The sequence below is a fragment of the Bacillus marasmi genome (assembly GCF_902168435.1).
Classification (GTDB): Bacteria; Bacillota; Bacilli; order Bacillales; family Cytobacillaceae; genus Bacillus_BU; species Bacillus_BU marasmi.
In genome coordinates this window covers 1-57,671 of sequence record NZ_LR656176.1, presented here as the reverse complement: position 1 = coordinate 57,671, position 57,671 = coordinate 1, and the positions used below count along the sequence as shown (strand labels likewise).

The window sequence follows — 57,671 nt, the reverse complement described above, 5'->3', positions numbered from 1 at the left end:
CGGTTAAAAATTCTCGGTAAATCCTTTTGACTAATACCGATTCCGTTATCGCGAAATAAAAGCTGTTTTTCTTGAGGTGTTTCAGAACTTGAAATGGTAATGACTCCACCAACATCAGTATATTTTAAACTATTGGTCATAAGTTGATTGATAATAAACAGAAGCCATTTTGGGTCGCTTTGAACCTCAAGCGTCTCTGCCAGAAGTTCAATCCGTAAATTTTTCGAGAAAAAAGTTTTTGAGTGAGACTTAATAATCTCCTTAGTAATTTTGACAATATCACATTGTTGGATATCATAATCTTGGTTAAAACTATCGAGTTTGGCGTAATAAAGAGCTTGATCTACATAATTCTCAATCTTAGCAATCTCTTCCCTTAAACTATTTGCGTCCATGTCCGTTTGCTGCAGTAGGCGAAGTACGGCAATCGGAGTTTTTATTTCATGGAACCAAGATATGATAAAATCATAATGATCTTTTTGTTTGTTTTGAATTTGATTTCTTTCACGTATATGGTCCCGTTTTAGCTCCTCAATATACGATTTTGCGAATTCACCTTCCAATGACAAGCTGTCATAATCCTGACTTTCCATCTGCCGGATAACCCGCAACTGCTCTTGATAGCGAAAAATCAAAAATCCGATTAACACGATTGAAACAAGAGAGAAGGTGTAGAAGAACGTGCTCCAAGACATGCTACCACTGCTATCGGTGAAAAAAACTACAGCAGAAATGAAGAAGCAGGTTAAATACAAATATATATACTGCTTTTTATAATGAAGAAATCGAAGGAAGGTCATTCGATTATATACCCCATTCCTTTACGAGTAATGATGAAGTCCTCGAGTCCCAGGGCAGTTATTTTCCGGCGCATTCGATTGACGTTTACGGTTAAAGTATTATCATCGATGAACTGCTCTTCATTCCAAAGAGCTTGCATCAAGTCCTCACGCGCAACAATTTTCCCGACCTTTCTCATCATGAATTGTAATAAAACAAACTCATTTCGACTCAATTCCGTAGTTTGTCCGTTGTATTCAATTGTTGAATTTGTGACGTTTAATTTCAGGCCGCGGTGGTTGAAATGAATATTTTCAGCTTCCTCATATGTATATTTGCGGCGAATTAAGGCGCTGATTTTAGCGACAAGGATGTCCAAGTCAAATGGCTTTTGGATAAAATCATCCCCACCCATATTAATTGCCATAATGATATCCATATTTTGATTTCTAGAGGAAAGAAAAATAATTGGAACTTTAGACACCGTGCGGATTTGCCGGCACCAATAATAACCATCAAATACTGGGAGATTAATATCTAATAGAATAAGATGTGGCTCGGATTGCTCAAATTCAATCATTACCTGATCAAATTCGGTCACCTCCACCACTTCGTACTGCCATTTCTTTAGTGTTTCTGCGACTATTTTACGTATCTTTACGTCGTCCTCAATCATCATAATTTTATACATATAATCCCTCATCACCTGAAAAATTGATATATTAATTTTAGCATAATTGTTTGGGGGCTATCATTGTGAACTGTGTGTATACCGACAATGATTTCTGTTCCTGATTCGCAATATCATCAGAATTGTGATAGCATGTATTGCAGTACAATATGAGGAAGTGAGTTTTAATGATTAACATAACGATTCCTAAACCAGATGTGACCATTACAAAACAAAAAAATCCGGAGCAAAGTAATGTTTATGGATTTACTGATTTTCACCTAATCCCTAGGGATAAGGGTGGCATTATGATGTTTTATAATGATAAAAAAGAACTATTATTCGTTGGAAAAGCTAGAAAATTAAGACCAAGAATTAAAAAGCATTTTGAGGATTCTGTTTCTCCAATTAAAATGCACAGAGATGAAGTAGCTAAAATAGCTGTCTGTATCATCGATGATCCTGTCCATAGAGAGATTTATGAAACATATATTATTAACGAACTAAAATCAAAGTATAATATTGATAAAGTGTTTTTTAGATAAAAATGATGAACTAAGCAATGAGAGTGATCGATTGGGATTATACTCATTGCTTTTTTATGTTAATAATAGATTGTCATTATTTTTTTGGAATAATATATCGATTTTTGTTGAATTTCGTGGCACGATAAAGATAACTATGTTGATTTGAAGGGGGCAGCTTAGATTGAACGAAACGAGTAATGCTTATCAACTATCTGGAAACCAGAGTTCGAAGGAATCAAAAACGTATAATATTTATCAGTTCTTTTTTATCGGGTTTATAGGTGGCGTCATTCCGATGATGGTAATGGGCACACAAAATGCAAATTGGTTTAAAATTCCAAAAAAATACAGCTATTCACTAATTGCGCTTGGATTAATTCTTTTGACTGCAAAATTTTGGGCGTTTGGCTTAGTTTTCCAAGGTACGCTACTTATTAAGGCGCAGGTAATTCGCTATTTGTATAAATTTGCTTGTTTATTGTTTTATTATCTTTATTTGGTATTACTAACCAAACCATATAAAGAGCATTTGAGTCATAACGGAGAATTAACACCTATCCTTAAACCTGCTATCATTTGGGTCATGGTGGGAGCAATTGTGGAATTTGGATTATTGCGCCTTGTTATGGGGTAAGGAAACAAAAAGAGGATTCTTCTATGGTAAATCCATTGGAAGAATCCTTCTTTATTTTTTTGAAGAAATATGATTTTTTACAGTGGTGGATTTTCTACCCCCAAATGAATCCAATCCTCTTTTGGAGGACCATAAACCCCAGCTGGTTTTATCCCTGCTTGACGCATTAGCACAGTTATTTGCCCGCGATGATGTACAATATGTTTTATTAGTCCCATTAATATTTGCGCATTTGTTTCTTCTCTCCCAAAGGCATTTTGCACGTTCTCTAAAGAAGCGTCAGTCCATTGTTGTTTAATGGTATGTGCTGCAGAAGAACATACACGTCTAAAAGTTCCAGCAATTTCTTTAGCAGAATCAGGGACACGATTGGCATCTTCCACTTCATCAAGCTTCAACCCAAAATGATTTAAATATTCCGGGATGCTGGTAATTAAGTGCCACGCTATCCTTCCTAGAGTGCGCCCCTCCTGATATACTTGCTGTTGTAATGATTCATTTGTTAGGCCATCTAGTATGTTTTGCGTCAGGATTCCTTCCGAATTCCATTCTCTTATGAAATCGTCAATCGATATATACAATTAAAATACCTCCTTATCTAATATCTGCTATATAATATCCAATATAATGATTAACAATTCAGTAGGTTTTAACTATAAAAATTAGGATTATTATGAATGTGAAAAACAGGTATGTACCTATGCTGATTGTGAGGGAATCATCAAATGAGATTAGGGTTTTTAAGTGATACTCATGGAGGATATGAAAATACAATCCAAGCTCTAGAAATGCTTCGGGATTGTGAACAAATTTGCCATATTGGAGATGTGCTTTATCACGGTCCACGAAATGACATTCCGGCAACGTATAATCCGAAAAAATTAATTGAAGTTCTAAAGCATCGGATCGACATTACCTATGTTCGTGGAAATTGTGATGCAGACGTGGATGAGATGGTACTTAACAAAGACCTTTCAACAAAATCAAAAGTAGTTACTTGTGATGGATACCGATTTTATCTTGTTCACGGGTATGAAGAAACGGAAGAAGAAAGAATTCGAAGGGCGAAAGAACTGAGTTGCCATGTGGTTGTTTCTGGACATACCCATGTTAAGGTATTAAAAGAACAGGACGGTGTTATTGTACTCAACCCAGGAAGTACGACAATCCCAAAGGATGGTTCATGTTCAATCGCACTTTATGGACAGGGACAGATTGAGCTATGGGATCTAAATACGCAAACTTTGATTCAGGCTATGAAGCTGCCAAAATAGAACTGTAATTAATAATAAAATAACAATAGAAAAAAGGCGATGAAACCATCGTCTTTTTCTAATACATTATGTTTGATAGGTTTGAAACAGGAAATTCTATCCAAAGTTGTTTATACTAAAGATAGAGTAAGGAAAACGATTTAAGTGTTTAGGTTAAAGGAGGAGCGAAAAAAAGGAGCTGAAAAAGCATGAGAAGAAAAAATGAGATATTAAGTGTAATTAAAGAAGAGATACAGGAAAAATTAGAACTATTAAATTTTGAAAATTTAGAAAAGAAACAGGCAGAAATCACTACTTTTTTTTCTTTTCTACAAGCGTTAGACACTCTCCCCTTTGAGAATCACCACAATGTAAAAAATCAAGATGAAAAAACCACTAATCTACCCACCGAAGATAAAACTGCAATCCAACACAATGAGGAAGACATAGAGGAAAAATCAGCTGAATCCTTAGAGCAAGAGCAAGATGCAAATTCTATCATTGGCACGGTCTATCGATTTGAGAGGAAACTTCGTGGAGGTGTCATTCCTGAACTTGATGAAGGGTATATTATTCCTGAAAAGATGGTCCGCGATATGAATGCGGATGATGGAGATTTGGTCCGAGTCGTATCTGAAAAGGGACCACAGGACCATAAATCCTATCGGTTTGTCGTCGAGAAGAAAAGCAATCAGACCAACAAAAGCCGAGTTGAACTTAGATTTTGCAACGTGGAAAAAGAAGTAGGGGAACTTGTTGTAAAGACTAGCCAAGGTAGAATGATAAAATTAGATGAAGTTCCATATACGTTCATTATTCGAGAAAAGGATGTGGATATCTATCATTTACACGAGGGTGACATAATCGATATCGCCTATTACAAAGAGAACCCTATGAAAATGAAGGTGATATATAAGCATGAGATAGAGGAACCGCATGAACAAACATTGGAACAAAAACGACTTTTATCCCATGCTAAATGTCACAAAGGACCTGCTGATGAAAAAAATGAAAGGCAATACCCTGTAAATCTCCATTTATTTAAAAATAAAAAAGTATTAGTGGTAGGAGGGGAGAGCAGGCATGCAGATTATGCAGATGCTTTCAATTCTTTAAACTTTGAACTAGAAACCATCACGGGCAATGAAGGAGAAAAGCGCTTATGCCCCTCTATTAATCGCGCAGATGTTATTGTAATCATAATTGGTGAAACAAGCCACGCTGCTTCGATCCAAACTGTAAAAATCTGCAAAGAAATAAACAAGCCCTTTGCAACCACATATGAAAACGGCATTCAATCCGTATTACTTTGCGCAGAAGAAGCAATCAAAAAAGGGATGGAAATGGATCAGTTTAATGTAGTCAGTTAAATTGTTTATTTAAATTAGTAAGGAGTGCTTGTTATGAAGTTTGGAATGAGAAAGCCAAGTTTGAAGAAAAGAATTTCAGCTCGAACAAGTATTAAACGACAAATCGTTCATCGTGCCGGATTAAAAATGCCAAGAGGCTATGGTTGGCTCCGGAACCCAAAGAAATATGCCTATAACAAAGTGTACAACCGAACAACTTTTGATATTTTTAAGCTTATAAAGAAATTGTTTAAATAAGGGGGCTGGGACATAAGTATTTCAGCTAAAAAATCGAACTATGATGCGAAATTCTAACTCTGAATTTCCTAATAGTTCGATTTTTTTATTTTTTACAAAAAACATTACCCTGAAATAACTGTGCATTACCTTGAAATGCAAAATTTTGGCATGTGGGTCTGTTAACCCGAATGTTGATTTACTTGTGTTTGAAAATAAGCGGAAGAATTCCGCTTATTTTGGGAAATGTCCATATTTCGCTAAGAATAAAAGGAGTTTTTCCGCTTATTTCATAAAAATCACTGGATTTTGTCTTTATGTGAGTAGTTAAGCGGAAATTCTACTCTTATTTCACCTCAATTAGCCCCCTTACATTCAATAACGGGAAATTCTCCGCTTATTTCTCATACCTACATAAAAATCATTCGGTTTTATAGCGGACAATTTAGTTCTGTCCCAGCCTTTTCTGTCCAATTTAAAATAGTGAGTGTGTTTAAACAAAGGAGAGATAGAATGAGAATCACACCATCTAGAACGGAAAATAGCATGATAGAGTAATGAATAGCAGCGAATCACACCATCTAAAACGGAAATTAGCATGTTAGAGTAATGAATAGCTAATAATCACACCATCTAAAACGGAAATTAGCATGATAGAGTAATGAATAGCAGCGAATCACACCATCTAAAACGGAAAATAGCATGATAGAGTAATGAATAGCAGCGAATCACACCATCTAGAACGGAAAATAGCATGTTAGAGTAATGAATAGCTAATAATCACACCATCTAGAACGCAAATTATCGTGTTAGAGTAATGAATAGCAGCGAATCACACCATCTAGAACGGAATATAGCGTGTTAGAGTAATGAATAGCAGCGAATCACACCATTTACGAATATAGAGTCGGCAATAAAGATACACTTTATCCCACCAAAGTAGACGGTTTTTGAGAATTAGCTTGTTTACGTTTTTTATTTTCGAGGGTGTTTGCTATAATAGAGCCGACCAGGGATTTATTTAATATGTTTGATGATGCGATATAGCTTGTCACTGTCTGCTTATGGGATTGGGTTAATGGGGCCCTCACCGAGATTTTACTGCAGGAAGTGAGAAGTTTTTTTGTTTTTTTATAGGAGAATTGTCAACATACTTTAGAAAGGAGGAACAATCATGTTTTTAAAAATCGTAATGAATGATTGTAAACGGAAGAAAATCATTACTTTGACCGTGTTTGTATTCTTGACTATGGCTGTTCTTTTAGGCGCTAGCGCAACAAATGTCATTTCCAACTTGATTCAGTCAATATCAGACCTTCAAAAAAGTGCAGTTCCAGCCGACATTACCGTGATGCATAGTGGAGAATATGATCAGGTAGCCATCGACCGATTTGCTGAAGGCCAAAAGGAGAACATTGCCCAACAGGAGACGATGGAGCTTATTAATTTTGAAGGAATGAATATCCATTTTGGTCAAAACGAAACGATGGCTGGTACTGTTCAAGATATTTCTTTTGTTATGCAGAATAAGAAGTTTGATTTTATTTTGGACCTGAATAATGAAAAGCTTGATGTAAAAAAAGGGGAAGTGGCAGTTCCTATTTATTTTATGGAAGAGTATGACATGAAAATTGGTGATACCATAACGGTGCACCAAGGAAGATATAAAAAAGAGTTTGTTATTTCAGATTATGCACGAGACTACGAAATGAACTCGTCGCTTACTTCATCGAAACGGTTTGTATTAAGTAACCCGGATTATGATGAGATGCGTGAGAACCATGTTGGAGAACTTGAGTATTTAATAGAATTTAAACTGAAAGAAAATGGAGATTCTCAAACGGTCCAGACAGCATACATAGATGCAGGTCTTCCAGCAAATGGTCCTACTGTCACAGGAAAATTGTTTATGATTTTTAATGCGATGTCTGATGTGGCAGTTGCCATCGTGATTATTCTGATCAGTCTACTGCTAGTAATGATCGCAGCGTTCTGTATTAGACTTACTTTTCTTGCGACGATTGATGAGGATATTAAAGAAATCGGAGTCATGAAGGCAATCGGAATTTCGAGAAAAAATATTAAGAAGGTTTACCTCAATAAATACAGATTGATGTCAGTGGTAGCTGGAATCATTGGTTATTTGCTTTCTTTCGCAGTTGTATATCAGTTTAATAGTAATATGAGACTGTATTTATCATCAGATGTATCTGGAAACTTAAAGTATGGCATATCACTTATTGCTCCATTAGTTGTATATGCCATGATTGTTTTGGACTGTAAGAGAGTAATGAAAAAAATTGATAAAATTTCAGCGGTTGAAGCATTACGCACGGATGTCCTAGACCGAGGCAAACGCCGAAAATACAGATTTTCACTACTTAGAAACAAAATATTTAGCACCAATATATACATGGGACTTCGGGACGTTGGGAAGCGTTCTAAAATATACGGTCTCGTGCTGATTATATATATCGTCTGTACGTTTATTGTAGTTATGCCTTTAAATATGTATAACACGATGAAATCACCGGAATTTTCTACATATATGGGTATCGGAAAAAGCGACATGAGAATTGATTTACGTAAGACGGATAGCATAACGGAAGATTTCAAACAGTTACAGGAAGACTTAAAGAACGATAAAGACATAGCCAAACACGCAGCTTACGTTACATGCTCTTACCAAGTTAAAAATACAGAAGATGCTTGGGATTATATCTATATTGAAACTGGAGACTTTTCTATTTTCCCATTAAAGTATCTTGAAGGAAGTGCACCGAAGCATGAAGGTGAAATCTCACTTTCCCATGCGAATGCTTCAACAGATGGATTAAACAAGCAGGTCGGTGATGATGTTATTGTAAAAGTTGGCGGGACCGAGAAAACTCTGAAGGTTTCCGGTATATATCAAGACATTACCAATGGCGGAAAAACAGCTAAGGCTGATACAAGCTTTGGTGTAAACGAAGAAGCAGTACTTTGGTATATCGTTAGCTTAGATGTGGCCCCGGGAGTTGATAAGGGTGAGAAAATGGACTATTACCGACAGACATATGAATCTGCTCAAGTAAATGATATCGCAGAATATACACAACAGACTCTTGGAAACCTCATTAATCAGATGAATGCAGTAGTTATCGGAGGAATGATGATTTCTCTCATCATTGTGGCATTGATAACAGCATTATTCCTTAAGATGTTATTGTCAAAGGACATGTCCCAGATTGCCATCATGAGGAGTGTTGGATTAACATCAAAGGATATAAAAAATCAATATTTGGCGGGGACTATGATGGTGTTGATAATGGGAATCTTTCTTGGAGTGCTGGCATCAGATTATATTGGCGAGTTTCTTGTGAGTATGGCAATGTCCTTTATGGGAGCGGCCAAAATCGAATTTGTCAATAACGCTTGGCAAACTTGGTTTTTATGTCCGTTAGCGCTGATAGTGGTTGTTGGAATCACGATTTCTGTGTGCTGTAACGTAACAGTGAAAGATGATATATCGGTAGTTTTACGAAGCTAAAACGTAGGGGAGGGAACGTTGTGTGTCCTATTCTAGAGGCAAGAAGCATGAACAAAAAGGTAATATTAGCAGAAGACAATGAGCTTCATATTTTAAAAGATGTGAATTTAGACATAGAAAATGGTGAGTTCGTCTCAGTCATGGGGCCGTCCGGAAGCGGGAAGTCAACGCTATTATATAATGCGAGTGGGATGGATCGGATTTCATCAGGGAGTGTAAGATTCAAGAATCAGGAAATTGGTACGATGAAAGAAGAGGACCTGGCGAAGCTTCGTCTGAAGCACATGGGATTTATTTTTCAAGATATTAATCTATTAAAAAATCTATCAGTTATTGATAATGTCATGTTTCCCGCGCTGATTGAAAAAGGCACCGATAAAGAAGCGGTCCATCAAAAGGCAAAAAAGCTCTTAGAAATTACTGGAATAGAAAAACTTGCAGATAACCAGATTACCCAAGCCTCTGGCGGACAGTTGCAGCGGGTCGGCATCTGTAGAGCTCTGATTAATGATCCCGATATCATTTTTGGGGACGAGCCGACTGGAGCTTTAGATTCAAAATCAACTGAAGAAATTATGTCACTACTTTCTGACATTAATAAAAAAGGGACAACCATCATGCTCGTAACCCATGATGCAAAGGTAGCGGCCAAAACCGAAAGAGTATTGTTTATGGTAGATGGAAATATCGTTGCGCAAAAAAAAATGCAAAAGCACGATGCGGAGCATGACGATATTAAGGAAAGAGAAGAGAGTATTATGAAATGGTTGGTGGAGAATGGATTTTGATTATTTGATCGTGGTAAACGCGGTACCGTTTTAGTACTATAGGAATGGGAATTGTGCTATCTATTCCCATTCCTTTGAAATAAAAATTTTACATCTTTCCAAGCATTTATTATCCACATTTATAAAAAGAACGGCACAATAATCGGTGCAATGATTGCTGTAAAGATAGCTGAGAGCCCCATAGCAACTCCAGCAATTGCACCTTGAAGTTCACCTTCAGTGGCAGCTTGGGCAGTACCTTGACCATGAGAAATCGTTCCAAGTGCTAGTCCTCTTGAAAGCGGATTAGTAATCCGCGTGACGTTCATTAACCATGGACCTAAAATGGTCCCTAAAATACCAGTTGCAACCACGAATGCTGCAGTTAGAGCAGGATCACCACCAATGATCGACGAAACCTCTACAGCTACTGGCACAGTCACTGACTTTACACTACTTGAAGCAATGATTTCATGAGATAAATTTAATAATTTTGCTAAAATAACAGCAGAAATGATGGTTGACAACGTTCCAAAAACTAAACCTAATATCGCAGGTATACTATGTTTTTGAATAATAGCTCGATTTTTATATAAAGGAACCGCTAAAGCAACGGTTGCTGGCCCTAATAGGAAGGTCATTATCTCCTTGGCGGGCGTGTATTCATCATAGTTGATGTCAAGTATTAATAAGAGGATAATGATCAATGTTGTACTAAAAAATACTGGAGTTGTTAAAGGAGAAGGGTATCTTTTTCCTGCAACTTTTGAGAGAAGATACGCTCCAACTGTAATCGCAATACTAAGCAGTGTGACGAATACGACCATCTTCTGCACCACCTTTTTTAATCACTAATCCTTGTGATACAACTCCTGTAACAAGTATTCCAACCACAATACTTCCAATCATAACAACTAGAAATGACAGCCCACTTTTTAAAAATAAAGCTCCAAAATTCATTAATCCAACAGCAATCGGAATAAAGAAAAAAGCTAAGTGTTTTATCAATAACGACGATGCATCGTCAATCCATGTTAATTTTACTACCCCTGTAATCAACAGCAAGAATAAAATAATCATCCCGATGACACTTCCAGGAATGGGTAAGTCAAAGCTTGAAACTAAAAAATACCCCAATTCATTTAAGAGCCAAAGAAATAATAATTGCGTTACTACTATGATTGTTTTTTTCATCACTAAGCTCCTAACTAAACCACATTAATTATTTTGATATAACGTTAGTGTAGCATAAAAGTGATTTAGTATGTGATAGTACTTATAGTGGAAATGTATTTATATGTGTTAACAATATTAGTAGAACTTTTTATGATAAATGAAAAAGACAAAGAGATAATATTGGATCCAAATAGAAAAGACACCCTTTATAGGTGCCCAGGCAAAAAATATTTGAATATGTATCCAGAGTAGAGTGTGAATACTTTTTTCGATGCCTAATAACAATTAAATATCTGCAGTTTGTTTCAGCTCTAACGGTAAAAACGCATATTCTCCATCCCTTACAATATCACATTTTTGAACCGCAATTGGATGGTTAAAAATCGGTCCATCAATAACTGTAGTATGAAATTCGCCGCCTTCTCCACATGGATCAATTCCACGCGCTTCAAGCTCATTTATGTAATCGCGAGTTAAAGTGCGACCTAAATCTTCTTCGCTCATCCCTAACGATAAATTTACAGTCACAATCATCGTCACAAATCCAAGATTGATGAAGTCTTCCACCGCTTCACGGTGATTCATTTCCCATAATGGCATCCCGAGCTTTAATTCAACTTTATTTGTAACCTTCTCATGCCAGCAGCCATGTTCAGGCATATCCAGGTCTCCAGTCACTAACACTTCTGCACCGTGCGCTTTAGCAGTCTCTAATAGTTTTATGTATTCTTTTTCATAATCTGTCCAGCTTGCTGCAGCCGTATATACTGGTAATCCGATAGAATTTGCTTGGGCATGAATTAGTTCCGGTGGCATTCCATGTGATCTCGAGCGTTTGCCTTCTTCCTCCATCATTACAATGAGTCCAACTGCTTCGCCTACTTGGGACGCTTTATACAAAGCTAGAACACTATCTTTTCCTCCACTAAAAGAGGAAATGAATTTTCGCCCCTTAGCGCCATTTTTCCAATCTTTTAATTCAGTCATGCTAATGATTCTCCTTTATTTACCTAGTGAACTTTTTGGTTTAATTTGTTCCATTCTACCATGATTTTCTTCTATTGAGTTATTGGGGTAAACTAAAAATAAATACATAAAGGATGATGTGTGCCTTCAATTTCATTTTAGTTGGAATTTTGAAGCTAAGCACGAAAGGGAGAATAAAAGTGGACCAACAAATAAACATTTTAGTCATAGAAGATGATAATGATATAAATCAATTACTATGCAGAATTATTAAAAAAAGCAATTACTTGTCTCAACCTGTCTATTCAGGAACAGAGGCGCTGATCTATTTGGAAAAACAGAAATGGGATTTAGTTTTGTTAGATTTAATGCTTCCAGGATTGTCTGGGGAAGAGCTTCTTGAAAAAATCACCTCAATGGGAACAACTCCAGTCATTATTATTTCTGCAAAGGACGTACAGCAGACAAAAATTGATTGTTTACGTACTGGTGCGGATGATTTTATAACGAAGCCTTTTGATGTTGAAGAAGTATCGGCACGTATAGATGCACTGTTAAGAAGGTTCAAACAAAACAAGGAAACTCCCATAAGTAATCTGTTGATACATAAAGATATTCAGATAGATACCGATGCAAAAATAGTAGTCGTAAATGGAAAAAAGGTAACATTGACTGTCCGTGAGTATGCAATCCTATGTCTTCTCATGTCATCTCCTAATAAAATCTTCTCAAAATCAAATCTTTTTTCAAGTATATGGAATGAAGCTTTCCACCGTGATGATAATACAGTGAATGTACATATGAGTAACTTAAGGAACAAGCTCGCTAAGGCAAATCCAAATGAAGAGTATATTGAAACTATTTGGGGTATGGGGTATCGCTTAAAATCTTAAACTTTTCTTAAGGTTTATCTTAAGAGTTTCTTACAATTTACCCGCTATACTGAATGTTGTACGAAGGAGGTTGTTCATATGAGTGAATACATTTTAAGAACTGAAAATCTTTCTAAAAAATATAAACATGATTTCGCTATTGAAAATATCAATATCACGATTAAAAAAAGCGAAATATATGGATTTATAGGTCAAAATGGTGCAGGTAAGTCGACATTTCTACGTTTGGTAACTGGCCTTATCTTTCCAACAAGCGGAACAATCGAACTATTCGGAAACAAAAATCCTAAAGAGTTTCACGAAGAACAGAAAAGATTGGGGGGGATTATCGAAAACCCAGCTCTTTTTCTCAATATGACCGCGCGTGAAAATTTGGAAGTTCATAGGCTACAAAAGGGTATTCCAGGAAAAGACTGTATTGATAAAACACTTGAACTCGTTGGCCTTTCGGATACAGGCAAGAAAAAGACGAAAAATTTTTCACTTGGAATGAAGCAAAGACTTGGTCTAGGTATTGCCTTATTGAGTGATCCGGAATTCATTATACTCGATGAACCAACAAATGGTTTGGACCCAATGGGAATTGTTGAGCTGAGGGAATTAATAAAAAAATTAAATCGTGAAAAAGGCCTTACCGTCTTAATCTCAAGCCATATATTAAGTGAACTCCACCAACTTGCAACAAAGTTTGGCATTATCCATAAAGGGAAACTATTAGAGGAACTCACATCAAAAGAGCTGGATGAAAAATTCAGACAACATTTGCGAATCAAAGTTGATGATCCAACCTTAGGAGCAACGGTACTTGAGAAGAATCTATTCACAACAGATTTTGAGGTTATGCAGGATGGGACGATTAAGCTATATAGTCAGTTTGAAGATATGCGAAAGGTATCACTCGCGTTAACAAATAATGGTCTAGTGATCGAACATCTCTCACAAACAGGTGACAGTCTCGAAAGTTATTTTTCAAAGCTTGTTGGAGGTGTAGAGCATGACGAATTTGCTGAAGGCTGAATTCTATAAATTAACTCGGAATAAAACCTTTTGGGTATTAGTAAGTTCCGTCACTGGATTAAGTGCATTGTTACATTGCCTGATATTAATGGATTGGTGGCTATTATCAGGAACTGAATTTGAGAAGGCTGGTATAAGTGAATTTAATGGTTTATCTCCATTTATTGTCCTTCTATTCTTTAACTTACTTGTTAGTACGTTAGCTGGTTTTTTTATTTCTACGGAGTTAAACCAAAGTGGTGTCATCAAAAATCAGATGATGAGTGGAAATAAAAGAACGAATATTTTTATGGCAAAGTACATTGTATTTTCGCTCGGTTCCTTCATCATTACAATTTTAATCCCATTCATAACTGCAATTATTCTAGTTTTTTTATTTGGTTTAGGGGATTTATTAAGCGTAACAAACCTCATGTATTTAGCTAGAGCATACGGTTTATTTTCCCTCCAATTTTTAAGTTTTACAGCGATTGTACTCACCATTGCAATTGCGACAGAGGATAGTGGGAAAACGATAATTATTACGCTATTACTCGCGATTGTGATGTTTGCAATCGAGAAGTTTATTACGCAGCCAGTTATCAAGTTGTTTTATGAGAACACATTCTTTTATCAATTTAATGAGGCGTTCAAATATACCATGACGAGTGGTGAATTGATAGTATCGATTCTCATCGGTGTCATTTCATTTGTTGTATTTATTTCATGTGGTGTTTTTATGATTAACCGAAAAGAAATTAAATAATTTCAGGTGAGCGGGTGAGAGCATTGTTTTATATAGTAATAACTTTATCAATAATCACAATGGGCTTGCTCACTCGTTTATTTTTAATGAAAAAAGAAATAAAGAAAATCAGTAAACAGTTGCAGAAATATAACAACCGATTGACAGACAAAAAGGTGGACATCGCCCTTATTGATTATGACATAGAAAATTTAGGTGTGGATATTAATAAACTCATCGATTTATATGTGATAGAGCATCAAAAGAGGATACGTTTTGAAGAAGAGCACAAACAAGCTGTTGCCAACATGTCTCATGATTTACGAACACCATTAACTTCTATTCTAGGATACATCCAGATGGCTGAAGATGATGATATTACTGAAGCTGAAAAGAACGAATTAATCTCGATTGCAAACAACCGAGCAAAAAGATTAGAAACATTGTTAAAGGAATTCTTTGAGCTAAGCGTTATAGAATCTACAGATCATCAGTTGAAATCTGAAAGAATCAATCTTAAGGAGATTACGATTGATGTATTAATGAGCTTTTATGACCGTTTCAATGAGAAGAATAGGGAACCAATCATAAACATACCTGAAAATGAAGTTTTCATTATCTCTGATGATTCAGCCGTAACAAGAACAATTGAAAATTTAGTAGCGAATGCGATGAACCATTCTGATGGAAACATCGTCATCATCCTTGAAGAAAAAGATTCAATTGCGAGATTGATTGTGAAAAATGCTGCCTATTCATTAACCGAAAAAGATGTCAATCAGATGTTTGACCGATTTTATATGGCCGATCAATCGCGTTCTGGTAAAAGCACCGGACTGGGGTTGTCTATTGCGAAAAGTCTTATGGAAAAAATGAATGGTACAATTTCTGGGCAGCTAAATGATGGGCAATTGTCTATCATATGTGAATGGAACGCAGCAAAGAAACAGTGAGTTAGAATGGAGAATTGTCAATGTACAAGAAACTCGGATTTATTTTTCTAATAACCATATTAATATGGAGCCTATGGATTACCCCTTCATCAATTCAAGCTGCTGGACCGTTGAATACAAATGATATTGATGAATTCGTTAGTAAATATATTAAGAAAAATCGTTTACCTGGTGCAGCTATTGTGGTTGTGAAAGATGGTAAACTAGTTTATGAAAAAGGATATGGACATGATGCTGAAGGAAAACCGATCACTGAAAAGTCGTTAATGAGAATCGCTTCTGCATCCAAATCTTTTACGGCTTTTGCCGTTTTACAATTGGTGGATCAAGGGAAAATTAAATTGGATGACCCAGTTGCGAAATATTTACCAGAGATCAAACTGGATGATTCTAGATGGAAAGAAGTTACTGTACGGCAACTGCTAAGTCACACTTCAGGGATACCAAGTCCAATTATTGTAGCTCCAGCGAATACTATAAAAGCAGGGGTAGAGCGTTTACAAGATTGGCAACTTCAGTCACAACCTGGAGAAAAATTTGCTTATAGTAATCCGAATTACTGGATGTTAGCCTTCTTAGTAGAAAAAGTGAGCGGTATCGAATTTTCTGATTTTCTTAAGCAAAAGATATTCTCTCCACTTGAGATGAATGACTCCCTTACAGCCATCAACACTGGGGATCCTGTACAAGGTCTACCAAAAGGATATGTAACGGCATATGGTACAGCCATTCCATGGACGGAGCTTGAACAAATGTTTGCGGGGGCAGGAGGAGTTGTAACAACAGCATCTGACATGGGCAAATGGCTCTCAATGCACACGAACGATGGAAAAAATAAAAAAGGTGAAGCATTACTATCAAAAGAACTATTGGAAGAGTCCTATTCACCTCAGCCTGGAAGTGAAAAATATGGACTTGGCTGGCAGTTAAGTTCCCCAAACGTTAACCCGGCACGCAAGTCACATAGTGGTGACTTATCAACGTATCAAACTCAACAAGACATTGTCCCAAGTAGTGGCTATGCAGTTTCCGTTTTACTTAATAGCTTTACTCCTACATTGAAACATGCCTATGAGATTAGTTCAGGGATAATCCAATTGACAGAGGGAAACGAACCTGAAATAAAAGCTTCTGTACCGATGATACTCGACTTATCCCTTGGCTTTATTACGATAGTATATTTGATCTTGGGAATCAAGGGGGTTGTGAAAAGTAAAGAGTGGTCGAAAAAGAGAAAACAACATCCTACGTGGAGATTTTTCCTTCGATTAATCCCTCAATTGCTTCCTGTTTTATTGATTGGATGGCTGTTTTTTATCGTTCCAACGTTACAAAACAACAGTTCAACTATTATTGATGCGTTTGGACTTTATCCTGCTGCGATGATTTTATTTGCAATCATGTTCATCGTTGGTTTGGCTCTTTCAATTTTGAGGTCCTACTATCGAATAAGAAATTGACGATGGAAAGGGAATTTTCATTAGACAAACACTCACGAACTAGTTTTATAAACATACGTGAGTGTTTTGATTTTACATTATTATATAGAGAACTCTGATAATATTGAAGGTTTATGCTAACGGCAACTCAATGACAAAACGAGTTCCTTCATTTAATTTACTTTCGACATCAATATTACCACCGTGAGAGAGCACATATTGTTTTGCAATGGCGAGACCTAGACCAGTACCACCACTGTCTCTAGAACGAGCATCATCGGTACGATAGAAGCGATCAAATAGGTGTGGCAGATGTTCAGGAGTTATCCCTGCTCCGGTATCTTCAACAATAATGGTTAAACATTTTGTCTTTACCTTCAATAGTCTTAAATATACGTGACCATCTTCAGGAGTATATCGTAAGGCATTCATGAGCAAATTTAATAAAACTTGTTTTATGCGATTACGATCAATATTTAGGACGGTTTCTTCAGTTTGTTTATCTAGTTTCAATAGGATATTATTTTCTTCAGCCAAAGGCTCCAACGCTAATAGGAGTTGAGATGATAGTTCAAATATATCTGTTGGAGTTAAATGCAATGTTAATTTTCCAGCTTCAGCTAAAGACAAGACTCTTAAATCTTCCACTAACTGATTTAGTCTAATTAATTCATCTTGTAAAGGCAAAAGTTCCTCGGGTTTAATCATTTTTCCTTGTTGCTGTATAGAATCTAAATGACCACTGACAATAGTCAAGGGGGTTCTAAGCTCATGGGCAACATCTGCGGTAAGATTTCTTCGGACTGTTTCCGCATGCTCCAATTCCTTTGACATATGATTAAAGGCTTCAGCAATTTTACCATATTCATCCTTTGTCGTTGACGCAACTTGTATGCCAAGTTCTCCTTTTCCTAGTCTGTCAATGGCAGGCAATAGTCGTTGCAAGGGAGAAGCGAGCCATTTTGATAATCGATATGCCATAAGAAGTGAGATCAAAATAAGAACGGAACCACTAATAAGCAGTAAAAATACAACTGATATTGGGATACCAATCATGATTTTCGTGAAATTTGCAACCTCGGGGTCATAATAATAGAATTCACCAACGACATCGTTTTCAACTATTAATTCACGATTGATTCCTAAATGACGCACTAATTGATGTGGTGAGGAACCTTTTTGATAAACAATTCGATTTTCACGATCAAGAACTAGTATTTCCGACCTTTCTTGATTAACCTTTTTTAAAATGTTTATTTGTTCAAGTTGATTCCACGAGTGATGATTGTCGATATAAAAGTCAGTTAGTTCCTTAGAAAGAAATTCCATTTCATTCCCTCTGGTCTCTTGGATGCCTATTTCAATTGTGTTTTTTACGATTAAATAATTTAGTAAAATAAAGACAGTACTAATTCCTACAATTGTAAAGGATAATGCAAGGAAAATCTTTCGGTGAAAACTCATATTTGTTCACCGAATCGATAGCCAAATCCATATACGGTATGAATGTATTTTGGATTAGCTGGATCATCCTCGATTTTCTTCCGTAATCTGCTGATATGGGCATCAACTGTGCGCTCAACATTTAATAGCTCATCCTCTAGTGCAGCTTTTAATAACTGTAGCCTGCTATAAACGACTCCAGGTTTTTCAGCAAGGGTTAATAAAAGCTTGAATTCGGTTGGTGTCATGGTAATTTCCTCGCCGTTTTTCCAAACCCGATATTGCGGAACTGATATTGTAATCTCGCCTCGCTCAATTGTGTCATTAGATGCGGCAGAGTTGTCTCCCACTCTGCGAAGCACGCACCGAATGCGGGCTAATAGCTCGCGTAAAGAAAAGGGCTTTGTAATATAATCATCAGCACCCACTTCAAGCCCCACAATCTTGTCCATTTCATCAGATTTAGCTGTAACCATTATGATGCCTACTTTACTCGTCTTTCGAATTTCGCGGCAAACATCCAATCCGTTCATTTGTGGCATCATCCAATCAAGGACAACCAAGGCAGGATTGACTTCTTTAATCATAGATAGAGCTTCACTGCCTGATTGTGCGGTGGAGATTTCAAAGCCCTCATTTATTAGAAATGAACCCATAAAATCTAGAACCTTTGCCTCGTCATCAACTAAAAGAATCTTTTCGGCCATGAATCTTTCTCCTTTTATTTCAGCTTTTTCCACATTATACACTACGATTTATCTAATCATAAAAATTTCACTGAAACCGTATATGACTGCAACAAGTTCACAACATTTCTTTGTTAATCTTAGAACGTACCTAATATGACAACAAAAGAAACGGGAGGAATAACCTTTATGGCATATCGACTCAATCAAAGGAAAAAAAGCATACTTGTAGCAATTCATGTTTTATCTGTTGCAGCTTGGATTGGCGGAACACTTGGAATGCTCTGCCTTGCCTTCTATTTGCCAAATGGAGCCAATGGCGAACAGCTATTATATACTATGGCAAGCATGGAAGTAATCGATGAAAACTTACTCAAATATCCTGCCTTACTTTCATTAATTTCAGGTATTTTGTTATCTGTATGGACACAGTGGGGGCTAAGTAAGCATTACTGGATAATTATCAAATTGGTATTAACGATAATAACGATTTTGATTGGAATCTTCTTTTTAAATAAATGGACTGCTGGATTAGGGGTAATAATAGAAGATATCGGATTTTTGGCTTTACAGAACGAACAGTTCCAATCGACTTGGACATCAATCGTCATTACATCTAGTTTTAATCTTTTATGTTTGGCTTTTATGACCTTTATTACGTATTTAAAGCCATTTGGAAAAGTAAAGAAAAGTAGAAATTAGAATTACCATTAACAGAGGAATTATGGATATAAACAGAAAAAAATCTTCCAAGCGGAAGATTTTTTATTTTAAATTGGGAAATCCTTGCTGGCGCAACGCCTCATATACTAGAATGGCAGCCGTACTCGAAAGGTTGAGGGAACGAACATTCTCACTCATAGGTATTCTCAAAAAGTGGTCTTTATTTTCTTCTAGTAAATCCATTGGTAACCCCGTTGTTTCTTTTCCAAACATAAAATAATGTTCCTTTGAGACATCACTAAAATCAAAAGCTGAATGCGTCGTTTCACCAAAGGTTTCAATATAGTAAAACTCACCTTGATTTTTTAAAAAGAAGTCATCCAATGAATCATAATACGTTATATTAACAGAATCCCAGAAATCAATACCTGCTCGCTTTAACATTTCTGGATCTGTTGAAAAGCCAAGTGGTCGGATTAGATGCAGGGCTGTCCCTGTAGCGGCACAAGTAAGTGCAATATTTCCAGTATTAGCTGGAATATCAGGTTGATATAGTACAACATGTATTGCCAAGAATGGTCACCTCTATATTTTTTTCTCCATCAAAATTATAGCATAAAGGATGTGATGATACGTACTTATCGGTTGTTCCGATAAATTTTTCTATACGGGGATAAAGTGGACTCTCTTTTCTTGTTCTTGATTAATGATTTCCAAGTGTGTTTAGTGATACACTAAATAGGAAATTTAAGGGATGAGGAATCATACAGAATTTAGAATGTTAGTTAGCTTAAATTGATAAAAAACTAAGAATAGGGGTTATTATCATGGCAGATATAAAATATGAAATTGTTCAAGAAATTGGGGTCCTTTCAGTATCAGCAAAGGGATGGCAAAAAGAACTAAACTTAGTGAGCTGGAACGGTCGAGAACCAAAGTACGATTTACGAGAGTGGTCCGAAAATCATGAAAAAATGGGTAAGGGTGTAACCTTAACAAAGGATGAAATAGAAAAGTTAGTGGAATTACTCAACCAACATTAATGTTAAGAATGGTAAAGGGGATGCTGAGGTATTAGCATCTCCTTTTCGTAGACCATTTTGATAAACAAAATGAATATTGACGTAAAATGGTCAATCAATTGACGGTAAATGTTTATGCGTGTCTGTTGGGGAAATAGTATTTATATTGATTGGAAGGAGAGGGAAAATAGGAGACAGGTAATTGATTATACTGCGATGATCTAATATAAATAGTGATATCTATAATGGCCGTTGGATAAAATTGAAATTGAAAAATAAGGGGATTTATTCAAATGGAACAATGGAATGAAGTTTTAGATCAAATTAAACAAAAAATTGGTAGACCAAGTTTTGAGACTTGGCTTAAAAATACATCAGCTGAACTAAGTGACGATGAATTAATTGTTAAAACACAAAATGAATTTCAAGCTGATTGGTTAGAAGAACGATATTTAACCTTGATTTCTGAAACTGTGGAGAATGTCATGGAAAAGAACATGAAAATTGTATTCTCTTATCCTGATGGAACAGATTTGAGACGGCAGCCATCAACAAATCGTTCTAACAATAGTGCTTATGAAGAATTAAGGGACCAACTAATAGAGCACCAGGAAAAGATAAAACATCTCGAACAGAGAGTAAATCTATTAGAGGGAGTAACGACAAAATTCGTCTATATCAATGATACTAATAGAAAAGTGATTATTCATCCTGCTACAGAAACTCATGGCACAAAATGTGATATGGCGCCAATTCAACCATTAGAACAGAGAGTTTTTTACCTTCCGAAAGATACAAATCCATGGGTCAAAATGTGGGATCATGGCGAAAAAGGTGGACTTGTTATTTTAGTTTCATCCATAAAAAAAGATAATTAAAACTCCCCTATTTCTGTTCAATCAACATTAATAAATGGTTCATTATTGCCTCCCAATTTTCTAGTGTTAGTATTTTACCATTTTAGCAATGTTTGGGGTGTTATTAATGATTAAGCACAGAAAGGTATGTGGATTTCTTTTCAAGTCAAATCACGTGTAAATTTTCAGTGTTCCCCCTATACTATATAAGAATAACGACTAGGGGGTATACTTGTGCATATTGAAATGTGGACTGATTTTGCGTGACCATTTTGCTACATTGGCAAAAGGCGTCTGGAGGACGCTATTAAGCAAATTGACCATCCGATTGAGGTGACCTATAGATGCTTCGAATTGGATCCAACAATTGGGAAAGATATAAAAGAAAACATTCATGAAGCAATTGCCAAAAAGTATGGAATGAGTGTTGAGCAAGCAAAGGCAAATAATCAAAGACTGGTCCAAATGGCAAACGAAATTGGCTTGGACTACCAAATGGATACATTAATATTAACTAACACCTTCGATGCTCACCGTCTGACGATGTATGCGAATACACACGGTTTGATGAAGGAAATGACAGAACGAATTTTACGTGCCCATTTTATTGAATCTAAACACATTGGCGACCACGAAACATTAACTGCATTGGCGGTAGAAGTTGGTTTGGACCATGAAGCTGTGGAAAAGATGCTCGAGAGTGATGAGATGTCTGAAGTGGTTCGTCATGATGAGCAAACTGCTAAACAATACGGTGTTACGGGTGTGCCTTTCTTTCTAATAAATAAAAAATACGCCATTACTGGTGCCCAACCTGCTGAAATGTTTATCGAGGCATTGCGTAAAATTATCGCAGAGGATGAGATTACCATTCTGAATAACGCGGACGGAGCAGTCTGTGATGACGACGGATGTGAAATCCCAAAAAAATAATTAGTAGGGCTCAGAATATTCCTGAGCCATTTTTACTTATGAATATCAATTTTTTCTGACTAACTTTACATAATAAATTCAGTAATAAAGGAGCCAGCAAATGTCTAATATCAACAAACTTTTCCGATTGAGAATTGGTTTTCCTGAGGATCAATTTATTTCGTTTGATTCATTGGACATTCTTCTTGAAAAAACCGCTAAAAGTATTCCGTTTGAAAATTTGGCCATTTTAAGTAAAAGCTATAAGGTCATTTCTAAGCAATATTTAAGTGAAAAAATTCTGTCCAATAATGAAGGTGGAGTCTGCTATGAAATTAACACGATGCTTTACCATTTTTTAATGGAAAATGGATTTGATGTGAAGTTGATTCGTGGTCGGACGTATATACATGCAGCACAAACTTGGAGTCCGACGGGGAGAACTCATGTGGTTGTTTTGTTAACTCATGATGGTAAAAATTATGTAGTTGATAGTGGCTTCGGATTAAACTTACCTTTGAAGCCGGTTCCTCTTTCAGGTGAGGTAGTCACTTCGGAGACTGGTGAGTTCAGGATTTGCTGGGTTAAAAGCGAGGATGGAGATTATTTGATGGAAATAAAGCTCAAAGGACGGGATACAGAATGGGGGAGCGGATACATATTTGATACAAAGCATCCAATTGTGGGGGAAACTGTATTAAATGAAGTCCAGCAAATTATTGTGGAAAGTCCATTATCCCCGTTTAATAAGGCTCCGCTTCTTACTAAGGTAACAGATAGGGGTAATATCGTTTTGACCGAGACTGCATTTACTGAGCGGATAGATGGAAAAGAGCACAAGCGCGAGATTGATCATGTTCAATTCCAGCAACTGAAAAAGCAATATTTTAATATGTAATTTAAGGTGTCCAGTCAGTAATCCATTTTTCATTATTCAATTCTAGGTCCAATCATACTAAGCGGGCCTTTCGTAACGATTTGTGTCAGATGCTCAGCCATATATTGTGTGGAATGTCGATTGTCTTTAAGAACCCACCATCTAATTACACCGATATAGGCAGAACATAAATATTTTAATAGAAAATCTGCAGAGATCTCTAATTTGTTTAAATCGCCGACGACCGTGATAAAGTTTGCTGTGAACTTTTCAAATAAAAAACTTTCTACCTTGTTAGCGAAATCAGCGTTTCCGTTTGGTCCCATCATGATTTTATAAAAATCAATATTCTTTTCTATATTTTCAAATACATTTAATAATGTTATTTGTATTTGCTTAATGTCGATTCCATCATCTATAAGGTGAAAGGGATTTTTGATGGTAGAGATTAACTCCAATATATAGCTGTCGCAAATTTGATCTAGAAGGTCGTATTTGTCCTGGTAATGCAAATAAAAAGTTGCTCTATTGATAAAAGCCAAATCGGCAATATCCTGTATCGTAATGGACTCGAAGCCTTTCTTATCAATAAGTGATAGGAAGGCTTCTTTTATTAATTTTTTTGTTCGTAGCACCCTAAGGTCAGTCTTTTTCTCCATATTGGCACTCCTTTTTTATCTCATTTAAAAATAATCAACAATTTATGAATAACTGTCGTTTAATTAACAGGTCAATAGATTTTGCTCATTGATATGTACGCTCTATTTTCTATAATGGCATTATAAACGACATGATATGAAATATACAACATAGTGTCAAAAAAGGGGTGTGTAAGATGGGAGGATTTTTCAAAAATAAGATGGTTTGGCTTGGGCTAGGAGGGATTATACTTCTTGCCAGCGTGTTAACTTTTGCATTTATGGGTTCCACTATAAATTCAACTCCAAAGAAAATGCCATTAGCGATTGTTGTGGAAGATGAGGGTGTCCAACTAGCAAATGGCAAGCAAATGAATCTTGGTGAGGCGTTAATTAAGGACATTCAAAAAGAAGATTCACCAAGTGTTAAGTGGAAGCTATTGAAATCAAAGCAGTCCGCATTGTCGGCAATGGATGAGAAGAAATTTTACGCAGTGATTATTATTCAGCGCGACTTTACAAGGGATGTTCTTTCGCAGGTTACTAACAAGCCAACGATACCAACTGCAACAATCATCATGAACGAAGGGATGAATCCTGTTGGGGCGAGCGTGGCTTTACAAATTGCTAATGGTGTAGTAACTCAATTCAGTAAGCAAATTACAATTCAATTGTCTTCACTGATGGCTGAACTGAATATCCCTATTACACCTGATTTAGCAAAGACCATTACAGAACCATTTAAGGTCGATACTGTAAAAAGGAATCCGGTTGGGACCAACAACGCTAATGGGAATACTCCAGCGCTGTTTACTCAAATATTGTGGTTGGTTACTTTTATTAGTTCGATGATGTTGTTTACCATTCGTAAAAAAGGACCGAAAGAAAATCAGACAGCATGGAGTTTGGTGAGTCAAATTCTTGCTGGGACTCTCTATGTATCTATATCTAGCGGGGGTATTTTGATTTTGGCGGTTAGGGTATTGGGTGTCAGCGTTCCTAATGAAGGGGACTTGTTCATGTTGTTGGTTTTAATCGGCTTGTGTTTCTTCCTTATCCAGAATGCTTTGTTAATGTGGATTGGCTATCTTGCTGCACCAATAATTATCTTACTGTTCTTTTTTTCTGCTCCTATTCTCACCATGGCACCTGAGATGCTGCCAGAATTCACAAGGGACTATCTATATTCTTGGATACCCTTCCGTTTTAGTGTAGAGAGTTTTAAAGATTTATTATTTTTCAAAAAGGGTCCGTTTGAAAGCGGAATGGTGACATTAGGTGTATCGGGACTAATTTCTTTATGTATGATCGGATTATCTATTCTTAAGCCAGTGAAGAAGGGGAGTTTCGCCACAACAGATCAATCAATTCTATAATACTAAGTTAGCATTATCTATAACCAATAGTAGTATCAAATGCCAGAAATCACCCAAAATTGGGCTGAAGCTGGTATTTTTTATTTAAATATATTAAAATATTGATTTTAAAACATGTTAAGTACATGTAAAATAATGAGTATAAGGTTTAACATAGCTGTTAGTAATAATAGTTTATTTTTTTGTAATTAAATAATTATCGCAAGATAGAGTAAAAGTGCTTTTCGCTTTATTAGGAGGCTATCATGAACAGGTTCGACTTGTTTAGAGAGGTGTTTGAACAATCGCATGTTCCACAAATCATCATAACCCTTGATTTGAAAAAGTCGAAAGGGAACAAAGCTTTCTACGATTTTATCGGTTACACAAGGGAAGAATGGAATGCAATGACCATTCGGGACATTTCTCACCCTGAAGATTATATAATAAATGCTCAATTAATGAACGAGTTATTTCGTGGGGAAAGGGACTACTATCAACTCGAGAAACGCTATTTTCATAAGTCTGGAGCCATCATTTATGGTACATTAAATGTTTCTCTTATTACAGACCCAGTTTCGAATGAAAAATATATGTTTGCACAGGTTATCGATACAACTGAAAAGATCATTATGAACCAATCATTAATCGAGAATGAAAAGAAATATCGATTATTAGCAGAACATTCTTCAGACATGATTTTACTTCATGATGTAAATGGAGTATATCAATACATTTCTCCCTCGTTTGAAGCAATATTGGGCTATGACAGATATAAATTAATCGGTGTCTCGTCCCCATATGACTTTATGCACCCAGAGGATAAACCAAGAATAAATGCGCTTCATCAACAATTAATGGATGGCATAAAGACAAGTAATCTATTTTCCTATCGAATAAAAAAAGCCGACGGTTCTTACATTTGGATAGAAACGAATATTAAAGGAGTATTCGATATAAAAACCGGTGAATTAACGGAGATAATCTCGGTATCAAGGGATATTCAGCAGAGGGTGGAAACGTTCGAGCTCTTAAATAAATCAGAAAGACTTGCAATCGTAGGGAGAATGGCTGCTGCAGTAGCACATGAGATCCGTAACCCACTTACGCCAATTAAAGGGTTTATTTCGTTATTATCTGATAAACGAGAATACAATCCTTATTTTATCGAAATTATTCTTGATGAGATAAAACGAATTGAAAACATCATTACAGAGTTCTTGGCTTTGGCCAAGCCGTCAATACGCAAAATGATCGTATTAGAGGTTGATCAACTCATCATGAAAGTAGTAAACCTTATTCAAACAGAAGCATTAATGCAAAACATTGAGCTTAAAGTCCGAATAGGGGAAATTCCAAGAATCATCGGTGACGAGAACTCTTTGAAACAGGTGTTACTGAATGTATTACGTAACGCAATGGAGTCGTTGGAAGAGAATGGGACGGTCCATATTAGTTCCAAAATTGAGGATAGATATGTGTGTATCATAATCCAAGATAACGGTTGTGGGATTTCTAAGGAGAGACTGTCTAAGATAGGTGAGCCATTTTATTCAACAAAAGAAAAGGGAACTGGACTCGGATTGATGACAAGTATCAACATCATCGAGGAGCATTTTGGTAAAATCGAAATCGAAAGTGAAGAAGATATTGGAACCACAGTGAAAATATTGCTGCCTATTGATAAAGCAAGTAAAGCTTTTTCGAGAAAGCGGCCATAATGTTACTGTCAAAGCAAAACCGAGAAGGTTGTCCTTCTCGGTTTATTTGTCGATCCATTGAAAATTGATAGCGTCTATAAATCTCGTGCTTTTTCCTGTTTTTAGGTCCATTACGTAGTTATGCCCATAGAAACTAGAATCGCTTATGATTCCTTCTAATATCGAACCAAAAGGAGTGAGATGCTCCATTGAATGGTAAATTAAATAATTACCATCTGGGGACAACCCAATCGGACCATAACCAGTAAATTTTTCATCATACATACCATAGAACTTTTTTATACATTTTTCTTTACCATTTTCTGTTATGTAGATTGATCCTTTCTTTGATTTAACAGAAAGATTGGCTGTGGAAGTCATCAAATAATCTGATTTAGTGATAAAGTCTTCTTTTTTTATTAAAGTTGGATTTTTACTTCCTACTGTTAAAGAAAATAAACTCCAGTCCCCTTCATTCATAGCAATGAAACTGATTTTTTCTTTTTTGCTATCGTAATAGTAATCGATGATATTGTCGTTTAAACTCCCATAACCATCATTCCCTTTTCCTTTATGAGAATAAAGCATTTGTTCATTTTTTAGATTTGCATCTGATTTAAACAGTGTTAGAGCGCCATCGACCCTTTTAAGGTAATAAATTTCTCCGTTTAATTGTTTGACAATGTCAGAGTTCGCAACACTAGAAACACCCTTCACACTATACAAAATTACAGCAATTAAAATAATACTCAATGAAACAATCAGAAACTTCTTTTTCATAGTTTTAACTCCTTATTGGTTATCATTCTATATAGTGTAATATTACACTATTTCTATCAACCTGTGTTAAAAAATGTAAAATTCCCGGTGCCTGTCACCACCCGAAATTTGTCGAATTGCATGTATGGCTGAAATGTGTTGTGAAAATGGTAAAATTGATAATAAAAACCTTATTTTAATTGGTTGAAGCATGCCCATATGTAGAAGGGGGAATTGAATCATGCCATTGGAAATTGTTCGTAATGATATAACAAAGATGCATGTAGATGTGATTGTAAATGCTGCAAACACAGAACTGAAAAAGGGCGGGGGAGTTTGTGGAGCTATTTTTCACGCTGCTGGTGCAAACGAACTGCAATTGGAATGCGATAAAATTGGCGGATGTCCCGTCGGACAAGCGGTCATAACAGACGGGTACAAGCTGAATGCAAAATATATTATCCATACACCAGGACCCATTTGGCAAGGTGGATTAAACAATGAAGCTGAGCTATTAAAAGATTCATACAGAAATTCCTTGAAACTGGCCAAGGAGTATCATTGTGACTCGATTGCTTTTCCATTGATTTCGTCTGGCATCTATGGATATCCAAAAGAGGAAGCTTTGCAAATAGCCGTTTCGACGATAAGTTCATTTTTGCTGGAACATGACATGCTCGTGTATCTCGTTGTTTTTGATAAGAAGTCCTTTGGAATAAGTAAAAAATTATTCACATCAATTCATCAATTCATCGATGAGCATTATGTTGAAGAAGTAAAAACGATGAGTTTTAATCTTAATAGAATTGAAGAGCGGTTAATGGAGGAACCGCTTTATAATGAAGATTTAATGGTGCAAGATGTACTAGAAGAAGCGGAGCATGCTCCAAAGCAACGGAGTTTGGTTGACCTCCTAAACCAGTTGGATGAGTCATTTTCTGAAAGATTGCTACGTCTTATCGATGAAAAAGGTTTGACTGATGCTGAAACGTATCATCGTGCTAACATTGATCGACGCTTATTCTCGAAAATCCGCAACGATATCCATTATTCTCCTAAAAAGAAAACAGCTATTGCTTTTGCTATTGCCTTACAGTTAAACCTGGATGAAACAATCGATTTATTGGGCACAGCAGGATATACGCTCTCACATAGTAGTAAATTTGATGTCATTATTGAGTATTTTATCCGGGAAACCAACTACGACATCTATGAAATTAACGAAGCCTTGTTTGCTTTTGAGCAGCCGTTGCTTGGGGCATAAAGTTTAAGGGAACCTCTATAATAGAGGTTCCCTTAAAAATTGATTCCTGGATTTCTCTCTTTGTTTACTTATATACCCTTGGAAAGTTATTTTTTAAACATCGGTAGATTCTCTTTACCAATCATACGCAAATAGGTGAATAACTGACCTTTATGATGAATTTCATGATCTCTTGTCATTTGTAATAATACATGTCCAGGTAATTTTGTTCCGAAAAAGCTTGTTAAGTCGATGAGTTCATCAAACTGGTTGTCTGATAAGTTTTCGAATGTCGCTGTTGTTTTAGACGATACTTCTCGAGCAAACTGCTTAAGAGCTTCGGCTGTTTGAATTTCAGAACCTGCTCCAGATTGATCGATAATGGCTCCTTCTTTGGCAGCAGTTGCAAATAAGTCCGCAGATGTAATCATATGTAGAATGAGCTTTTTCAAAGACATTGCATCTGCCCAAGGTTTAAAGTCTAAATCCTTATCTGATACAAATTCAATCAATTCTTCAGTAACTGCACGATGTACCATCCAACTGTCTACAAATTGTTTTGCTTTAGACAAAGTAATCCCTCCGGTAAGTTATTGATAACACTACCATTATAATGTTTACCAAACTGTAGTTCAAAAATAAAGAAGCAACAAAATATCACCTGTGCAGAAATGTCGCTTCCAAAGCGACCAATTGTTTTCTATGCTTTGTTATCCTTAGTTCATAAAGGAACGGAGGATGATAAACAATGAAAAAGAATTTGACCGAATTAGTGTTTATTTTAGACAAAAGTGGATCTATGGCAGGGCTTGAGGCAGATACGATTGGCGGATACAATTCCATGTTGAAAAAGCAGCAAGATGCAGAAGGGGAAGCAATTGTCACCACCGTATTATTCGACCATGGTTACGAATTATTGCATGACCGTATTAATGTAAGAGGAATAGCGCCTATTTCTGATGAGGAATATCAAGTTGGTGGGACAACCGCATTGTTCGATGCAATCGGTTTTACAATCCAAAAAATCGTGAATGTCCAAAAAAGAACGAGTGAAACAGAACGTGCAGATAAAGTCCTTTTCGTCATCACTACTGATGGAATGGAAAACGCCAGTCGTGAATTTACTGCGAAAAAAATCAAAGAAATGGTAGAGCATCAAAAAGTAAAATTTGGTTGGGAATTCATTTTCCTAGGCGCAAACATCGATGCGGTTACAACTGCTGCACAATTTGGAATAGATGAGGATTTCGCAGTTGATTATCGTGCGGACAACATTGGCACTCAATTAAACTATGAAGCAGTAAACGAGGTTGTCATGAAGTTTCGAAGCGGTAAAAAAATTGATCGAAGTTGGAAGGAAAATATTGAGCAAGATTATAACAACCGATCTAGAAACTAAATAAGGAAAAATGTGGACTATTTTAAAAATATAAATAATAAAACGACATTCAAGAATAGAATGTCGTTTCTTTATTTTGGTCGAAATGGATTGTGTAAATATCAAGTTTGTGATAAAGTAGTATAGAAACGCTTGATTACACTTAAACAAATCAAACCTTCCCAATTTTAATTTTACAGCATTTTTTTCAAAATGTCAACTCTAATATCAAATTTTTTTAAGGAGTGCATGCAATGAGTAGTGAACTAAGCCATGAACAAGAACGTTTGTTAAAAGTAATTGAAACGATCTCTGAACAAATCAATCATCTTGAAGATGATACAGGTAAACTTCGGAAAGAAGTCGTAAATATTCGAAAGCACTTTTGGGACGACGTTAAGGTTAACATCGATACGTTTGACGATTATCTTGAGACTATTATTGGACTTAGACAACAAGCTCAAGCACTGTCCGTGAGTCAGAGCACACACAGGCACTCCTTTAATAAACTATCTGCATTGCGCCGGATGCATGCTTCGCCCTATTTTGGTCGAATTGATTTTAAGGAAGAAGGAGAAAGCATAACAGAAAAAATATATATCGGCATCTCAACACTAACGGATAAAAGTGGAGAAAATTTTTTGGTCTACGACTGGAGAGCGCCAATCTCGAGCGTTTACTATGACTATCCACCAGGTCCAGCAGATTACTCAACACCTGGTGGAGAAATAAGTGGAGAGTTAGAAGAAAAATGGCAATATATCATTCGTGATGGTGTTATTGAATCGATGTTTGATACGACTGTTACCATTGGAGATGAGATATTACAGCAGGTGCTTGGAAAAGGTACAGATAAACATATGCATAGCATTGTTGCTTCGATTCAACAGGAGCAAAATAAAATTATTAGGCATGATCGTGGGCGTTTGCTGATTGTTCAAGGGGCAGCTGGTAGCGGGAAAACATCAGCAGCATTGCAGAGAATCGCATATTTGCTTTACAAATATCGAGAATGGATTAAAGCAGATCAAATTATACTATTTTCCCCAAATGCCATGTTTAATCATTATGTATCGAGAGTGTTGCCTGAGTTAGGTGAAGAAAATATGGAGCAAGTCACTTTTCAGGAATACTTGGACCACCGCTTGAGTAAATCGTTTCAAGTAGAAAATCCATATCAGCAATTGGAATATGTGCTGACTGGAATGAATACTCCTTCATACAAGACGAGAATTGGAAGCATCAAGTATAAAGCCTCCATTGATTTTTATGAGGTTGTTCAAACTTACAGAAAATCTCTGGAAGATAACGGTATGTTATTCAAAGGTTTAAAATTTAGAGGAAAACCGATAGTCACTTCTAAACAACTCGAAGAAAAATTTTATCAATATGACTCTTCTTATAGCTTCCATAGTCGCATTGAGAAGCTAACCGATTGGTTAAACACATTATTAGATGAAACCGAAAAGCTTGAGTTGAAAAAGTCCTGGGTTGAAGAGGAAATTCAGTTGCTTAGCAAGGATGAGTACCAGAAGGTTTACAAAATACTACAAGAAAAAGAGGTATTTACAGAAAACTCTTTCGAGGACTATGAAAAAGAGAGCAAAATGCTTGGGAAAATGATTGTTCGAAAAAAGCTAAAGCCGCATCGAAAATGGGTTAAATCCTTAAGCTTTATCGATGTTACAGGAATTTACAAGCAGTTATTTTCGACCTCTGATACATTCCGAAACTGGAATATTGGAAATAAACCTAAGGCGTGGAATGAAATCTGTCTCTTGACGACAAATATGATTAATGAAGGAAATTTATTATATGAGGACGCGACCCCGTTTTTACTTTTAAAAGAACTAATACTAGGGTTCCAAACGAATACTTCTATTAAACATATATTGATAGACGAGGCCCAGGATTATTCGCCATTTCAATTTGAGTTTTTGAAACGGTTATTTCCTGCAGCAAAGATGACGGTGCTTGGAGACTTTAATCAGGCAATCTTCATGCATGCCAGTGATATGGTTGATTTTCATACACTAACAAGGTTATATGGTCAGGAAGAAACAGACATCATTCAATTGACTCAAAGCTATCGATCTACAAAACAAATTACGGAATTTACTCGGGCTCTCTTGCCAGACGGAAACAGAATTATTGCTTTTGACCGTGGCGGGGAGAAGCCCGAGCTGACAAAATTGTCCAATTATGATGACTTACACAGCGATATTACTTCTAAAGTAAACGAGTTAATGGGGCGAAGCTACAATACAATTGCAATTATTTGTAAATCTGCTTCCGAAAGTTTGAATGCGTACGAAGCTTTAAGTCACATCGAGGATATCAAGTTAGTAAAAAGTGGCTCTATAGAATATGAACAAGGGATTGTGGTTATTCCATCATATTTAGCAAAAGGAATTGAATTTGATGCAGTGATTATTTACAATGCATCCGCGGAAACTTATGGGGATGAAAGTCTGCGTAGATTGTTCTATACTGCATGTACACGGGCCATGCACTACTTGAAGCTTTATAGTGTTGGTGAACCAAGTCCTTTTCTTCAAAATCTCGGAACAGATTGTTTAAGTGTGACTCTTCGTTAAATAAATCCATACATTCTTACAAAAAATAGAGGGCCCATGCACTTTTTGTTGTGGGTCCCCCATTGTTTAGTATGGCTCCTGTAAAAATCCATTTAAGTTTACCCTTACAGAATCCTTCCATTGATTTATTTTATTAATCGCATTTTCTTCGCCACAAAGAAAGACATCTTCTATTGTCATAGCCCATTTTCTAGTGTTTCGTTGTCTTTTGGTGCTCGGTAGGGGATTGGTTATTTTACCGATTTTGGCAACAAGTTCTCGATTTTTCTTTAATATATAGCTTGTTTCCCAATTATTTTCATAGGCTTCAATAAATAAGGTCTTCATAAGATCGTATCCTTCCTTTGTAAAATTAGAAGGATGTTGCAGCATATAACAAGATACTAGCCAAAAGTGCAAATCATATAATTTTGGATCGTTATGCTCCCAAACAAGAGGGTATTGGAACATTTCGTGACAGGAATGTCCGTCAATTTCCCTCGCCCCACATTCAGAACATCGTCCTTTCTCCATTACGGTATGAAATTGGACCATACTTAAGCCTCCCTATATGAATATTTTTATATTTAGTATAAACGTTTACGTAAGGTAAAGGTCAACTGGCGAAGTTTGTATTTGTGGAATTCATTAAGGCGCTTTATGGTAAAATTAAAATAACTTTGCATTTACCTGGAACCTAATCGAGAGGATGTTAATATGACATTTCTAGACAAAATTAAACCGCACCTAACTAGTAATGACTTTTTAATTCAAGAAACAGTATTGCATACGATACACGATTATCCATTCTTCCCAGAAGACTGGACTAAACATTTAATAGAGGATGCATTCAAAAATAACGAAACGCAAGATGCGATATTGATTTACATAGATCATCAACCAATTAACGAAGATGCAGTTAATGTTCTTATCGAAAGTATACCAACAATGGACAAGTCCAATGCTCATTTAGCAATAAGATTATTTGACAATGTAGAGCCTGATCTGGCACTTAAGTATCGAGTCCAATTGGAGAAATATCTTCCAAAAGACAGGTGGAATTTATACGAACTACTTATTAATGGAACAGAGGAAGAAGTATACACTGAATACGGGGAAACCCTAGCTTCCTTGGAACATGTGGATTCTTTTCAACACACCTTATACATAAAGGCAAAAATGCTAGCAGCACGTATCGTTAGAAATGGCTGGATTACTGAAAATGAGATTAGTTCTGTCATTCTTGAAGAAATGAATGAAGATTGGTTCTCGTTAAATAGAATCATGAATGTGTATATGCTCGGTTTAATGAAATTAGAAAAGTATATCCCAACATTAGCAAGTTTGTTGGAGCGCGATGATGATATTTTATTGGAAGAAGTTTCTGCAGCTTTAATTGGATTCCAATCAGATAAAGTAGTTGAAGCGATTGCTCCATATTTAAAGCGTTCTGAATCTCTTATTTACGCAGCATCCATCGTTGAAAATATTAAAACGGACCTTGCTGTTGCGGTGTTAAGGGATGCATACCTCCATGTAGTGGAACTTGAAGATCAAGATTTAATATTTGAAGCACTTTGCCATCAATTATCAGAAGCAGCACTCCCTGAAATTAGCAGCCACATGGAAAAAGAGGAATTCTCAAGTTTGATTGATATCGAGCAGACTGCTTATGGCTATTTTTCTATTTTAAATTTGAGCCATCCTGAGTTGGGATCATGGAGAAATCAGGCGTTGGAGAGAGAAATGTATTATAGAAAAACGAGCAACAAAGAAAGCTTTATTTTTACACCGCCAGTTCGTAATGATGAGAAAATTGGTCGAAATGACCCTTGTCCGTGTGGCAGTGGGAAAAAATATAAAAAGTGCTGTGGGAATTAGAATGAATCGAGGGGATCAACTTTTGCCCAATTACAATTTTAACAAAAGCTTACATACGCTCCGTAAAATCTATTCCGATAATCTGTCGGTCACTTTGATAGCAGAGGACATCATTTATTGCTCGATCACAGATGACGCAACAAACATTAAAAACAAAATGCAAGAGCTTGATTTTGATTATTTAGGAGTGGAGTCCGGTGGAAAGTTGGTTGGTTATATAATTAAAGATGAACTCACAGATAATTCTATCTCAGACCATGTACACACTTTTACAATGGCAAATCTTGTGTCAGAATCAACTCCTTTACTCGAACTATTACATATTTTGAAAGAACAGCATCCCGTCTTTATTTTAGAAAAAAATCAAGTCAGTAAATTAATCACGGTTGCTGATTTACAAAAACAGCCGATCCGAATGTTAGTGTTTGGTTTGATATCTTTGTTAGAAATGGAATTGGTGCAGTTGATTAAACGCACTTATCCTGATGAACAATGGAAAAACTGCTTAAGTGAAGGAAGAATAGCGAAGGTAAAAGAAGTACATGAAATGAGGAAAGAGAAAAACGAGGGCTTAGCACTGATTGAATGTCTGCAATTATCAGACAAAGGTACAATTATTAAGAAAACTCCCCAACTTAGTGAGCAATTAGGTTTTGTTTCAAAGACAGAAGTGGGGCGGTTTTTTAGGTCAATTGAAGAATTACGGAATAATACTGCTCACTCACAAGAATATGTGTATGAAGATTTTAATGAATTTCTGGAAAATATCAATCGGATTGAGGAAATATTGAATTTAATATAGACAAAAACAAGACTTGTAAAGAGGACACAGCAATAATGCAGTGTCCTCTTTTTTTATAAGATACCAATCATGTATTGAACCAATGCTAAAATAACTAGAAATGCAAAGTTGTAGATGCTGAATTTCACAAAGTATAACTTGCTCTGAGCAGGGTTAGCTTGGCTGAAGAGCTTGTAGGAAATCACGCTTGCTAATGAAGCGACAATCGTACCAAGACCGCCTATATTAACACCCACTAATAAAGGTTTCCAATCGTCAGTAAAGCTTGATAATAAAATTGAAGCAGGCACATTGCTAATAAATTGACTCAATATAATGGAACTGAAGTATACCGATGTGCTGTCCTTCAAACCTGCGCTAGCATAGGTTTGAACAGAATGTAAATTTGATAAATTTCCGATAGTAATAAAGAAGCAGATAAAAGTGATTAATAACAAGTAGTCAATTTTATATAATGGCTGTTTTCGTAAAGTTTGTGGTTTTTGGATATAAAAAAATAACTGAGAATTGACAATTTTCCCCTTTGGTGTAAAATTACACTAAAAGAAAATTATTTTTTAAGGGAGGGTATACCAAATGAAAAAAATTATTTATATCATTCAACTTGTTATAAGTTCATTGGGCTTTTTATTATTTTCATTCTTTAGTGGGATTGTGGGAAGCTACGCAATTGAAAACAAGAAACACCCCTCAATATTAGACAAAACTATTTATGCCTTTGATTCATCTTCCTATCCTTATTATGCTAGTGTGTTTTTACTTTGGTTTTTAATTGTAATAATTGTTCTGGTTATTCAGCGAAAAAGAAAAATCATTCCAACAAAATAGTCGTCAATTGACGGCTTTTTCCCTTTTATTAAATACTTCTTAAAACATTGACTGTTGTATAATTGGATTTTTGACACGCTGAAATAAGCATTTGTTCTACTTGTTTTTCGAATGCTAAATTCTTCCCTAATTGAAGCCAACGGAACCAGTAAAGGTAGTTATCCAAGTATTTAGTTGCCACACCTTGAAAACGGTCCATCCAATCTTTTAAACGATGATGAAAGTTATTTACGTGCTGGATATGAAATATTCCCTTCTTTACGCGTTGTTTTTGTCTCTCGTTTATAGCTTCGTGTTTCAAGCCTTTTATTTTGGCAAACTTCTTGTAATTCGTTGCTGTATCTGTGCATAGCAAAGCAGACGGGTTAATATACCCGCCAATCACAAGGTCTATTTCTTCTGCTCTAACACGCCCTGTACCAGCTTTTCGAGCAACTGCATTACCATTACGGTCTTGGGCTACAACAACTGCAATTTTAAGGTTTGAAACCCCTCTTTTGGAGTCTTTACCACCACGTTTTTTGGGGTCTCTATGGGTAATTTTTCGCTTCCCTTTCATCGACTCTTTAAAGAATGTTTCATCGCTTTCAACAATTCCTTTGAGCTGTTCAAACCCAAGACTACCTAATGAGTTCAAAATTTTGTGTCTCCAGTAGAATGCAGTAGAGATGTGGATTTTAAGACGTTCAGCAATTTTAGGAAGTGTATATCCTTCTACCATCATTTCAATATATTTCACCCATTTTTCTGGGTAACGAGAACCTGAAAATGGCGTGTTCGTCATATCATTGAATGTTTTCCCACAATCATTACAAAAATAGCGTTGTCTTGTACGGTATTTACCATTTCGCTTTACCGATGAACTTCCACAATGAACACAACCTATACCTGAAGCAAAACGAGATTCTCTAATAGTTTTAAGCAACTCTGTAATTTTGTCTGGTTCATCCGGAAATAAGTCTTCTTTCATAGCATTGAACAATGCAATTTGTTCTGATTTTGATAGTTCACCGAACTCTTCATAGATGTCTAACCACATAGTTGAACGCCTCCTGAAACCGTATTATATCAACACTCTATTAATATGGTCAAGAAAGCAACAATCTATACGAAAACAGCCTATATAATAGACTCCGATTCAACCATGTGATAATAAATAGGGTAACAAAAAAAGCAAACAAATGGTTAATCACGCCAAAAATGGATGCAATAATCACAATAAGCAATATTCCCCAAATGAGTGCTTGATTTCGATTATCAATAATAATGGCTGAAAGATCAACGTCCAGTTCGGTTTTCGGAAGTCGTTTTAATGAAAATAAAAGCATACCAATTCCAACAACTGCTATGAGTAGGATGGCTGAAAAAAACGGCATTGCCTTTAATTCAAAATAAGAATAAATAAATAGATTTTGTGGATTTCCCATCGGTGTTAAGCTACTACCAATATTCGCTGCAATTGTTTGTAGAATTACTGTCTCCATCATATTCAAGCTGGTCTTTTTACTAATAATTAGCGTTAATGGTACAAACGTAAGCAATGCCACATCGTTTGTCACGAACATTGAACTTACGAATGACAAAAAGATAAGTACAGCTGAAACTGTTCTACTATGACTACTTTTGTTTAATATGTCGATAGCAAACTTATCTAATACCTTTAGTTCTTCAAGTGCTTTAATCACAATCATTAAATTAAATAGACTGACCATCACTTCTAGATTAATATATTCAAGTTTAGGAGTATTTACAAAGCTGGTTGAAATTGCCAATAATAGGGAAATTGTAAATACCATATCTTTTTTTAAAAAATTAAAATTTACATTAAATCTGTTTTTAGTTTGTGTGATAACTATTTCTTTCATTTTTGGCCACCAATTGTTATTTCAAAATCTGTTCTTCTCCAAAAAATAACGATAAGACGTATCGCAATCTCTGTCAATCATTATTTTTAAAAGAAGTTTACATTGCTAACTATTACTAGCATATCTTGTATTTTGCCAACCAATATGATATATTTTGAATAATCAAAAAAGTCAGAATAATACTCCGTTTGGCTACTTCCTTTTAATTCCACTTGATATGAATAATTGATAAACGAGGAGGTATTTATTTGTCAGAGGTGTTGTTTCAAAAACCGCAAATCTCGATTCCATTTGATGAATTTATTAATTCTATTAAAGATTCGTGGAATGGGTTTATTAATAACGGTGATAGGCCGAAAAAAATTCTTTCATCTGATATTTTATCCTCCTGGGAACGTTCCTTGGAATATGGAGTCGACCCTTTTCAAAGCTGTATCTCCAAAAGTTTAAGAGATCAAGACTTAAAAATTGAACGTGAAAAAAATGAAAAAATGCTAAAGTATGCACACCCTGTTATGAAACAGCTCCAACAAGCCATCGAGGGTTCTAATTCAGTGCTAACGATATCTGACAAAAATGGATATGTTCTTGAAATGTACGGTGATAAATATACGCTAAAGGAAGCTTCGAAAATAAATTTCTATCCTGGCGCTCCATGGAGTGAGGAAGAGGCAGGAACAAATGCAATTGGCACAGTGTTAAAGGAGAAAAAACCAATACAGATTGTCCACACAGAGCACTTTTGCACAGGTTGGCATGATTGGACGTGTGTGTCTTCTCCTATTTTGAATCCGCTTACAAACGAGTTGATGGGCGTAATAGATTTATCTGGTAAATGGAAGGGTTTCCCTCAACACACACTTGGCATGGCCATTAGTATGTCGAGCATCATTTCTCAAAGAATTGAGAGAAAGTTTTTAGATGAAGTGAATCAGTTAAATCCCTTTCTAGTAACGGCAATTTGTTCTATCGATGAAGGTCTAATGGCGGTCGACTTAAATAAAAACGTCATAAAAACAAATGAAGTGACTAATCGTATTTTTGGAAAAAAGGTTCAAAATTTAACGGGTTATCCATACTTAGAAATTCTTATTGAAAAAGTAATGCACGGCAATGAAAAATTTTTTAAAAAGGAAATAAACATTAATCAGAAGAAATATATTGTATCCATTTATCCAGTTAACGTCGATGGCGAAAATATTGGTGGTGTAATCGTCCGCTTAAATGAATCAAAGCTGAAATCGAAACAAGCAGAAAAAACTACCAATCAAACAATTATTCAGAAAACTGACTATAATCTTGAGGATATGATAGGTTCCTCTCACCAATTTCAACTTGCAGTACATAGAGCGCAAAAAGCGGCAAAAGTTGATTCTACCCTACTCATTACAGGTGAAACAGGTGTGGGTAAAGAAGTGTTGGCCCAAGTAGTCCATAGTCAAAGCGACCGGAGTGAACATCCTTTCGTCGCAGTAAATTGTGGCGCTATTCCCAGAAATTTAATCGAAAGTGAACTTTTCGGATATGAAACAGGCTCTTTTACCGGAGCACATCAAAAAGGTAAAAAGGGTAAATTTGAGCTCGCACATAACGGTACTATTTTTCTCGATGAAATAGGAGATATGCCGATAGATGTTCAAGTCCATCTACTCAGGGTTCTAGAAGAAAGAAAGATACAAAGAATCGGTGGTGACCAAGCCATTCCAATTAATGTAAGAGTCATCGCTGCGACGAATAAAAATCTTCGTGATGCTATCAAAAATGGCGAATTTAGAGAGGATTTATTTTATCGCTTGAAGGTGATTAATATCGAAATTCCTTCTTTAAAAGAGAGAAAATCAGATATTCCGCAACTCGTTCATCATTTTATCAGGAAATTAGGGGATCAGTTTAGAAATGAACAGATTCACATTGAGCCAAAGGTTATTGAAGTATTACAAGAGTACACGTGGCCGGGAAATATCCGAGAGCTAAAAAATGTTGTCGAACAAATGTTGTTTAATATGGAAGGTAATATGATCTCCGTCAGTGATTTACCTGATGAAATTGTTAGGGAGAAAATAACTAGTGAAAAAGAAGATTTTATTCAAGTGATTCAAGAAACGAATGGAAACATGGGTGAGATTGCAAAAAAACTGGGCATCTCAAGAGCAACTCTTTATCGAAAAATGAAAAAATTCGGAATTAAAAGTAGCCATGTTAAAAATGGTATTAATATTAATCATTTCTAAAAATTCTGCCTCTCACCAAGAGGCGGATTTTTTTTGCGTAAAGACAGGCGAGACAAATGAGACTTTTGAGACAAATGAGACAGAAATTGTCGCAATGATACAAAAAGATAATGAGAATCTTTCGGTAAAGCTTGAAATATAGCCATTTTAAGTTTTGGCATGGATATTGCATATATAAAAAGCGAGGAGGATAAAAAACAATCACTTATTTTGAAAGGGGAAAGCAGATGAGCGTATTAATGACAATTGACAACGGCGGAACATTCACGGATGCATGTTTAATTAAAGGAGACAAAATTGTCCGCGCCAAAACATTAACAACACCCTATGATTTAACAAAATGTTTTATCGACGTGATTAGCCGAATATCAGAGGAATTATATGGTGAGCCAAATATTCGAAAACTCCTCCAGGAAACAGAATATCTTCGCTATTCAACTACAGCAGGCACAAACGCAATTGTTCAAAAAAGAGGTCCGCGGATTGGGTTAATCATCCGAAAGGGGACAGATACCTCCTCTTTAGTGGATTCAAAGGAAAAACAAGAAATGTTTAAAGCTATGGTCGATGGACGAATCGTTGAAATCGATCCAGATAAGGAACAGGAAAATCTTGAAGCTGAAATTGTTAAAGCAGTAAATACATTATTATCTCAAGGGGTCAACCGACTTGCTATTAGTTTTACTGGAAATACCCTTTCAGAAGACGAAATAAAAGTGAAAAATATCATTTTACGGAAGTATCCTCGCCATTTATTAGGTGCTATTCCAATGATTTTTTCGCACGAGGTAGCCGAGGATAAAAATGATAGTCAAAGAACATGGACAGCGTTAATCAATTCTTTTCTTCATATGGAAATGGAGAGATTCCTATACAACTCTGAAAACTTCCTCCGAGAACATCGGATGAAAAATCCATTACTTATTTTTCATAATGATGGAAACTCAGCAAGGGTGGCTAAGACAACTGCCATTAAGACATATGGATCTGGCCCACGTGGTGGTATGGAAGGGACAAAAGCGATTGCGCAACAATACCAAATTCCAGCTTTATTAACTTTAGATATTGGTGGGACAACATCCGATATTGGGCTAGTAAAAGAAGAAAAAATCAAGGTGGATCGCTACGGACATATTGAAGGAATTCCAACCTCGTTCTCCTTGAGTGATTTGATCAGTATTGGAGCTGGTGGAAGCTCAGTGTTCTCGGTTAAAAACCAAGAACTTCAGGTTGGTCCGGAGAGTGTTGGCGCTGTTCCAGGTCCTGCATGTTTTGGAAGAGGAGGTCAGGAAGCGACGGTTACCGATGCTTACTTCTTAATGGGGGTTCTTGATTCTAGCTCCTATTTCCGTGGCAGCATGACTTTAGATGAAGAACGTGCGAAAAAAGCAGTCATTGACAAAGTAGCAAGACCACTAGGTATTGGCCTTGAAAACGCATTAATTCATATGGAAAAGCAATATTGCCAAAAAATTGCAGACGGATTATCAGTCTATCAAAAACAGGTTGATGAAGTTACTTTACTCGCATTCGGTGGGGCAGGACCGATGAGTGCTTGTGGCGTTGCTGAAGCAGCGGGTATTTCTAACATTATCGTACCACGCTTAGCTGCAGTATTCAGTGCGTTTGGAATTGGGTTTAGTGACATCGCTCATGAATATCAAACCTATTTAACTGAGACTACCGAACAAGTAATAAATGAAAAATTAATCGAGTTAACTGAAAAAGCAGAACGAGATATGTTTGCGGAAGGCTTTAATATTTCTGAGTGCCGTCGAATCTCCTATGTTAGTTATTTTTCAGAGGATGAAGAAAAGATTGTGAAACTAACAAATCTTAAAGACGCGATTCGGGAAATTGCTGGACAAGCGGATATTCGCTTACATCTTAAAGTTGAAAAGCCGATTGTTCACTTTAAGTTTGAGGAAAGTCAATCAAATGAAACGAAAGAGTTAACCCCTATTCGTCACCAACAAATTATTAATGAGAATATCAAATGGGAGGACGTTCCAGTTTATTCCTTTGAAGAGATTTCACCTGGAACTAAAGGCGTTGGTCCTGCGTTAATTGAAGACGAATACTTTACTTGTCGGGTGTTGGAAGGTTGGGAGTTTGAAGTAAATAACTTTAAAGATATCTTTTTATCGAAAAAAGGGGAGTGAAAACAGATGAAGGAAAATATGACAGAATATCTGGCCATTGATCTGGAAACTGAAAAATGGGTTTGTCGGAAATGCGAGCATAACATTGGTCCAGCCCGTGAGAACTATAAAGAAGGACTACTAGTCCACATTCGCGATCCTCGCGAAATCCATAAACCGATTATTAATCCTGATTTATATGAATATACCTATTCACCGGATCCAAATTGGCTCCGAATCATTGAATACTATTGCCCTAACTGCGCTACACAGGTAGAAGTCGAATATTTACCTCCTGGACATCCACCGATTAGAGATATGGATTTTGATATTGATGCATTAAAAGCACGATACAAAAATAGAAAGGGGCAAAATGTATGAAACAGGTAAGTGTTGATATTGGTGGTACTTTTACTGATTGCTTTTTAGTTTGGGATGAAACTCTAATTGAAACTAAAGCATTAACAACGCATCATAATTTAGCTCTTGGTTTTATGGATGCTCTGGAACAAGCTTGTGCCGAGTTGGGAAAAACTATCCGCGAAGTCTTGTCCCAGCTGGACTCAGTCCGTTATGCAACCACGCTTGGTACGAATGCCTTAATTGAGCGAAAAGGACCAAAAATTGGTCTATTAACTACAGCGGGTTATGAGAGTCAAGTTCCTTTAAGCCGTGGTCGTGGTTATGGGGACGGTTTGATTCCAGAGGAACAGATGGACCTTCCTGCTGGACAAAGACCTGAACCATTAGTTCCTCCAAATATGATTGCGGGTGTTCGAGAAAGAATTGACTATAACGGCAAAATTAATATGCCTTTAGATGAAGTACATTTAAGAAAACAAATTCGCAAGCTTGTCGACCGTGGTGCTCAAGCGTTTGTTGTCGGCTTAGTGAATTCAGTTGTTAATCCCGTTCATGAGCGAAGAGTTGAGGAAATCATCCTTAACGAATATCCTACCCATATGCTTGGGTCCATGCCGGTTATTCTATCACACCAAGTAGCAGAGCGAAAAGGAGAATACGTACGTATTACTTCTTCCATACTAGATGCCTATTTGCATGACCAAATGTATCATGCTTTAAGCTCACTCGAGATGACTCTCAAAGATTATGGCTATAAAAAACCGATGCTAGTTGTTCATAATATTGGTGGAATGGCACAACTAAATTCAACACACGCTTTACAGACTATTCATTCAGGACCAACGTCGGGGATTAATGCCTCAGAGCATTTGTCTGAGGAGTTTAATGTAGGACACTTAGTTGCGATGGATATGGGTGGAACAAGCTGTGATATTGGGGTTGTTGTTGGTGGCGGAATCAGATTCTATGACTTCAATCCAATCATTGACCGCTGGCTTGTCAGTGTTCCGATGTTACACCTTGGAGTCATTGGAGCAGGCGGTGGTTCGATTGCTCGATATGATCAAACGTTAAACCATATTGAAGTAGGACCTTCAAGTGCTGGTTCTGAACCTGGTCCTGCATGTTTTGACCGAGGTGGACTTGACCCTACAGTTACGGATGCTGATTTAGTGCTCGGTTACCTCGATCCAGGTTACTATGCCGAGGGTCATATTAACTTAAATAAAAAACGCTCAGAGTTTGCCATCGAAGAGGCAATTTGCGATGAAATGGATTTGTCTATCGTCGAAGCTGCGCTTCAAATTAAGAAGAAAGTAGATTCTAACATGGCACACGCCATTTTTAAAGAATTAGGTGTTAAAGGATATGATCCAAAGAACTTTACATTGCTAGCATATGGCGGAAATGGCCCTTTACATTGCTGCGGCATCGCAAAGGTACTCGAAATTGATAAGATTTTAGTCCCTCCGTTTGCACCGATTTTCTCTGCTGTTGGAGCGGGCATTATGAATCAGGTAAATATTCATGAACGATCAGTATTTATGAATATTTATGACTCCAACACGCGCAGTTTATTTAACGATTTTAATCGTTTTAATAAGATTGTCGAAGAGCTTGAACAAGAGGGTAAGGAAGAGTTAATGCGCCAAGGTATTTCCGAGGATCAAATCTTATTCCGGTTAGAGCTAGATATGCGCTATGGAAACCAGTTAACTCAAACTTCTGTTATTTCTCCTGTCAATCGCTTAACAAACTTAGCTGCTGTTATGAAACTTGTTAACTCGTTTAGCGAAAACTATGGGGAACGTTTCGGAGAGGGAAGTCAACAACCGGAGGCTGGAATTCGGATTAATACAATTCGCGTTCTGTCTTATGTTGAGTTGGAACAAGTAAGATTCAAGAAAGCAGCAGATGTCGTTCTCGAAGCTCCTGCACCTAATAGTGTTAGAGATTGCTACTTTGTTGATTTTGAACAGCCGTTGGAAACTGCTGTATACCGTTCTGAACAATTACAGTCCGGAGTAGAAATTCAGGGACCTGCAATTGTTGAATCTCCGCGAACTAGTTATTTAATTGAACCTGGGTGGAAGCTGGTAATGGGAGAACAACGTTCAGCATGGATTTTAAATACTGAAAAAACGGGTACGAAAATCGTCAATAAAGCTGAAACACAAGCGAAAGCCTAATATAAAGGAGTGGGGCATAATGTCTGTAGATGAGTTGAAAAGAGAACAGGAGCTTGTTGAAAAGTTTTTAAAAGATACTACACTTTTTCTAGGACCGGATCCAAGAAATATGCAGGATCATACGCTTGAGGAAATTACTGAAAGAGAAATCGAAGCGATTAAAAAGGTGAATGATCCTTCCATTCTAAGTGTGGCTCGGAGTAAGTTGTTGGCTGGAACGAATGAAGCATTTGAAATGCTCGAGCAAATTGGTGCAGCACCAGGTGCAAAATGGGGTGACTTAGTCTGTGGTATTTTTACCGCAAAAGGCGACCTGTCAATTGTTAGTTCAGGAGGGGTTCTCATTTTTGCTGGTTGTACCCAATATGGTGTGAAGCATATTGTTCAAAACTGGCTTAATGATCCTGAAGTTGGCGTAAAACCTGGTGACATCTTTTATTATAATGATGCACGTTATGGTGGCGTTCATAATACTGACCAAAACTTGATTTTACCTGTTTTTGAGAAGGGAGAATTAATTGCTTGGATTGTCGCTGTTGTTCATGAAGGAGAGAACGGTTCCATCGAACCTGGTGGTATGCCTTCAGCTGCTGAATCGGTTTATGACCAGGGCTTGATGATTTCTCCGATGAAAATAGGTACGAATAACAAGTTGCACAAGGATTTGTATACGTACTTCCAAAACTCTGTTCGTGAACCGAAACTGATGATTACTGATATGAAAGCAAAGCTTCATGCTGCAAGACGTGTTCATCAACGAATTGAAGAAACAATTGCTGAGTATGGTGTAGATACGGTTATCTCAGTTTTACGTAAAACACTAGATGATACGGTGGAAGAGGTAAAACGTCGTCTTTCTCAATGGCCTGACGGTACTGTAAGTACGATGGGCATTGCCGATGGTACTCTTCGTGAAAATATTTTAATTAAAACAAGTCTAAAAATGACTAAAAAGGGTGATGAGCTAACCTTAGATTTCCGTGGTTCAGGACCTGCGTTTGCGAATCGTCCAAACAACTCTGTTTTAGGGGCAATGAAAGGCATGATGGGACAAATGTTCTTATCGTTTGTTTGGCCTGATTTACCTCGTAACCAAGCGGTAATTGCACCGATGAAATTTGTTGTAGATGACCACTCCATTTACAATGCTGCCTTTGATGTGCCTAATGCGCAGAGTATGATGACGTTCTTCCCGGCATTTACAGCGGGGCAAATGTGTGTAGCTAAATTTTTATATAATAGCCCCGAAAAAGCCACTAAAGTAGTTGCTCCATGGTACAACATGATTCAGACATGTATCTATGGTGGGGTAACACAACATGGTGAAACGGTTGGAAACTTGGCAGCTGACTTAAACGGTATGCCTGGCGGAGCAAGGGATGGACTGGATGGAGAACACTCTATCGCACCCATTTTTGCGGCAATGGCTGAGCAAGGAGAACAGGAATTGATCGAAGAAGAAGTACCATTAATGCAGTTGTCTAGAAGAATTATGAAGGATAATCAAGGCTTTGGTAAATACAGAGGCGGTCAGGGATATCAAATGTTCTTAACCGTAAAAGATTCGCCATTCTTCGGATTTATGACAACGACAATTGGCTCTAAATATCCGACCACTTATGGATTGTTTGGTGGCTATGCGTGTCCAACCTATCCGCTTAGTAAGGTAAAAGGTATTAATATTTTTGACATTATGGAAAAAACACCAGAGAAAATGGTTTTTACCGTTGAGGAAGTGATGAATAATCGTCCATTTGAAAACGGAATCTATACGACCCAGCACACAGGTCTTCAATATGAAAAGGTTGAAGAAGGGGAGCTATATATGATTACCCAGGGTGCAGGAGGAGGATATGGTGACGTACTTGATCGAGACCCAGAGCTGGTGATGAAGGATGTCGAAGAGGACTTAATCTCGCAAGATACTGCTAATAATATTTATAAAGTGTTCTATAATTCGGAAACACTTGCGCTTGATATCGAAAAAACGGAAGAGGCTAGAACGCAAGAAAAAGAGGCACGCCTTAAACGCGGAGTTCCTTACTCAGAGTTTATTAAGAACTGGGTAACAGAAGAACCAGCAGAACATCTTCCATTTTACGGGCGTTGGAAGAATGAACAGGTTATTTATGCTGGTTCACCAAATAATAAAATGTCTGCAGATAATATGCATCCTGTATTCATGCCAGATCCAAAAGAAGTACGTATTCAAAAGCTAGAAGAAGAAATTAGAATGTTGAAAGGGCAAATATAAATCGAATAAGCTATTTCTGATAAAAGGAGAGTCAGCTTTTTGGAGCTGGCTCTTCTAGATTATTTTACTGGGAGGGAAAATAATGAACGTAGGATCATATGAATCTATTTTTACTTGTATTAATGAAAAACAGCTTACTTTAATAGATTTTACGGATTATGCAAACAGATTATTAAACAATGGTAAAAAGGACCTTTATCAAAAGCCGGATCTGTTTATTTCTATTTTTACTCAAGCGGAAAGATTACTTAATCCCGATGTATTAAATATCGATGTAAGTTCATTTTATCAAGTGTATTTGGAAAATGAACAAGTATTTGTTCAAAGCATTAAAAGTAAAAGACTTCCTGTGATTATGAAAAATATATTAGCACAGGAAAAACCAAAATCCTTGATAACCGAAATTATTAATGGGTTAAAGTCATTGTCAAAAAAACCAGTCGTAATATCAATCGATTCCCCGCAAAAATGGCTACAGGAAGCTTCAAAGTCTGTAAAGGGTGAAGGAGAGATTAGTTTATCTTTGGATGAGATCGAACGTGCTTCCATGTATATTGCGGAATTTCTGCGCTCCTTTTCAACCCTTAATATATCTGCAATTGTTATTAAAGAGAGCGAAAATACGATTTTTACCCATGATGAATTACTAGAGAGGTACCAGCCGATAACAAATGTAGCAAAGCATTATAAATGGTCATTAGGATTGCAAATGGATACTTGTTTAAATCCAACAGAAATTAGGAAGCTGGTTGATTTTTGTCTCATTTCTTCACTAACATTCCCTGAGTTAACCTCTCTTTGGGAAGAAGGTCAGGCTATTGGTGGTGGACTTGATCAGAGATTTTGGGAAGGTCAGATTCAGACAGGCACTATTCCAAAAACCGGGTTATTATTTGGTAAAATCCCAGCTGATGCTGAGCCAGAAACAGTACTATCGCAAATACAAAATTTACGTAATTAAAAATAAGAAAAAACTGTCGTTGAATTGATTGGACGACAGTTTTTTTGTTCAGTTAGGTTGATATTTTTTCCGTAATTCATTCTTTTGAACTTTTCCAATCGATGTTCGTGGAAAATCATCTACAAACTCATAAATTTGCGGGACTTTAAAGTAGGATAATCGATCATTACAATATTGGTTGAGTTCTTCAATTGTAAGTTCTATACCATCCTGAGTTTTGATGAATGCAGCTACTGCTTCTTCACGTAAAGAATCCGGAACAGCTATCACTGCACAGTCTTCAACCTTCGGGTGGTTTCGGATGACATTTTCAACTTCGATAGAGGAGATGTTCTCTCCAGCGCGTTTTATCATATCCTTATTGCGATCAACAAACCAGATATACCCATTGTCGTGATAATATCCATTATCGCCTGTATAGAGCCATCCATCTCTAATTGTCTCTTGAGTCGCTTGTTGATTTTTATAATAGCCTTTCATCAATGAAGGCGACTTAACAAGGATTTGTCCAATTTGACCTGGCCCAAGCTCGTGACCGTCATCGTTAATAATTTTTATTTCATGACCAACCGCAGCTTTTCCGATAGGGACAATGCCTGTTTGTTCGTCTATTATTCTTTCATCATATAGTGGGGTTACAATTGATGTAGTAATCGTTTCGGTCATACCATACCATTGAAAAAGTCTGACACCAAATCGTGCTTCAAATTGCTGTAATTCTTGATAAGTGACAAACAATCCATATCCAGCCTTTTTTAGTGAATGATTCATCTCGTTAGGGCGGTAATTATTCTGAAGGAGCATTTTAATAACAGTTGCTACTAAACTTGTGATGGTAGGTTGATAGCGCTCAACGTCGTCCCAGAAGGAAGAGGAGCTAAACCTTTGCTTAAGGATGATTGAGCAACCAGCCACAAGAGATGCCATTGAGGTGTAGTATTGTGAGTTTGCATGGAATAACGGTAGGAATATTAAATATCTATCATTTGGAGTTAACCATTGATTTCTAACAGATGTTTCTCCTGCGAAAAGATAATTTTCGTGGGTTATTTCGACTCCTTTTGGTTTGGAGGTTGTTCCAGACGTATACATCATGCAGCACACATCTTGACTATCAACGGCATCATGATGACTATCATTAGAATATCCTTGTAAAATATCCTGCCATTTATGATTGATAATTGTTGTAAATGATAATGGCTTAGCTTCAATTACGTTGTTAATTTGATCTGTAAGAAGAGATTCCTCAGCAATAAATCCAACTGAGTCAGAATGGTCAATAAAATATTCAATTTCAAAAGAGGTAGATGCTGTATTTATAGGTACGAGGACTGCTCCTATAGCGCCGCAGCCAAACCAAAAATAATAAAACTCAGGAGTATTATTTAGGAGAATCGCCAGTTTATCACCTTTAGCTATACCCTTCGTTTTAAGGAAATGCGCTGTTTGATTGACCCGCGTTAGTAGTTCTTCATAGGTAATAGCTTGGTCTTCATAGTACAGAATAACCTTTTTTGGATGTAAGGTGCTTTTTTCCTTAATTAAATCGTACAGAGTTCGATTGCCTGTAATGATCAACTCGGCAGCCTCCATTCTTATTTTATTAACTAATAAAGCGCTTACATTTAGGTGTTACTAAAACATATATGACAGATAAACTTATTTTCGCAGACTATAGTCTAATTGTCAATATATTTTGAATATTATGTAAAAATAAAGATGTCTTATTTTTATATTAAAGATGATTGGTAATTTCCCAATCTATCTCCCCACAACCCATCTCTCGTAAAAAGGAATTAGCTTTTGAAAACGGTTTGCTGCCAAAAAAACCTTTGTTTGCTGACAAGGGGCTTGGGTGTGGAGATTTAATAATTAGATGCTGTGGTGCCGTAATCAGGTTTTCTTTTTTTTGAGCAAAATTGCCCCAAAGGATAAACACTACAGGTTTTTCACGGTTATTCAAGGTTTCGATAACTCTGTTAGTGAAATTCTCCCAACCAAGTGCTTTATGTGAATTTGGTTTCCCCGCTCGAACTGTTAACACTGCGTTAAGCAGCAATACACCTCGCTGCGACCATTCCCCCAAATAGCCATGGTTAGGCATTGGACATCCAGCATCAGCGTGAAGTTCTTTGTAAATATTTTTCAATGATGGGGGAATGGCAATACCTGGTTTAACCGAAAAGCTAAGTCCGTGGGCTTGACCAGCTCCATGATATGGATCTTGGCCGATGATGACCACTTTTGTATCATTGTAAGAAGTATGTTTTAGTGCATTGAAAATATCATGTTGCGCTGGGTAAATTACGCTTGAAACATATTCTTTCTTCAAACTTTCTCGTAATTGCTGATAATAAGGCTTACTATATTCCTCTTCTAGCAAGCTATCCCAATCATTTCTTAGAATCTCCATGTTCACACACTCTTTCTTTTCATTTCAAAGTGAATACCTATTATTATAGTTGTAGATGTATTAGCTATCAATTGTTGAAAGGGTATCAGAAAATATGCCTATTAATCTCACGAAGATCATTATTGCTAAATATGTAGAAAATGTCACAGTAAATTATTTAACATCTGTATTAAGATGAAAGGAGTGCAAGTTATTTGATGTACTAAATGGAGGAAATAAATGATCAAAATCTTAGCTGACTCTACCTGTGATTTATCAACGGAGATTTTAAAACAATATAATATAAGCCTAGCGCCATTAACGATAAATATTGAGGGGAAAACATATAGAGATCGCATCGATATCCAGCCAGATGAGTTCTATCAAATGATGAAAGGATTATCCGAATTTCCGACAACAGGTATGCCGAGTCCCTCAGAATATTTAGCTATTATGAATAAAGCCGTTCATGACGGTTATAAGGAAATTCTTTGTATCTGCATGTCGAGTGGAACGAGTGGAGCCTACCAATCTGCGGAATTAGCGAAGGAGTATTTTTATGAGGAAAATCGAGACTCCTCTGTGAAAATTTATATAGTCGATTCAAAATCAATGAGTCATGGAAGTGGTTGGTTGATATTGAAAAGTGCGATGCTTCGTGAAGCGGGAGCAAGCTTTGACGAAATCATCCGATTCAACGAACAGTATAAAACAAATGTAAAACACTTTTTATCTGTAGATGATTTAAACCATTTAATTAAAAGTGGTAGACTGACAAATGCAAGCGCTTTTATTGGTAAGGTACTCATGCTAAAACCGATTATGACGATGAAAAACGGTAAAGGGGCAATCGTAGCAAAAGAACGTGGCCGGAACAAAGTGTTAAAGCATTATGTAAATGAATTTGTTAGCCGAATTGATAAAAGTATTACCGATTTCGTTATCATTGGGTATACCTCTGATCGCTTAGTTGCACAAACGTTAAAAGAAAAAATTCAAACTGAAACTGATTTTTCTGGCGAGATTCATATTATGCAAATGGGAGTGTCAGTTGGAACTCATGTTGGCTTAGGGGCCATATCAATGTTTTTTGTTGAAAAGAAAAAAGACTAGGCAACATAAGTATATGTATATTAAATACAGCGCTCCTCGGATCCAAAGGAGCGCTGTATTTCTGCAGAAGGCGGCTGCAGTATTGAGGAATTATATGAAGTTTAACTTTGCAAAATGTGTTTCCATCAAAAATGAGTTCATCTATCCCTCCTTCCTTATTTGGAGTTTTATATTAATCACCTGGACCTATGAACAATTTCGATTCCGGAGAACGGACTCTAACTTTTCTCTTCACTTCCTCCAAATGAATTCGGATTAGACTTGGAAGCGGACCAGCCTGTTTAAGGCTTAACCTTCCTTGTATCGCCAGCTTCCTGGTTGCACTCTTCACTTTCTCAGTCATTCTCAACATGGTCATGACTTTAACCGTTGATAGAACTTTCCGGACAAGCTCCTTGGCATCAATTTCTTTCACACTCTTCGTAAGACTAGGAACCTTTCGATGTAGCAAAAATACTCTCATACAATCACTACCTTTCCGAAAAGAGTTAGGGTGCAATCCCTGTATACTTAATAATTCAACTCTTTATTCATATTTCCTTTACAATTAACCTTTGTTTCAATCGTCATTTTCTTATAGAATTCAAGCAAAATCTATAATTACTGCATAAAGAAACCATTAATAGTTAGCAATAAATACGGAAATCTGCTGTATCTTGTTGGAAAAAGAAGAATGTATTGGTCTAGCATAAATGTATTTATGTATTTTACAAAAATAGGATATTCTGAAACTATTGTAAAAATGAGTCGTATAGTATGTTAAGTTAAAGTAACGGGGTGAGTCTATGGAGAAAACAAAAAAAGTGATTGCTGGAATTGTATCGACAGCGTTGTTGCTAGCAGCTGCTAGTTGCGGTAGTGCGATTCAGGAAGAAAGTTTTGAAGAAGAGGAATACGGTGATACATACTCATCAGAAACAACGCTAGAAAATGAAGGTAATGCAGTAACTCTTAATGATGACCAAGACGATTTACTTCCAATTCCTGAGGACGAAGCTTGCGCCGAATGGGAGTGGGACTATGATGACGGTGTTTGGGAATGTGAAGATAGCAACTCATCCTTTTTTGGTCATTACTTTTATGCGGGTACCTACTACAACAACAAATCCAATCTGTATAACAGTTCTGCATACATAGATTATCAAAATAGTGCTGAGTATAAAGGGACAAAAGGCTCGACTAACTCTACCAACTTAACGACATCTAGTAGTACAGTATCGAATGGGACTGTAGCCAAAGGGAGCTCCGGATTTGGAAGTAGTTCATCCTATTCAGGGGGTTAAAATTTTGGACTATCCGAAATAATAGTTAAATATTGTTATCAGCATAATTAAGAACACAAAGGATGAACGTATTTGGATATAATCAATAATCAAAATGTAAACTATTTATATACTTATGCAAGCTATGAAGATGAGCGAGATTTAGTGAGTTTAGAAATGCGCTCGCTTTTCGGAAAAGATTCGCAAACAGGAGTCATTGAAAGTGCTGTGAAAATTAATCCGAGTAGAAGCCCCTTTATTAAGGAAAGACTTGAGATAATTTTAGAGGCATTAAGCTTAGAGGAACTGGTAAGCAAAGTACAAGAACTAACACCGATTACTGAAACATATAAAGTCAAGTATATAAAAAGAGGAAGCACTGGAAAGGCAGATGAAGCTGCAAGGCGCCGGAGAATAGAGAAGGAAATCGGTTTAAAGCTAAAGGGTGTTGCGGACATACATAATCCAAAGCAAGTGTACGGTGTGATAACCATTGGGGATAGGTGGCTGTTCGGAAAGTATGAAAAAAGTGAATCCGTTTGGTTTCGGCACCAACAGAAGCCACACAGTTACTCGACTGCGCTTAATACACGCGTGGCGAGAGCAGTTGTGAATATAGCGATTCCGAATTCGAAGGGTATTAAGGCCATTGATCCTTGCTGTGGGATAGGAACTGTCCTCGTTGAAGCCTTATCGATGGGAATCGATATTGTCGGTAGTGATAGAAACCCGTTAATATTAAAAGGAACTCGAGAAAACATCGCTCATTTCGGTTACTCATGTGAGGTGAAAAAGATGGATATCCGCGATATTGACGAGCAGTATGATGTGGCAATTATTGATTTACCATATAATTTATGCTCGGTCATTACCGAAGAAGAGCAGCTAGAAATGATCCAATGTGCTCGAAGTTTCGCAACTAAAGTTGTTGTGGTTACCGTGGAGCCTATAGATAAAATCCTCGCTGAAGCTGGTTTTTCAGTAGTAGACAGAGCTGTTGTAAAAAAGGGGACATTTTCACGAGAAGTGATTGTATGTCAGTAAAGAGATTTTTAAGGATGAAAAGAAGCTGGAACAAAACTAAATTGTCCGCTATTAAAACTAAATGATTAAAGATCAGTGTTGATTTTCATCTAGGTTTGATAATAAATAAGCGGAGATTTTCCCGTTATTGTATATAAGGAGGGCTAATTGAGCTGAAATAAGCGGAGAATTTCCGCTTAACCACTCCCAAAAGGACAAAATCCTGTGATTTTTATGAAATAAGCGGAAAAACTCCTGTTATTATTAGGGAAATATGGGTATTTCCCAATATAAGCGGAATTCTTCTGCTTATTTACAGACACAAGGAAATCAAAATTTGGGTTAACAGACCCACATGTGAAAAAATTTATCCACAGTTATTTTACGGTAGTGTCAATTAAAAAGGAATCAATATAAAAAATCGAACTGCCATGCGAAATTCTAAGTTAGAATTTCGCATGGCAGTTCGGTTTTTTTTCTGAAATATTTATGTCCCAGCCTCTTTTGTGTTATTTTTACAAGCTTGCCTAAACTCAATCATCAAAGGTTAATAATGTTAAAACACTACTGAGTTTTTCTGGATTGAAAATGGATTGTTCGTAAACCGTTTCATGTTTTTCAGCATCTTGGACCCAGCAGGATGCGGGAACGTGTCCAATTCGTATTTCCTCTATAGTACTTGGATTACTAAAAAAGGTTGCCGCAATACTACTTGAATCTACAACCCCTTTTTTGATTTGTCGCTCTCCCTGGAAAACTTTTTTCACTTCGTTATTTTCTGATTGAACTACTGCAAACTTTTTATTATCAATCTCAACGATTCGGTTTAATAGGAAAAATAATGATACTTCATATTTTTGTGCAAGGTTTTTTAGTGTTTCAAAATTTACAGCTTGGTTGGTTATATCATTTTTTAGTTCACGATGAGGAACAAGGAGATTTGAAGCAAATTGGTTTGCTTCGATTTCTTCAAAGTCCTCAATAAGAATGGTAGAAGCACCTAGCTGAATGTCTGACTTTTTCGTTTTGATTTTTATATTATCGGAATGTATATATTTTCTCTTTAAATAGTTAGGTTTTAAATGCCAAGGTATCAAATAATGTCCAATTAATGCTGCTAAAGTAAATTTTCTTCGCTCTAAATGTGGGACTTTACTATCCAAAACAATAATGGGGTAATCTCCTTGAATGAGCAGTCCTTCGGCTTCAGCTAATTCTTCCTCGACAACCTTAACTCCTAATTCTTTTGCAATGATAAACACATCAACAGGTATGCTATGACTTGATTTTTCCGTCAATAAATGATTGGCGTAATCTGCTGGATTTTCAAATAGTTCATTAAGCTTGATTTTTCGCCCTGATGCCAAAAATGCAGCATATTCAACAAGTTTTTCCTGTTCAGATACTGGTAGGGAATGAAGGATTTTTAGGAAAACACGGTCGGACATTAACAGTGTGTTTTCTTCTCCGACAATTTGTTCTCCGTTCATTAAATATTCAGTTGTGGTGGTAAGCGCAAATGCTAATTTTCTTAATGCCTCATATGAAGGTCTTCGTGCCCCGGATTCATATTGGCTAATAGCAGGTGGTTGCAGTCCAACCATTTTCGCTAATTCAGTCTGAGACATTTTTAATTCTTTTCTTCTATTTTTTATTCTTTCTCCGATTGAATTGGGCATTTTATAATCCTCTTTTAACTATATGTTATAAAATAACAATAACATATGGGAAAGTGGTTGACAATAATCGAGAAAATTGGTTATATTATTTACAAGACTTAACACTTAGGCAATTTTATTTGTTAACTGATAGCAAAGATTATAGAGATGTAACTAATAGGGGGAATTGGCATGTATTTTAAGCAGTATGAAAAGGCGTTAACAGAATTACCGGTAAAAGATACATACGATAAAACGGAATTAAGGACGGAGAAATTTTTGTACGCAAAAGAAGGGGATGTCGAGGTTTTCTGGGCTCCGTTTGAATACATAAATGAGGACGCAAAAGTGATTATTTTAGGAATAACACCTGGGTGGACACAAATGGAACTGGCGTTTAATTATGTCCGACATCACCTCAACAATGAGCCTTACCAACAACTGATTTGTCATGCGAAGGACAATGCAAGCTTTGGTGGAACGACAATGCGAAAGAATTTAATTGATATGTTGGATGGAATAGACCTACAACATTATTTAGAGATTGATAGTTGTGAACAGCTATTTAACGAAAAACATGATTTGTTACATACATCTTCAGTACTGCGTTACCCTACCTTTATTGAAGGAGAAAATTACACAGGTAGTAAACCAAAAATGTTAAGACATCGATTATTTAAAAATATGATTGACGAGCTATTGGTTCCTGAGTTAAATCGATTAAACGATGCCATTATTATTCCGACAGGCAAGGCGGTGTCCGAAGTGTTGAAATATTTAGTTGAAGCTAGAAAAATCAACCATGAGACGATTCTATTTAATTTTCCGCATCCATCAGGCGCGAATGGTCACCGTAAAAAGCACTATGAAAGTAATAAGGATTTATTCGTAGAACAATTAAAAAGACGGAAGCATTTGAAGGATCATAACTAGAATAGGAGGGAGATGATGAATAAAAAGAGGTTTATTATACTTTTTTCTATTTTAATTGTTTTATTTTTTGTTTATATATCCTTCATTTCTTCAAATCAATTGACTGGTAATTCTTCAAGTGAAGAGAGGAAACAAGGTAATCCTATAAAACGAATAATCGAAGATGGAAAGTTTGAAATTTCTAAGCGCTTGTTGGAGTTTCCTGCAGATTTGCGTGAAGATCAAGTGCAATCGGCTATTCATCATATGAGTCATACTAAGGTTTATGCTGAAGAAAAGTGGGGAAGTTTGAAACCTACACAAGAGCGGATTGATCGGTTAATCATCGTGGTCGAGGAAAATCGCGATCAGTACAATCACGCAGAGCTCTATTTGGATATTTTAAAAAATTGGCAAGCTGGTGATTTTAGCCATGCTGTGTCTGATCATAATATGATCTGGAATCTTCAAGGAGGAACAATTGGTGAAGCTACCAGATTGCTAGCTGAAAATGAAGAATAGGAATTTTTGGATTATTACATGCACCCCACAAGCGTTGGGGTGTTTTCTTTTTGTGTAATTCTTGGCATCATAAAGAATTTTAATTAATACTATTCTATTAATAATCAGAAGTGAAAAGCTCATTTAGGAGCATTCCTGTTAGAAGGATTTTCGGGGACTTGAACAACAAAGAGCCCTCTTGGTATGATACGGGGTGTCAAAATCTGCAGAAATTGACCCCTAATTTGTAACCAAGGAGGACTCCATAATGG

The 57,671-nt window shown here is 36.5% G+C and carries 55 protein-coding genes and 1 pseudogene (1 of these 56 running past the window's edge); 36 read left to right on the top strand and 20 right to left on the bottom strand.

All coding sequences use genetic code 11. The features are described 5' to 3' along the window. Positions 1–695, bottom strand: the 5' portion of a protein-coding gene (locus FXW34_RS16810) for a sensor histidine kinase (protein WP_246141136.1). It extends 193 nt beyond the left edge of the window; the window shows 695 of its 888 coding nt (coding positions 1–695); it begins with the start codon at positions 693–695; the stop codon falls past the left edge of the window. A gap of 101 nt (positions 696–796) precedes the next feature. Further along, on the bottom strand, positions 797–1,471 hold the full coding sequence (locus FXW34_RS16805) for a response regulator transcription factor (protein ID WP_147535209.1): 675 nt from the start codon (positions 1,469–1,471) through the stop codon (positions 797–799). 167 nt (positions 1,472–1,638) lie between these two features. Here FXW34_RS16805 and FXW34_RS16800 point away from each other — a divergent pair, with 167 nt between their 5' ends. Beyond that, positions 1,639–1,995 (top strand): nucleotide excision repair endonuclease, encoded by a 357-nt coding sequence (locus tag FXW34_RS16800; protein ID WP_147535208.1) that lies wholly within the window; start codon positions 1,639–1,641, stop codon positions 1,993–1,995. A gap of 163 nt (positions 1,996–2,158) precedes the next feature. After that, positions 2,159–2,611: a hypothetical protein gene (locus FXW34_RS16795; protein WP_147535207.1), complete on the top strand. Its 453-nt coding sequence runs from the start codon at positions 2,159–2,161 to the stop codon at positions 2,609–2,611. A gap of 77 nt (positions 2,612–2,688) precedes the next feature. Here the strand turns inward: FXW34_RS16795 and FXW34_RS16790 are convergent, their stop codons facing one another. Then, a complete protein-coding gene (locus FXW34_RS16790; RefSeq protein WP_147535206.1) occupies positions 2,689–3,192 on the bottom strand; it encodes a DinB family protein in 504 nt (167 codons plus the stop codon). A gap of 144 nt (positions 3,193–3,336) precedes the next feature. Between FXW34_RS16790 and yfcE the strand changes: the two genes are divergently transcribed. The 5 genes from yfcE (at position 3,337) to FXW34_RS16765 (ending at position 9,767) form a co-directional block, all read left to right on the top strand. Beyond that, positions 3,337–3,885: a phosphodiesterase gene (gene yfcE / locus FXW34_RS16785; RefSeq protein ID WP_147535205.1), complete on the top strand. Its 549-nt coding sequence runs from the start codon at positions 3,337–3,339 to the stop codon at positions 3,883–3,885. A gap of 188 nt (positions 3,886–4,073) precedes the next feature. Next, positions 4,074–5,234: a DUF2325 domain-containing protein gene (locus FXW34_RS16780; RefSeq protein WP_147535204.1), complete on the top strand. Its 1,161-nt coding sequence runs from the start codon at positions 4,074–4,076 to the stop codon at positions 5,232–5,234. 33 nt (positions 5,235–5,267) lie between these two features. Beyond that, the gene (locus FXW34_RS16775; RefSeq protein WP_066082746.1) at positions 5,268–5,471 is read left to right on the top strand and encodes a hypothetical protein; all 204 of its coding nucleotides are present in this window, start codon (positions 5,268–5,270) and stop codon (positions 5,469–5,471) included. Between the two features lie 1,153 nt (positions 5,472–6,624). Beyond that, a complete protein-coding gene (locus FXW34_RS16770) occupies positions 6,625–8,979 on the top strand; it encodes an ABC transporter permease (RefSeq protein ID WP_147535203.1) in 2,355 nt (784 codons plus the stop codon). A 20-nt stretch (positions 8,980–8,999) separates the two neighbouring features. Next, positions 9,000–9,767, top strand: coding sequence for an ABC transporter ATP-binding protein (locus FXW34_RS16765; protein ID WP_147535202.1), 768 nt, complete (start codon positions 9,000–9,002; stop codon positions 9,765–9,767). 119 nt (positions 9,768–9,886) lie between these two features. On the opposite strand, the gene FXW34_RS16760 is transcribed toward FXW34_RS16765, so the two are convergent. From FXW34_RS16760 to FXW34_RS16750, 3 genes are all read right to left on the bottom strand, one after another. Then, positions 9,887–10,573: an LrgB family protein gene (locus FXW34_RS16760; protein ID WP_147535201.1), complete on the bottom strand. Its 687-nt coding sequence runs from the start codon at positions 10,571–10,573 to the stop codon at positions 9,887–9,889. Then, positions 10,548–10,940, bottom strand: a complete 393-nt coding sequence (locus tag FXW34_RS16755; protein ID WP_147535200.1) for a CidA/LrgA family protein — start codon at positions 10,938–10,940, stop codon at positions 10,548–10,550. Before FXW34_RS16755 ends, FXW34_RS16760 begins: the two co-directional genes overlap by 26 nt. 267 nt (positions 10,941–11,207) lie before the next feature. Then, entirely contained in the window at positions 11,208–11,909 is a 702-nt protein-coding gene (locus FXW34_RS16750; protein WP_147535199.1) for a Dph6-related ATP pyrophosphatase, read from the bottom strand. A gap of 179 nt (positions 11,910–12,088) precedes the next feature. Between FXW34_RS16750 and FXW34_RS16745 the strand changes: the two genes are divergently transcribed. The 5 genes from FXW34_RS16745 to FXW34_RS16725 all read left to right on the top strand — a co-directional run bounded on the left by FXW34_RS16745 (position 12,089) and on the right by FXW34_RS16725 (position 16,935). Next, positions 12,089–12,781, top strand: coding sequence for a response regulator transcription factor (locus FXW34_RS16745; protein ID WP_147535198.1), 693 nt, complete (start codon positions 12,089–12,091; stop codon positions 12,779–12,781). Between the two features lie 78 nt (positions 12,782–12,859). Beyond that, positions 12,860–13,798: an ABC transporter ATP-binding protein gene (locus FXW34_RS16740; RefSeq protein WP_147535197.1), complete on the top strand. Its 939-nt coding sequence runs from the start codon at positions 12,860–12,862 to the stop codon at positions 13,796–13,798. Next, positions 13,776–14,543, top strand: a complete 768-nt coding sequence (locus FXW34_RS16735; RefSeq protein ID WP_147535196.1) for an ABC transporter permease — start codon at positions 13,776–13,778, stop codon at positions 14,541–14,543. The genes FXW34_RS16740 and FXW34_RS16735 overlap by 23 nt, the downstream gene beginning before the upstream one ends. A 23-nt stretch (positions 14,544–14,566) precedes the next feature. Beyond that, positions 14,567–15,475: a sensor histidine kinase gene (locus FXW34_RS16730; protein ID WP_246141133.1), complete on the top strand. Its 909-nt coding sequence runs from the start codon at positions 14,567–14,569 to the stop codon at positions 15,473–15,475. A 20-nt stretch (positions 15,476–15,495) separates the two neighbouring features. After that, a complete protein-coding gene (locus FXW34_RS16725) occupies positions 15,496–16,935 on the top strand; it encodes a serine hydrolase domain-containing protein (protein ID WP_147535195.1) in 1,440 nt (479 codons plus the stop codon). A 111-nt stretch (positions 16,936–17,046) separates the two neighbouring features. On the opposite strand, the gene FXW34_RS16720 is transcribed toward FXW34_RS16725, so the two are convergent. Together FXW34_RS16720 and FXW34_RS16715 are read right to left on the bottom strand one after the other, a co-directional pair. Next, positions 17,047–18,378, bottom strand: a complete 1,332-nt coding sequence (locus FXW34_RS16720; protein ID WP_147535194.1) for a sensor histidine kinase — start codon at positions 18,376–18,378, stop codon at positions 17,047–17,049. Continuing rightward, entirely contained in the window at positions 18,375–19,064 is a 690-nt protein-coding gene (locus tag FXW34_RS16715; RefSeq protein ID WP_147535193.1) for a response regulator transcription factor, read from the bottom strand. Before FXW34_RS16715 ends, FXW34_RS16720 begins: the two co-directional genes overlap by 4 nt. 168 nt (positions 19,065–19,232) lie before the next feature. Here FXW34_RS16715 and FXW34_RS16710 point away from each other — a divergent pair, with 168 nt between their 5' ends. Continuing rightward, entirely contained in the window at positions 19,233–19,745 is a 513-nt protein-coding gene (locus FXW34_RS16710; RefSeq protein ID WP_147535192.1) for a hypothetical protein, read from the top strand. Between the two features lie 63 nt (positions 19,746–19,808). On the opposite strand, the gene trmL is transcribed toward FXW34_RS16710, so the two are convergent. Continuing rightward, entirely contained in the window at positions 19,809–20,279 is a 471-nt protein-coding gene (gene trmL, locus FXW34_RS16705; protein WP_147535191.1) for a tRNA (uridine(34)/cytosine(34)/5-carboxymethylaminomethyluridine(34)-2'-O)-methyltransferase TrmL, read from the bottom strand. 254 nt (positions 20,280–20,533) lie between these two features. Between trmL and FXW34_RS16700 the strand changes: the two genes are divergently transcribed. The 4 genes from FXW34_RS16700 (at position 20,534) to FXW34_RS16685 (ending at position 23,395) form a co-directional block, all read left to right on the top strand. After that, entirely contained in the window at positions 20,534–20,749 is a 216-nt protein-coding gene (locus FXW34_RS16700; RefSeq protein WP_147535190.1) for a YdbC family protein, read from the top strand. A gap of 272 nt (positions 20,750–21,021) precedes the next feature. Beyond that, the gene (locus FXW34_RS16695; RefSeq protein WP_147535189.1) at positions 21,022–21,606 is read left to right on the top strand and encodes a DnaA N-terminal domain-containing protein; all 585 of its coding nucleotides are present in this window, start codon (positions 21,022–21,024) and stop codon (positions 21,604–21,606) included. Between the two features lie 258 nt (positions 21,607–21,864). Beyond that, the gene (locus tag FXW34_RS16690; protein ID WP_281292944.1) at positions 21,865–22,518 is read left to right on the top strand and encodes a DsbA family oxidoreductase; all 654 of its coding nucleotides are present in this window, start codon (positions 21,865–21,867) and stop codon (positions 22,516–22,518) included. A gap of 100 nt (positions 22,519–22,618) precedes the next feature. Further along, entirely contained in the window at positions 22,619–23,395 is a 777-nt protein-coding gene (locus tag FXW34_RS16685; RefSeq protein WP_147535187.1) for an arylamine N-acetyltransferase family protein, read from the top strand. A 32-nt stretch (positions 23,396–23,427) separates the two neighbouring features. Here FXW34_RS16685 and FXW34_RS16680 read toward each other — a convergent pair whose 3' ends face one another. Continuing rightward, on the bottom strand, positions 23,428–24,033 hold the full coding sequence (locus FXW34_RS16680; protein ID WP_147535186.1) for a TetR/AcrR family transcriptional regulator: 606 nt from the start codon (positions 24,031–24,033) through the stop codon (positions 23,428–23,430). 176 nt (positions 24,034–24,209) lie between these two features. Between FXW34_RS16680 and FXW34_RS16675 the strand changes: the two genes are divergently transcribed. Together FXW34_RS16675 and FXW34_RS16670 are read left to right on the top strand one after the other, a co-directional pair. Beyond that, entirely contained in the window at positions 24,210–25,388 is a 1,179-nt protein-coding gene (locus FXW34_RS16675) for a YhgE/Pip domain-containing protein (RefSeq protein WP_147535185.1), read from the top strand. 245 nt (positions 25,389–25,633) lie between these two features. Next, the gene (locus FXW34_RS16670; protein WP_147535184.1) at positions 25,634–27,088 is read left to right on the top strand and encodes a PAS domain S-box protein; all 1,455 of its coding nucleotides are present in this window, start codon (positions 25,634–25,636) and stop codon (positions 27,086–27,088) included. 42 nt (positions 27,089–27,130) lie between these two features. Here FXW34_RS16670 and FXW34_RS16665 read toward each other — a convergent pair whose 3' ends face one another. Continuing rightward, positions 27,131–27,847, bottom strand: a complete 717-nt coding sequence (locus tag FXW34_RS16665) for a hypothetical protein (RefSeq protein ID WP_147535183.1) — start codon at positions 27,845–27,847, stop codon at positions 27,131–27,133. Positions 27,848–28,067: 220 nt separating this feature from the next. Here FXW34_RS16665 and FXW34_RS16660 point away from each other — a divergent pair, with 220 nt between their 5' ends. Continuing rightward, complete coding sequence (locus FXW34_RS16660) at positions 28,068–29,090, top strand: macro domain-containing protein (protein ID WP_147535182.1); 1,023 nt, start codon at positions 28,068–28,070, stop codon at positions 29,088–29,090. 86 nt (positions 29,091–29,176) lie between these two features. Here the strand turns inward: FXW34_RS16660 and FXW34_RS16655 are convergent, their stop codons facing one another. Next, positions 29,177–29,641 (bottom strand): DinB family protein, encoded by a 465-nt coding sequence (locus tag FXW34_RS16655; RefSeq protein WP_147535181.1) that lies wholly within the window; start codon positions 29,639–29,641, stop codon positions 29,177–29,179. 176 nt (positions 29,642–29,817) lie between these two features. On the opposite strand from FXW34_RS16655, the gene FXW34_RS16650 reads away from it, so the two are divergent. Further along, a complete protein-coding gene (locus FXW34_RS16650) occupies positions 29,818–30,468 on the top strand; it encodes a vWA domain-containing protein (protein ID WP_147535180.1) in 651 nt (216 codons plus the stop codon). 233 nt (positions 30,469–30,701) lie between these two features. Further along, positions 30,702–33,044, top strand: a complete 2,343-nt coding sequence (gene helD / locus FXW34_RS16645) for an RNA polymerase recycling motor HelD (protein ID WP_147535179.1) — start codon at positions 30,702–30,704, stop codon at positions 33,042–33,044. 66 nt (positions 33,045–33,110) lie between these two features. Here helD and FXW34_RS16640 read toward each other — a convergent pair whose 3' ends face one another. Beyond that, positions 33,111–33,578 (bottom strand): DUF5946 family protein, encoded by a 468-nt coding sequence (locus FXW34_RS16640; RefSeq protein WP_147535178.1) that lies wholly within the window; start codon positions 33,576–33,578, stop codon positions 33,111–33,113. Between the two features lie 162 nt (positions 33,579–33,740). On the opposite strand from FXW34_RS16640, the gene FXW34_RS16635 reads away from it, so the two are divergent. Together FXW34_RS16635 and FXW34_RS16630 are read left to right on the top strand one after the other, a co-directional pair. Continuing rightward, positions 33,741–34,904 (top strand): SEC-C metal-binding domain-containing protein, encoded by a 1,164-nt coding sequence (locus FXW34_RS16635; protein ID WP_147535177.1) that lies wholly within the window; start codon positions 33,741–33,743, stop codon positions 34,902–34,904. Positions 34,905–34,926: 22 nt separating this feature from the next. After that, positions 34,927–35,706 (top strand): hypothetical protein, encoded by a 780-nt coding sequence (locus tag FXW34_RS16630; protein WP_147535176.1) that lies wholly within the window; start codon positions 34,927–34,929, stop codon positions 35,704–35,706. Between the two features lie 53 nt (positions 35,707–35,759). On the opposite strand, the pseudogene FXW34_RS23440 reads toward FXW34_RS16630, so the two are convergent. Next, positions 35,760–36,179 (bottom strand): annotated as a pseudogene (locus tag FXW34_RS23440) (anion transporter); the annotation flags it as partial. 103 nt (positions 36,180–36,282) lie between these two features. On the opposite strand from FXW34_RS23440, the gene FXW34_RS16620 reads away from it, so the two are divergent. Next, a complete protein-coding gene (locus FXW34_RS16620) occupies positions 36,283–36,534 on the top strand; it encodes a hypothetical protein (RefSeq protein ID WP_147535175.1) in 252 nt (83 codons plus the stop codon). 28 nt (positions 36,535–36,562) lie between these two features. Here the strand turns inward: FXW34_RS16620 and FXW34_RS16615 are convergent, their stop codons facing one another. Further along, a complete protein-coding gene (locus tag FXW34_RS16615; RefSeq protein ID WP_147535174.1) occupies positions 36,563–37,573 on the bottom strand; it encodes an IS1595 family transposase in 1,011 nt (336 codons plus the stop codon). 49 nt (positions 37,574–37,622) lie between these two features. Then, positions 37,623–38,399: an SLC13 family permease gene (locus tag FXW34_RS16610; RefSeq protein ID WP_147535173.1), complete on the bottom strand. Its 777-nt coding sequence runs from the start codon at positions 38,397–38,399 to the stop codon at positions 37,623–37,625. Positions 38,400–38,656: 257 nt separating this feature from the next. Between FXW34_RS16610 and FXW34_RS16605 the strand changes: the two genes are divergently transcribed. From FXW34_RS16605 to FXW34_RS16580, 6 genes are all read left to right on the top strand, one after another. Next, the gene (locus tag FXW34_RS16605; protein ID WP_246141143.1) at positions 38,657–40,630 is read left to right on the top strand and encodes a sigma-54-dependent Fis family transcriptional regulator; all 1,974 of its coding nucleotides are present in this window, start codon (positions 38,657–38,659) and stop codon (positions 40,628–40,630) included. A gap of 227 nt (positions 40,631–40,857) precedes the next feature. Then, positions 40,858–42,792, top strand: a complete 1,935-nt coding sequence (locus tag FXW34_RS16600) for a hydantoinase/oxoprolinase family protein (protein ID WP_147535171.1) — start codon at positions 40,858–40,860, stop codon at positions 42,790–42,792. Positions 42,793–42,798: 6 nt separating this feature from the next. Beyond that, the gene (locus tag FXW34_RS16595; protein ID WP_147535170.1) at positions 42,799–43,152 is read left to right on the top strand and encodes an acetone carboxylase subunit gamma; all 354 of its coding nucleotides are present in this window, start codon (positions 42,799–42,801) and stop codon (positions 43,150–43,152) included. Continuing rightward, entirely contained in the window at positions 43,149–45,323 is a 2,175-nt protein-coding gene (locus tag FXW34_RS16590; protein WP_147535169.1) for a hydantoinase/oxoprolinase family protein, read from the top strand. The genes FXW34_RS16595 and FXW34_RS16590 overlap by 4 nt, the downstream gene beginning before the upstream one ends. A 19-nt stretch (positions 45,324–45,342) precedes the next feature. Beyond that, positions 45,343–47,577, top strand: a complete 2,235-nt coding sequence (locus tag FXW34_RS16585) for a hydantoinase B/oxoprolinase family protein (RefSeq protein WP_147535168.1) — start codon at positions 45,343–45,345, stop codon at positions 47,575–47,577. A gap of 82 nt (positions 47,578–47,659) precedes the next feature. Beyond that, positions 47,660–48,538: a hypothetical protein gene (locus FXW34_RS16580; protein ID WP_147535167.1), complete on the top strand. Its 879-nt coding sequence runs from the start codon at positions 47,660–47,662 to the stop codon at positions 48,536–48,538. Between the two features lie 48 nt (positions 48,539–48,586). Here FXW34_RS16580 and FXW34_RS16575 read toward each other — a convergent pair whose 3' ends face one another. Both FXW34_RS16575 and FXW34_RS16570 read right to left on the bottom strand, forming a co-directional pair. Next, positions 48,587–50,116: a class I adenylate-forming enzyme family protein gene (locus tag FXW34_RS16575; protein ID WP_187118997.1), complete on the bottom strand. Its 1,530-nt coding sequence runs from the start codon at positions 50,114–50,116 to the stop codon at positions 48,587–48,589. 157 nt (positions 50,117–50,273) lie between these two features. After that, positions 50,274–50,951, bottom strand: coding sequence for a uracil-DNA glycosylase (locus tag FXW34_RS16570; protein ID WP_147535165.1), 678 nt, complete (start codon positions 50,949–50,951; stop codon positions 50,274–50,276). A 219-nt stretch (positions 50,952–51,170) separates the two neighbouring features. Between FXW34_RS16570 and FXW34_RS16565 the strand changes: the two genes are divergently transcribed. Next, the gene (locus FXW34_RS16565; RefSeq protein ID WP_147535164.1) at positions 51,171–52,043 is read left to right on the top strand and encodes a DegV family protein; all 873 of its coding nucleotides are present in this window, start codon (positions 51,171–51,173) and stop codon (positions 52,041–52,043) included. A gap of 172 nt (positions 52,044–52,215) precedes the next feature. On the opposite strand, the gene FXW34_RS16560 is transcribed toward FXW34_RS16565, so the two are convergent. After that, complete coding sequence (locus FXW34_RS16560; RefSeq protein ID WP_147535163.1) at positions 52,216–52,506, bottom strand: hypothetical protein; 291 nt, start codon at positions 52,504–52,506, stop codon at positions 52,216–52,218. A gap of 322 nt (positions 52,507–52,828) precedes the next feature. Between FXW34_RS16560 and FXW34_RS23435 the strand changes: the two genes are divergently transcribed. Next, positions 52,829–53,326 (top strand): hypothetical protein, encoded by a 498-nt coding sequence (locus FXW34_RS23435; RefSeq protein ID WP_246141131.1) that lies wholly within the window; start codon positions 52,829–52,831, stop codon positions 53,324–53,326. A gap of 72 nt (positions 53,327–53,398) precedes the next feature. Next, positions 53,399–54,349 carry a TRM11 family SAM-dependent methyltransferase gene (locus FXW34_RS16550; RefSeq protein WP_246141129.1) on the top strand — a complete coding sequence of 317 codons (951 nt, stop codon included), beginning with the start codon at positions 53,399–53,401 and terminating at the stop codon, positions 54,347–54,349. 512 nt (positions 54,350–54,861) lie between these two features. Here FXW34_RS16550 and FXW34_RS16545 read toward each other — a convergent pair. Then, positions 54,862–56,007 carry a helix-turn-helix domain-containing protein gene (locus tag FXW34_RS16545; RefSeq protein WP_147535162.1) on the bottom strand — a complete coding sequence of 382 codons (1,146 nt, stop codon included), beginning with the start codon at positions 56,005–56,007 and terminating at the stop codon, positions 54,862–54,864. Positions 56,008–56,178: 171 nt separating this feature from the next. Here FXW34_RS16545 and FXW34_RS16540 point away from each other — a divergent pair, with 171 nt between their 5' ends. Continuing rightward, positions 56,179–56,919: a uracil-DNA glycosylase family protein gene (locus tag FXW34_RS16540; protein ID WP_147535161.1), complete on the top strand. Its 741-nt coding sequence runs from the start codon at positions 56,179–56,181 to the stop codon at positions 56,917–56,919. Positions 56,920–56,934: 15 nt separating this feature from the next. Further along, a complete protein-coding gene (locus tag FXW34_RS16535; RefSeq protein WP_147535160.1) occupies positions 56,935–57,420 on the top strand; it encodes a DUF6241 domain-containing protein in 486 nt (161 codons plus the stop codon). Positions 57,421–57,671 lie beyond the last annotated feature (251 nt).

Excerpts from the sequence above, each read along its gene's own strand:
- FXW34_RS16805 (WP_147535209.1), bottom strand. The coding sequence starts at position 1,471 with ATGTATAAAATTATGATGATTGAGGACGACGTAAAGATACGTAAAATA.
- FXW34_RS16800 (WP_147535208.1), top strand. The coding sequence starts at position 1,639 with ATGATTAACATAACGATTCCTAAACCAGATGTGACCATTACAAAACAA.
- yfcE (WP_147535205.1), top strand. The coding sequence starts at position 3,337 with ATGAGATTAGGGTTTTTAAGTGATACTCATGGAGGATATGAAAATACA.
- FXW34_RS16780 (WP_147535204.1), top strand. The coding sequence starts at position 4,074 with ATGAGAAGAAAAAATGAGATATTAAGTGTAATTAAAGAAGAGATACAG.
- FXW34_RS16775 (WP_066082746.1), top strand. The coding sequence starts at position 5,268 with ATGAAGTTTGGAATGAGAAAGCCAAGTTTGAAGAAAAGAATTTCAGCT.
- FXW34_RS16770 (WP_147535203.1), top strand. The coding sequence starts at position 6,625 with ATGTTTTTAAAAATCGTAATGAATGATTGTAAACGGAAGAAAATCATT.
- FXW34_RS16760 (WP_147535201.1), bottom strand. The coding sequence starts at position 10,573 with ATGGTCGTATTCGTCACACTGCTTAGTATTGCGATTACAGTTGGAGCG.
- FXW34_RS16755 (WP_147535200.1), bottom strand. The coding sequence starts at position 10,940 with ATGAAAAAAACAATCATAGTAGTAACGCAATTATTATTTCTTTGGCTC.
- FXW34_RS16750 (WP_147535199.1), bottom strand. The coding sequence starts at position 11,909 with ATGACTGAATTAAAAGATTGGAAAAATGGCGCTAAGGGGCGAAAATTC.
- FXW34_RS16740 (WP_147535197.1), top strand. The coding sequence starts at position 12,860 with ATGAGTGAATACATTTTAAGAACTGAAAATCTTTCTAAAAAATATAAA.
- FXW34_RS16735 (WP_147535196.1), top strand. The coding sequence starts at position 13,776 with ATGACGAATTTGCTGAAGGCTGAATTCTATAAATTAACTCGGAATAAA.
- FXW34_RS16725 (WP_147535195.1), top strand. The coding sequence starts at position 15,496 with ATGTACAAGAAACTCGGATTTATTTTTCTAATAACCATATTAATATGG.
- FXW34_RS16720 (WP_147535194.1), bottom strand. The coding sequence starts at position 18,378 with ATGAGTTTTCACCGAAAGATTTTCCTTGCATTATCCTTTACAATTGTA.
- FXW34_RS16715 (WP_147535193.1), bottom strand. The coding sequence starts at position 19,064 with ATGGCCGAAAAGATTCTTTTAGTTGATGACGAGGCAAAGGTTCTAGAT.
- FXW34_RS16710 (WP_147535192.1), top strand. The coding sequence starts at position 19,233 with ATGGCATATCGACTCAATCAAAGGAAAAAAAGCATACTTGTAGCAATT.
- FXW34_RS16700 (WP_147535190.1), top strand. The coding sequence starts at position 20,534 with ATGGCAGATATAAAATATGAAATTGTTCAAGAAATTGGGGTCCTTTCA.
- FXW34_RS16695 (WP_147535189.1), top strand. The coding sequence starts at position 21,022 with ATGGAACAATGGAATGAAGTTTTAGATCAAATTAAACAAAAAATTGGT.
- FXW34_RS16685 (WP_147535187.1), top strand. The coding sequence starts at position 22,619 with ATGTCTAATATCAACAAACTTTTCCGATTGAGAATTGGTTTTCCTGAG.
- FXW34_RS16680 (WP_147535186.1), bottom strand. The coding sequence starts at position 24,033 with ATGGAGAAAAAGACTGACCTTAGGGTGCTACGAACAAAAAAATTAATA.
- FXW34_RS16675 (WP_147535185.1), top strand. The coding sequence starts at position 24,210 with ATGGGAGGATTTTTCAAAAATAAGATGGTTTGGCTTGGGCTAGGAGGG.
- FXW34_RS16670 (WP_147535184.1), top strand. The coding sequence starts at position 25,634 with ATGAACAGGTTCGACTTGTTTAGAGAGGTGTTTGAACAATCGCATGTT.
- FXW34_RS16665 (WP_147535183.1), bottom strand. The coding sequence starts at position 27,847 with ATGAAAAAGAAGTTTCTGATTGTTTCATTGAGTATTATTTTAATTGCT.
- FXW34_RS16660 (WP_147535182.1), top strand. The coding sequence starts at position 28,068 with ATGCCATTGGAAATTGTTCGTAATGATATAACAAAGATGCATGTAGAT.
- FXW34_RS16650 (WP_147535180.1), top strand. The coding sequence starts at position 29,818 with ATGAAAAAGAATTTGACCGAATTAGTGTTTATTTTAGACAAAAGTGGA.
- helD (WP_147535179.1), top strand. The coding sequence starts at position 30,702 with ATGAGTAGTGAACTAAGCCATGAACAAGAACGTTTGTTAAAAGTAATT.
- FXW34_RS16640 (WP_147535178.1), bottom strand. The coding sequence starts at position 33,578 with ATGGTCCAATTTCATACCGTAATGGAGAAAGGACGATGTTCTGAATGT.
- FXW34_RS16635 (WP_147535177.1), top strand. The coding sequence starts at position 33,741 with ATGACATTTCTAGACAAAATTAAACCGCACCTAACTAGTAATGACTTT.
- FXW34_RS16620 (WP_147535175.1), top strand. The coding sequence starts at position 36,283 with ATGAAAAAAATTATTTATATCATTCAACTTGTTATAAGTTCATTGGGC.
- FXW34_RS16615 (WP_147535174.1), bottom strand. The coding sequence starts at position 37,573 with ATGTGGTTAGACATCTATGAAGAGTTCGGTGAACTATCAAAATCAGAA.
- FXW34_RS16610 (WP_147535173.1), bottom strand. The coding sequence starts at position 38,399 with ATGAAAGAAATAGTTATCACACAAACTAAAAACAGATTTAATGTAAAT.
- FXW34_RS16600 (WP_147535171.1), top strand. The coding sequence starts at position 40,858 with ATGAGCGTATTAATGACAATTGACAACGGCGGAACATTCACGGATGCA.
- FXW34_RS16595 (WP_147535170.1), top strand. The coding sequence starts at position 42,799 with ATGAAGGAAAATATGACAGAATATCTGGCCATTGATCTGGAAACTGAA.
- FXW34_RS16590 (WP_147535169.1), top strand. The coding sequence starts at position 43,149 with ATGAAACAGGTAAGTGTTGATATTGGTGGTACTTTTACTGATTGCTTT.
- FXW34_RS16585 (WP_147535168.1), top strand. The coding sequence starts at position 45,343 with ATGTCTGTAGATGAGTTGAAAAGAGAACAGGAGCTTGTTGAAAAGTTT.
- FXW34_RS16580 (WP_147535167.1), top strand. The coding sequence starts at position 47,660 with ATGAACGTAGGATCATATGAATCTATTTTTACTTGTATTAATGAAAAA.
- FXW34_RS16570 (WP_147535165.1), bottom strand. The coding sequence starts at position 50,951 with ATGGAGATTCTAAGAAATGATTGGGATAGCTTGCTAGAAGAGGAATAT.
- FXW34_RS16565 (WP_147535164.1), top strand. The coding sequence starts at position 51,171 with ATGATCAAAATCTTAGCTGACTCTACCTGTGATTTATCAACGGAGATT.
- FXW34_RS16560 (WP_147535163.1), bottom strand. The coding sequence starts at position 52,506 with ATGAGAGTATTTTTGCTACATCGAAAGGTTCCTAGTCTTACGAAGAGT.
- FXW34_RS23435 (WP_246141131.1), top strand. The coding sequence starts at position 52,829 with ATGGAGAAAACAAAAAAAGTGATTGCTGGAATTGTATCGACAGCGTTG.
- FXW34_RS16545 (WP_147535162.1), bottom strand. The coding sequence starts at position 56,007 with ATGCCCAATTCAATCGGAGAAAGAATAAAAAATAGAAGAAAAGAATTA.
- FXW34_RS16540 (WP_147535161.1), top strand. The coding sequence starts at position 56,179 with ATGTATTTTAAGCAGTATGAAAAGGCGTTAACAGAATTACCGGTAAAA.
- FXW34_RS16535 (WP_147535160.1), top strand. The coding sequence starts at position 56,935 with ATGAATAAAAAGAGGTTTATTATACTTTTTTCTATTTTAATTGTTTTA.